Raw genomic sequence first — 56,886 nt, forward strand, 5'->3', positions numbered from 1 at the left:
CAGGCGCCCGAGGGCATGCAGCTCAAGAATGCCAAGCTTGGCGGCATCTTCAACATGGGCGGTGCGGCGGTTGCCAATTACGTTTCCGTGCTGGAGCCGCTGAAGTAAGCTCAGTTCTGGAGGTGGGCAAAGGCGCGCATGCGCCGCGCCCACCCCCTTTGCGCTAGATCATGGTGGGCTTCTCTGGCCCTCTTAATGCTCTTGATTGATTTTTAGGGAATGCATCATGAGCAATGAATACGAAACGTCACTGTCGATGGACGCTCTCAACGATCGCATCGCGATCCTCGAGGACAATATCCGCCAGCTCATCGAGCAGGCCGCTGCCGCCTCGGGTGAGCAGAACGAGTCGCGGATCGCCGACCGCATCAACCAGCAGAACGACGAACTCGACCGTCTCATCAAGATCCGCGAATCCCGCCAGAAGAAATAGCGGCCGACATCGCCGCGCGATGCATGCCGCCATACGGCGGCCGCCCTTGCGTGAGCGGCGGCACTGCCGTTAGCTGGACCGAAATCGCGAGGGCGTGTGAGCCCCGCGCAATCGGGAGCGAACGATGGGGCCGCTGAAGGGCATCAAGGTCATCGACATGACCACCGTGCTGATGGGACCTTACGCGACCCAGATGCTCGGCGATTGCGGTGCCGACGTCATCAAGGTGGAATCGCTGGACGGCGACGTCACCCGCCTGATCGGTCCGATGCGACACGCCGGCATGGGCCCGGTGTTCCTCAACACCAACCGCAGCAAGCGCTCGATCTGCCTCGACCTGAAGAAGCCCGCAGGCCGCGAAGCCGTGCTGCGGCTGCTGAAGGACGCCGACGTCCTGGTCTACAACGTCCGTCCGCAAGCGATGGCGCGGCTTCAGCTCGGCTACGATGTCGTCTCCGAGGTCAATCCGCGCCTGGTCTATGCCGGCGTGTTCGGCTTCGGTCAGAACGGCCCCTATGCCGCAAAACCCGCCTATGACGATCTGATCCAGGGCGCCACCGCGCTGCCGGCGCTGATGGCGCAGACCGGCGACGGCGTGCCGCGCTACGTGCCGAACGCGCTGGTCGATCGCATCGTCGGTCTCACCGCCGTCGGTGCAATCTGCGCCAGCCTCGTGCACCGTGATCGCACCGGGCGCGGCCAACGCGTCGACATCCCGATGTTCGAGACCATGGCCGGCTTCGTCATGGGCGACCACATGGGCGGGCTTACCTATGAGCCGCCGCTCGACAAGGGCGGCTATGCCCGCCACCTCTCGCGTGACCGCAGGCCGTACAAGACCTCCGACGGCTATCTCAGCGTCATCGTCTACAACGACAAGCAGTGGGAGAACTTCTTCAAGGCAACGCGGCGCGACGACCTGCGCGCCGATCCAAAATTCTCCACCTTCGCCGGCCGTGCCGCCAATATCGATCTCGTCTACGCCGAGCTCGCGCGCATCTTCGAGACGCGGACCACGGCCGAATGGATCGACCTGCTGACGAAAGCCGATGTGCCCGTGATGCCGATGCACGATCTTGCCTCGATCCTGCACGACGAGCATCTGGAGGCGACCGGCTTTTTTCCGGTCGTCACCCATCCGACTGAAGGCCCGATCCGCAGCATGAAGGTGACTGCGACCTGGTCCGAGACCGAGGCCGAGCCCGTGCGCCTGGCCCCGCGCCTCAACGAGCACGGCGCCGAGATTTTGCGCGAGATCGGATACTCCCACGATGAGATCGCGGCCATGGTCCGCGACGGCGTCACGCGTGCGGCGCCGGAGTAGGGAAGTAGAGATGACCACGCCTCTCTCATCCGTCATTCCGGGGCGATGCGTCAGCAGCGAACCCGGAATCTCGAGATTCTCAGGTGCGCTAGGGCGCACCAGAGTTCGATCCTTCGGGCCGCCCCGGAATGACGAGGAGGAGGAGAGAGCACCATGAGCTTCATCACCGGCGTCGGTCTCACGCCGTTCGGCAGGCACGACGGCTCGTCCTCGCTCGATCTGATGAGCAAGGCCGCGCAAGCCGCGCTCGACGATGCCGGGCTGAAGCGCTCCGAGATCGACGGCATCCTCTGCGGCTACTCTACCGTCTCCCCGCACATCATGCTCGCCACCGTCTTCGCCGAGCATTTTGGCATTCGCCCATCCTACGCCCACGCCGTGCAGGTCGGCGGCGCTACCGGGCTGGCGATGACGATGCTCGCCCATCATCTCGTCGACGCCGGCGTCGCGCGCAACGTGCTCGTCGTTGCCGGCGAGAACCGCCTCACCGGGCAGAGCCGTGACGCCTCGATCCAGGCGCTGGCGCAGGTCGGCCATCCCGATTACGAGGTGCCGCTCGGGCCGACCATCCCCGCTTATTACGGCCTCGTCGCTAACAGATACATGCATGAATACGGTGTGACCGAAGAGGACCTCGCCGAGTTCGCGGTGTTGATGCGCGCCCACGCCTGCACCCATCCAGGCGCGCAATTCCATGATCCCATCACGGTCGCCGATGTCATGGCCTCGAAACCGGTCGCAATGCCGCTCAAGCTGCTCGACTGCTGCCCGGTGTCTGACGGCGGCGCGGCGTTTGTCATCAGCCGCGAGCGAACGAACGAGGCCGGCGTGCGCATCCGCGGCTGCGCGCAAGCCCACACACATCAGCATGTCACGACCGCGCCCGGCCTCAGTGAGCTCGGCGCCGAGATCTCCATCGCCCGTGCGATGGAAGCTACCGGCCTTGCGATCTCCGACGTGCGCTATGCCGCGATCTACGACAGCTTTACGATCACGCTCGCGATGCTGCTGGAAGACCTCGGTCTCGCCGGTCGCGGCGAAGCGGCCGCGCGCGTGCGTGCCGGCCATTTCGACCGTGACGGCGCGATGCCGCTCAATACCCATGGTGGCCTGCTCAGCTACGGCCATTGCGGTGTCGGCGGCGCCATGGCGCATCTGGTCGAGACGCATTTGCAGATGACGGGTCGGGCGGCTAGCCGCCAGGTGCGGGATGCGTCCATTGCGCTGCTGCACGGCGACGGCGGCGTGCTGTCCTCCCACGTGAGCATGTTCCTGGAGCGGGTGCGATGAGCGAGCGGCTAGCCGACTGGACCCTGGGTGAGCAGGCCATCACCTTCCAGGTCTGCACCTCATGCGGTCACGTCCAGTATTTCCACCGCGCCTTTTGCGCAGCCTGCGGGGCATCCGATCCGCGCGAGCACCGCGCCAGCGGTAAGGGCAGGGTATACGCGGTTTCGCTGGTCTGCCGTGCGGCCACGCCGCAGACGCGCGCGCACGTGCCCTACAACATCCTGCTGGTCGATTGCGCCGAGGGTTTTCGCATGATGGCGCATGGTGACAACGGCCTCGCCATCGGCGATTCGGTCGTCGCGAGCTTTAGGCTGTTCGCCGGAAAGCTGGTGCCGTACTTTGCCAAGAGCAAATAGTGGGATCCGTCATTCGGGGGCGGTCATGGGACCGAGCCTGGAACGGGAATTCTGGGCCTGGCCTGCTAGGGCCGCGCTTTGCGCGGTCCCGGGAGAGCCACCCCGGAATGACGAAAACTCTTAAACGCTCAGCTCAACGCCCGTAGAACAAGATGCTGGCGATGACGAGCATCGCCGTCACCGCCAGCATATGCGCGAGCGCTCCCGAGGCCGCCCCCTTGATGGCTTCCTTCATGCCGTTTTCTCCCTAGACTTGGGCGTGACTCATCGTTGCGCGGATAGCGCACACGACGGCCAATTGCTTGTACTCGGAACACCCCTTGCGAGTATCCGCTGCGATTTGTCCCCACGCGGCGAATATCGACTGTGTCAGGGTCGATCAGCAATGCGGCGGCAATTTGACTCGATGTTGTTGCTCCTGCGTCGATGCGCGAATAGAGTCTTTGGGAACTTTCGCCGGCGGCGACAAAAAGCATCAAAAGCTCAGGGAAAACTTCAGGAAAATCATGGCCCGCATTCAGTACAGCGACCCGTCCAAGGCATCCGACCGCACCCGCGAAATCCTCGACAAGAACCGTCATGCCAACATCTTCCGCATGATGGCGCACTCGCCGAGCTATTTCGAGCAGTACTGTCGCTTAGGAGGCGCCATCAGGCACAAGGGCGAGCTCGATCCCGTCGTGCGCGAGCTTGCGATCACGCGCACCGGCATCCTGTGCGAGGCTCCGTACGAGATCGTCGCGCACAAGCGGATCGGCAAGAATGTCGGCGTCACCGACGCGCAGAACGAGGCGCTCGAGAACTGGCAGGCCGCGTCTTGCTTCAACGAGGTGCAGCGCGCCGCGCTCGCCTTCACCGACGAAATCGTGAAGCTGAAGAAGCCGACGGACGCGACCTTCAAGGCGATCGCATCGAAGCTGACGCCGGCCGCACTGGTCGAATTGCAGCTCTCGGTCGGCTTCTACATCATGACTTCAAAGTTCCTGGAAACGTTCGAGATCGATCTCCAGCCCGTCACCGAAGTGGTGGGCTAATCCAAAGCGGCGGCGAGGGATACTCATGACGATCGATGAATATGCGGTCTGGGCCGCGAGCGTTGCGAAAGTCGATGAGCATCCGTCCAACGAGCGGTTGTCCTATCTCGGGCTCGGCCTTGCCGGCGAATCCGGTGAGGTCGCCGACCACATCAAGAAGCTGCTGCGTGACAACTGGCTCGACCAGGCGGGTCTCGTCGATGAGCTCGGCGACGTCATCTACTATTGGGCCTGCCTGTGCGCGGCGACAGGCCAGAAGCCGTCCGAACTGCTCGACAAGAGTGCGGCAAAGATCAAGCGGCGGTTGAGCGAGGCGGCGAGCCGGTAGAGCAAGATGCGCATTGGGCACTGATAGTCCCCATAGCGTCCTGCCACACCTTGCCACTAGCACGGAGAACGTGGATGCCCGGGACAAGCCCGGCATGACGACCATTGAATGAATGTCAAACGCTCAGGTCGATGTCAGAATATCGACCTTCGCGTTGGCGACGATGAGGCGGTCGGCCAGCAGCTGTGCCAAATTGCGCATGATGCATTCGCTGGCGCGCGGGTGCTGCTTGCGGTAGCGCTCGAAATCGTTCAGCGGCACCTCGAATGCGGTCGCCGCCATATCGGCGAACACGTCGGCGGAGCGGGTCGGCTCCAGCAGCGCCATTTCGCCGAACGCCATGCCGGCGGTGAGCGTCGCCAGCCGTACGCCATCGGGCAAGGTGACATGCACCGCGCCGCTGCGTAGGAAGTACAGAGCATCGGCGGGATCACCGGTTGCGAGAATCTTCGCGCCGGATTGATAGGTCCTGATCGCGCAGAGCGAAGCCAGATCGGTCAGCTCTTCCTCGCTCAGCCCCGCCAGCAGCGGCTGCTCGGCGAGCTCGGTGGTCTCGTGAAAGTCGATCGAGCCGCCATAGCGGTAGACAATCTGGTCTTCGGCCCATTCGATCGCGGTATCGAGTAAATAGAAGTCGCGGACGTTCTTCAGCTCTGCGGTCCATTCGCGCAAGGTGTTCCACTCCTTGGAGGTGCGCCGCACGCCTGACAAAACCACGGTGACATTCAGCGCGGCCAATTCCTCGAAGGCTTCCGCCACAAGCCGCGCGCCGGCGCGCGTGGTCGAGGTCACGCGGTGAAGATCGAAGATCACGAATTGCGGCCGCGGCCGTCCGGCAAGCCGCCGCGAAACGTAGTCGACCGCCGACAGCGAGAGCGTGCCGACCAGCTCGATGATCCGCACCTCCTGCTCATGCGCGGCGAGGATCTCGCGCTCCTGCGGGCGGCGCACGCGGCGCGACGGGCTCTTGCCGATGTCGTAATCCGCGATGACGGCGTTGCGGGCGTCGTCGCTGCGGTTGAGCATGTGCAGATCGTAGTGCGAAGACAGAGCCTCGCAGACCTTGATGCCGCGCACGCTGTTGCCGTGCTTGTCGAGTTTTGGCGAATAGCTGCCGAGCCCGAGCCGGGCAGGGAGCGCGGCCAGGATGCCGCCGCCGACACCGCTCTTGGCGGGAATGCCGATCCGGTAGATCCACTCGCCGGCATAGTCGTACATGCCCGAGGACGTCATCACCGACAGCGTGCGCGAGATCGCGTAAGCGCTCAGCACCTGCTCGCCGGTGACGGGATTGACGCCGCGATTGGCAAGCGTCGCCGCCATCACTGCGATGTCGCGCGCCGTGACCAGCACGGCGCATTGGCGGAAATAGACGTCGAGGACGCCGGCGACATTGTCCGAGATCACCGCGTTGGTCTTCAGGAGATACGCGATGGCGCGGTTGCGGTCGCCGGTCTGGCTTTCGGAAGCATAAACGGCTTCGTCCACGGCAAGATCGCGTCCGGCAAAGCGGCTGAGCGCGACGCGAATCTGCTCGAAGGCCTCGCTGCCCTTGCTGTCATAGATCAGGCCGGTGCAGGCGATCGCGCCGGCATTGACCATCGGGTTGAACGGATGGTTGTCGGAATTGAGCCGGATGGAGTTGAAGGGATCGCCCGAGGGCTCGACGCCGATCGCGCTCTCGACCTTGCTCGCGCCCAAAAGGTCCAGCGCCAGCGCGAACACGAAGGGCTTGGACATCGACTGGATGGTGAAGGGCACCCGGCTGTCGCCCACTTCATAGACATGCCCATCCAGTGTGGCGAGGCTGATGCCGAAATAGGCAGGGTCGGCCTTGCCGAGCTCGGGAATGTAGTCCGCCACGTCGCCGGACGTTTCGGCCGAGAATTCGCTGAGGCAATTGTCTAGAAACCGCAGCAAGGGCGGTTTCGACCGGGTCCAGGCATTGGCGAGAGGCGAGAGCGGTTTCATCGCCTCCCTTGTGCAACGCAATCAGGGCACGCGCAACCCGTTCGGCAAGGGCGACTGCCGCCGCACCAGCAACAGGGTGATCAGAATCGTGGGTGCGAGTATCGCAAGCCCGAGAAGCGTGACCTGCCACTGTGACAGCGGCATGATCCCGCCGCCGGGGGTCGCCACCACGAAGCCGCCGATCACGAGCAGCAGGCGGATTGGCCATTCCAGCGCGCCGGCGGCGCGCAGGTCCCCGACGAAGGGCTGGTAGCCCTGGATCCCGCCGCAGATGAACAGCGTGCCGAAGGCGGCGAGGCCCATCAGGCCGAGGCCGGCCAGATAGGGGCTCGGCCCTTGCAGCACCAGCGCTGGATTGAGCACGAAGAAGAACGGCAGGAAATAGATGATGCTGCCGACCCACATCGATTCCCAGCCCGTCTTCATGGCCGGCGAACCGGCGATGCCTGCGGCCGCGAAGGAGGCGATCGCAACCGGCGGCGTGATCGAGGACAGCATGCCCCAGTAGAAGATGAACATGTGCACGGCCATGCGGTTCAGCCCGAGTTTCTCCAAGGCGGGCGCGACCAGGATGGCGAGGAAGATGTAGCAGGCCGTCGTCGTCAGCCCGAGGCCGAGGACGAGGCTGGTGAGAGCGCACATGCCGAGCAGCAGGAAGGCGTTGTCGCCCGCGATGTGCAGCAGGTCGTTGGCGAGGCTCGACACCACGCCGGTCATCGAGAAGGCGCCGATCAGGAGACCGCAGCCGGCGAGGATGCCGACCAGCTCGACGAAGGTGCGCCCGTTGACCTCCAGGAATTTACCGATGGTCGCCAACGTCCAGCGCGTGTCCTTGGAGAAGAGTTGGTTGAGCACCAGCAGCAGCGCGGTGGCGTAGAACGGCGCGTGGCTCTCGCGCTTGAAGTAGAGCAGCATCACGATGAGGAGCGCGATGACGAAGACGTAGTACCAGCCGTCCTTGATCGTATCCATGATCCGCGGCAGCTCGGCGCGCGGAATGCCCTTCAGCTTGTGGCGCGCGGCATAGGCGTCGACCTGCATGAACAGCCCGACATAATAGAGCGCGGCCGGAATGATCGCTGCGACCGCGACGTCGGCGTAGCTGACGTTGAGAAACTGCGCGATCACGAAAGCGGTGGCGCCCATCACCGGCGGCGCCAGCACCGCGCCGGTCGAGGCGCAGGCCTCGATCGCGCCGGCATAGGAGGCGCGGAAGCCGCTCTTCTTCATCACGGGGATGGTCATGGTGCCGGCGGTGAGCACGTTGGAGATGATCGAGCCGGACATCATGCCGAGCAGGCCGCTGGCGAAGATGCAGACCTTGGCGGCGCCGCCGCGGAAGGTGCCGCACAGTGCAAAGGCCAGATTGATGAAGAATTTGCCGGCCCCGGTCATCATCAGCGCGGTGCCGAACACCAGGAAGCCGATCACGGTGTCGGCAAAAGCCTGGATGGGAATGCCGAGCAGGCTCTCGCCCGAGAGCACGTGATAGGCGGTCGCCTGCTCGAGCGTCGACTGCGTGCCGCGGAACGGCCCGAGCCAGCCAGCCTCGGCGAACAGCGGATAGACTGTGAAGGGCAGCACGCTCAGCAGCAGGCTCCAGCCGCCGGTGCGGCGCAGCGCCTCCATCAGCAACACCCACATCACGAGACCTGCCGCAATCACGGTGTTGGGCGCACCGCCGAATTCCCAGCCGGCCTCCGCCGCCTTGCGCACGTTCGACATCAGCATGAGGGACGCCGCGAAGGTCGCGACGAACAGGACGAGGTCATACCAGGGGATCCGGTCGAGCGGCGCCCGTTCGGTGCCCGGAAAGATGAGGAACGTGAACGGCAGCATCAGCGCGATCAGGAGATAGAAATACTCCGTGTTGAGCTGGGTGTAGCCGACGAAGAAGCGCAGCGAGAATTGCTGGTTGATGCAGAGCAGGATCGTCGCCGCGGTTGCTGCCACCAGCGCCCAGCGCCAGCCGCCGCGAAGTGTGCGCACGCGCGTCACCTCCGCCTCCTGCATGTTGCCGGCGGCGCCATGCGGATCGTCGAACACGACCCGCTTGGCCTCGTCTTGCGAGGCGGAGGAAGTGGAAGAGGACATGAGCGACCCCGCGCGTGGACTGGCCATTGCTGATTACGTGAATGGCGAGTGGTTGAATCGATAGCGCCGCGCGCTCCTCGACCTCTCCCGCAAGCGGGAGAGGGAGTGCACCTCTCGCGTGACAGCGATCGAGTCCGGTAACGCCACCTTCTATTCCTCGAACCCATTCGGCATGCCGGCTTTGGCCAGCGCGGCGGCGCGCGCCTTCATCCAGCCGTCGAGGAACGCCTTGTCGTCTGAGGGTGGATTGGACTTGCCGTACTCCGTCCACGCCGCGGCGAGCACCTCCTGGCGCTTGAACAGCTTGTTGTTGTGCGCCTCCTGCGCGTCGCTCCATTGCCCGGCCTCCTTCAGCGCCTTCACGGCGCCGGGATGCACCGGCACCACCCAGTTCTTGGTCTGGCGATCGGCCGCGAGCCCGCCGGCGCCGGGCGCGGAATCCTTGTAGGCGTCGTAATTGACGATCATCGCCTTGGAGATGGCGTAGACCTGGTCGATTGGTTGCGAGGCATAGGCGACGAAGATCGGGTAGGGGTAGTTGCCGAGCTCGACCGGCTTCTCCGGCGAGATGCCGGCGCCGCAGGTCGCAAGCTGCGGAAAGAAGAACGAGCCGACCTTCTGCATCCGTGCCCAGCCTTCCTTGTCGTTGGCCGGCAGCGGCGGCCAGATCAATCCGCGCGGCGAGGTCTCGGCCTCCTTGGCGGGGCCGGTGATGGTGGTGCCGAAGGCGGCATCGACGTCGTTGTTGATCAACCCTTTCCACATCGCCCCATAGCTTGCGAACTCGACCGTCTTGACGTCCTTCTGCGTCAACCCTGCAAAGGCGAGCACCGCGAGTGAATTCTGGTTCAGCGCGGGCGAGCCGACCACGAAGCCGACGCGCTTGCCCTTGAGGTCCTTCAGCTCCTTCACGCCGGTGTCGGCGGCCACCGCAAGCGAACCGCAATTGCAGTCGACGGTCGAGAGCAGGATCTGGAGCGGCTGCGGGCCCCATTCCTTCGAGCCGAACTCGAACACGCCTTCCTGCGCGAAGTAAGTGCCCGATCCCATCGCCGCGGTAACCGCGCGCTTGGCGCGCAGCGGCGCGAGACGCGCCACGTCGTTGCCGGCGGGGAGCACGCGCACGTCGGTGCCGTACTTGTCCTTCATCATCTTGCCGACCCCGACCGCGATGTTGAAGCCGGCGGTGCCGGTGTCATAGGCAGTGAACGTCAATGTCGCCGGCAGCTTGATGTCTTCGGCCAACGCATAGCGTGTAGACGCAAAAGAAAAGCCCGCCACCAAGGCAGGCGCGAGCATGAGCAGCCCACGAAGCATGTTTCCCTCCGATGATCCCCGCGTTCGTCGCGAAGATTTTCTTTCTTTGTTTGAAACAGAATTTTGTTTGAGCAGATCATGTCACCGGGCATTCGCGATGGCAACGCCGTAGCGTGCATGCGGGAATGCGGCTGACAGATTGTCGCGGAAACGACCGGATAAAACACTCAACTCGTGACGATCGCGATCGCCTGTCCCTCGGCGACGACGTCGTCGAGCTTCACCAGAAGCGATGTGATCGTGCCGTTCGCCGGCGAAAGCACCGGGATCTCCATCTTCATCGCTTCGACGACCACAACGTCATCGCCATCTGCGACGGTTCCTCCAACTTGCACGGGAGTTGCGCAGATGCGTCCCGCGACCTCGGTGACGATCTTAATTTCTGGCATGCCATCGCCTTTTTGTTGTCGTCGCAAAATGCCTGAGGTAGCGTCGTCTGCAAGTGGAATTTAATTCCGCAGAGCGAAACAGACGGTAGGGATCATGGGACGACGTTCGGAGCGGTTGAGCAGGCAAGGTGCGCTCGCTGGTGATGCCGGTGAGGGTGATGTCATCCAGGTGGTGTCGCGCGCGTTCGATGTGTTGCGATGCTTCGAGGGCCACGAGGCGAGGCTCGGCAATCTCGAGATTTCGAACCGCTGCGGTTTGCCGCGCTCGACGGTATCGCGGCTCACGCACACGCTGACCCGCATGGGCCAGCTGGTGTATCTGCCGCGCGATCAGAAATATCGCATCGGCCCCAGCGCGGTGGCGATGAGCGCCTCGATGATGAAGGGCGCGCAACTGCGCAGCATGATCCGGCAGCGGCTCCAGGAAGTGGCCGAGCAGCTGCCGGGCACCGTCGGCTTCGTCTTGCCCGATCGCTTCCATCTCGTCTATCTCCTGTTCGCGCGCTCGGCGAGCGCGCTCGGCCTGCACGAGGGCACCGGTAGCCGCATCTCGATGGCGTCGACCGCCGCAGGCGCGGCCTACACCGCGGCCCTGGCGCCGGAAGTCGGCGATGCCTTCGTCGCAGACATGGAGCGGGAAGCCCCCGAGGCTGCCAAGATTCTCAAACCCCGCATCGAGGCCAACCGGCAGTCGCTGCGCGAGCGCGGCTATGTCGTGGCCTGCGGCCTTTGGAGCCCGCACATCAACGGCCTCGCGGTGCCGATCTGGTCGCCGCAATACCAGACCTTCGTGGTCATCACGATCGGCCTGCTGTCGGCGATGTATGACGAGCAGCGTCTGCATGACGAAGTCGCTCCGCTGATGCTCGAGCTTGGCCGCTCGCTCGGCAGCCTGATGGAAGGCGCGGAGGGCAACGCCTTCAACAACCGTATCTCGCGTAAGCCGGTCGCCATGGCCGTGCACAACAACAACAAGCCGATCAATTCGGAGGGAGTGAATGAACTGGAAGCCGGAACTCGACGAGCTCGCCCGGCGCGAAGCCTTCGCGCGGGAGATGGGCGGCGTTGACAAGGTCAAGCGACAGCATGACCAGGGCCGGCTGACTGTTCGGGAGCGTATCGACAAGCTGATCGACAAAGGCAGCTTCCACGAGATCGGTGCCGTCGCCGGCATCGGTGAGTACGATTCCAGCGGCGATCTGAAGAAGCTGACGCCTGCGAACTGCGTGTTCGGCCGCGCGCGCGTCGACGGCCGCACCGTGGTGGTGGTGGGCGACGATTTCACCGTGCGCGGCGGCTCGGCCGATGCGTCGATCTCGGCGAAGCCGTTGATGGCGGAGGAGATGGCGCATGACTTCCGCCTGCCCATCATCCGCATCATCGAGGGCTCCGGCGGCGGCGGCTCGGTCAGGACCATCGAGACCAAGGGCGCTGCGAACCTGCCCGGCGGCATCGGCGGCACGCGCTGGTATCGCTTCACGACGGAAAATCTGTCGCGGGTGCCGGTGGTCGCGCTCGGCCTCGGCTCGGTGGCGGGCTTAGGTGCCGCGCGCCTTGCCGCCAGCCATTACTCCATCATGACGCGGAAGTCCGCGATGTTCGTTGCGGGCCCGCCGGTGGTGAAGGCGCTGGGGCAGGATCTGACCAAGGAGGAGCTCGGCGGCGCGGAGATCCAAACCCGCGCCGGCGCGGTCGATCATGCCGTCGATACGGAAGAGGAGGCGTTCGCCTGCGCGCGCCGTTTCCTCTCCTATCTGCCGTCGTCGGTCTACGAGCTGCCGCCGACCTTGCCCTGCACCGACGATCCGGAGCGAAGCGACGAGGCGCTGATGAATGCGGTGCCGCGCAACCGCAAGCAGGTCTACAAGATGCGCCCCATCATCGAGTCCGTCGTCGACAAGGGATCGTTCTTCGAGGTCGGCAAGAATTTCGGCAAGCCCGTTATCGTGGGCCTCGCGCGGCTCGAGGGCAGGGCGGTGCTGCTGCTCGCCAGCGACAGTTTCCACTACGGCGGCTCCTGGACCGCGGATGCCTGCCAGAAAGTGGTGCGCTGGGTCGATTTCGCCGAGACCTTCCATCTGCCGGTCGTCTATCTCATGGATTGCCCAGGCTTCATGATCGGCTTCGACGCCGAGAAGGCGGCCACCATCCGCCACGGCGTCCGCGCCATGGCCGCGGTCAACCAGACCACCGTGCCCTGGTGCACCGTGATCCTGCGCAACGCCTTCGGCGTTGCCGGCGTGGTGCATCAGCCCGCCGACCGCTTCTCGATCCGCTATGCCTGGCCGTCGGCCTATTGGGGCTCGCTTCCGCTCGAGGGCGGCATCGAAGCCGCCTACCGCGCCGACATCGACTCGGCGGAAGACAAGGCGGCGAAGCTGAAGGAGATCGAAGAGCGCCTCAACAAGCTCCGCTCGCCGTTCCGCTCGGCCGAAAAATTCTGGGTCGAGGAGATCATCGATCCCAGGAAGACGCGGTCGCTGTTGTGCGAGTTCGTACGCCTCGCCGAGCCGCTGCGAAAAGCAGGGCCGCCGGAGAACTTTTCAATCAGGCCGTAGAACTCTCAAACGTTCTTGCGAGGAACTGCTGTGACGAAGTAATCCAGAAACCCTCTGCGATGACGGTCATGAGACGCCTCTATCGCCGTCATCCTGGGGTGGTCGCTTCTTCAGCGGCCCTCGAAGGACGACGGCCCGGCTGCATCGGGGCCGTGCATCCTTCGAGGCTCTCCATGGGACGCGTTGCGTCCCATGCCTCGCACCTCAGGATGGCGGATTGCTAACGGACAAGAACAACAGGAAGCGCCAATCGTGTACGACTTCATCATCGTGGGCGGCGGCTCGGCGGGGTCCGTGCTGGCCCACCGGCTTTCCGCTAGAAGCGCCAACAAGGTCCTGCTGTGCGAGGCCGGGCAGGACACGCCACCTGGCAACGAGCCGGCCGAGATCAGGGACAGCTATCCCGGCACGGCCTATTTCGATCCGCGCTTCCATTGGACCGAGCTGAAGGTCACGACGCAGGTCGTCAGCCACAACAATCCGAACGAATCGCGTCCGCCGCTACGCAAATATGAACAGGCGCGCGTGCTGGGCGGCGGCTCGTCGATCAACGGCCAGATGGCCAATCGCGGCGCGCCGACCGATTACGACGAATGGGAGGCGCGGGGCGCCGAGGGCTGGAGCTGGAATGACGTGCTGCCCTTCTTCAAGAAGGTCGAGCGCGACCTCGATTTCGACGGGCCATATCACGGCAAGGACGGCCGGATCCCGGTCCGCCGCATCCCGCGGGAGCACTGGACGCAGCATTCGGAGGCGTTCGCGCAAGCCTTCCAGCAGGCAGGGCATCAATTCGTGGCCGATCAGAACGGCGAGTTCGTCGACGGCTTTTTCCCGGTGACGCATTCCAACCAGGCCGAGCAGCGCGTCTCGGCCGCCATGGGCTATCTGGATCGCGACACCCGCAAGCGCACGAACCTCACGATCTCCACCAACACGCAAGTGCGGGAGCTGTTGTTCGATGGCACGCGCTGCGTCGGCGTCAACGCAATGGTCGACGGACGCGAGCAGGAATTCCGCGGACGCGAGATCATTCTCTCCAGCGGCGCCATCCATTCGCCGGCACATCTGCTCCGCGCCGGTATCGGCCCGGTCGGTCACCTCAAGGACTTAGGGATTCCCGTGCTGATGGCCTTGCCGGGCGTCGGCCAGCGCCTGATGGATCATCCCTCGATCTCGCTGTCGTCCTTTGTCCGCCGCGGCGCGCGCATGAACGAGCACACCAGGCGCCACATGCAGCTCGGCCTGCGTTACTCCTCCGGGCTGCCAGGGGTGCCCAAGGGCGACATGTTCGTCGTCGTCATCAGCAAATCGGCCTGGCACGCCGTCGGCGCGCAGATCGGCTCGCTCCTGACCTTCGTCAACAAGACCTATTCCGAGACTGGACAGGTCAAGCTTGCCTCGCGCGATCCCTCGGCAGAGCCGATCGTCGAGTTCAACCTGCTGTCCGACCGGCGCGACCTCGATCGCCTCATGAGCGGCTTCCGCAAGATGGCGGCGGTGCAGATGAGCGAAGTCGTCAGGAAGGTCACGGACAAGCCGTTCCCGGCCGCCTATACCGATCGCGTCCGCAAGATCGGCGTGGTCAACACCAGGAACAGGATACTCACCACGATCGCCGCGGCGCTGATGGACGGTCCGGCGGCGCTGCGTCACTACATGATCGACAAGGGTGGAAGGCTTCACCTTCGATCAGGTGATGCACGACGACGAGGCGCTGGAAGCCTTCGTGCGCAAGGCGACGATCGGCGTGTGGCACGCCTCGTGCTCGTGCCGCATGGGCCGCGCCGACGATCCGATGGCGGTGGTCGACAACCAAGGCCGCGTCAAGGGCGTGCAGGGCCTGCGCGTCGTCGACGCCTCGATCTTCCCGGTGGTGCCATGCGCCAACACCAACTTCCCGGTCCTGATGTCGGCTGAGAAGATCGCGGCCGCGATGCTGCAGTGAGTGGCAGCGAGTTCTGGCTATCCGGACAATACCAGGAGCAGTACAGGAGCAGTACAGGGAAGAGGAGCGCTGATAGGAACCTTGTCCGGTGTCCTGCATTCAACGCGTATGAGAAACCTGTATTTCGGCATCGGCGCTCTCGCCGGCGCGCTGGTTCTTCTCACGATATGGCTAGCCGAGCACGAGCGGCAGGCGTCAATCGACCGTCTTCAGCAATGGGAGATTCCGCACGCGCCTGCGCGTTAGGAGCGGATCTTCCCTTAATGCCGCTGCTGCAGGCATAGCCGCATTGTCATCGGGGACGAACCGGATATTGGCCAAGCAAGTGGCTCCGCAACGCTCCAAAATGCGAGCCGGGACTCGACTGCATGCAGCAGGTTTTTCGCGCGAGACGTGCATTCGCGCATTGCGTTTGAATCATGTCGGTCACTACGTGTAGGCGCCGATGATCGCGGCACCGCGTCGCGCAAGCATTTTCAGCCGCTCTTTAGGCCCCATTTCAGCCAAACTGTTATTGGTTCCTCGCTGTCCGGGGCAGGGTCTCTCATTTGGAGTCCTGCAATGTTCAAGCGAGTATTTTCTGCGTGCTTCTTCGTTGTCTTAGGTTCTGTCGCTTCGGAAGCGCGGCCATATCGCGTTCATCAAGCTCCTGAATGCAATGTCACCATGCCCTGCGACTTCTCCTATTCGCAGACGCGACGCGAGCGGGCTTCCGCGTCCTCAACTTCCACGTCCTCACTAGCTTCTCGATCTTCGCTGATTTCCAGGTCCTCACTGCAAGCCTACCGCTCGACGCAACTGACGGTGACTGATGCCGGGGGCAGCGTTGCGCCGGCGGCCGTCTCCGGTGTCTCCAGCGCTCGCATTGTCGGTGGCCGTCCAGCCGGCTGCCCTTCCTCTTTCTGCGGCTGCGGCGCGGCTCTGCGCGTGTTCGGTCGTATCGTGCCGGAATTGAATCTTGCGTCCAACTGGCTGCGCTTTCCGCGGACATCGCCCGCACCAGGAATGGTTGCTGCGCGACGCGGTCACGTTTTCGTCCTCGAGCAGCACCTCGGAGGCGACGTCTGGCTGGCCTATGACGCCAACTCGGGCGGGCACGCGACGCGAATCCATGCGCGTTCATTGCGAGGGTATACGATCGTCAACCCGCGCGGCGGTTCGATGGCTTGAGGACAGCGGACCCCACTCTCGATAAGACGATGGACGGGTCGCAACATCTTCGCGACCCGCCCACGTAGCATGGATCACAGCCGCAGCACCTTGCCGGGATTCATGATGTTCCGCGGATCGAGCGCCCGCTTGATGGTGCGCATGATGTCGAGCTCGGTCTTCGAGCGGTAGTGGCTGAGCTCGTCGAGCTTGTCGATGCCGATGCCGTGCTCCGCCGAGATCGAGCCGCCCATCGAGGTGATGAGATCGTTGACGGCCCGCGTGATGGCGCCCTTGTATTGAGCCAGCGTCTGCTGATCCATGCCCACCGGCCCCATGAACGAGAAATGCAGATTGCCGTCGCCGATGTGTCCGAGCGGGTAGGGCCTGATACTCGGGAGAATGTCGAGCACGGCCTTGGTGCCCTTGTCGATGAACTCCGGTATCTGGGAGATCGCCACCGAGACGTCGTAGCTCAGCCCAGGTCCTTCGGCCCGCGAGGCCTCGGCGACACCCTCCCGGATCCGCCACATGTTGCGCGACTTGCCGACCGTCTGAGCGATCGCGGCATCGAGCACCCGACCAGCCTCGAGCTGGTCGGCGAGAAACTGCTCCAGCTTCTCGGCCATGCCCTCGGTCCCGTCCCGGCGTGGGCGTGCCGACGACCATTCGAGCAGGAGATACCATGGCGTCTCCGCCTTCAGCGGATCCTGGGTGCCGGGGATGTGGCGCAGCACCATATCGATCGCGCTGCGGCTCATCAGCTCGCATGAACCGACATTGTCCTCGGACGCGCTGTGCGCTTCGGACAGGATCTCCAGCGCCGCGCGTGGATCCCGGATCGCCAGCCATGCGGTGCAGACGTCCTTCGGTGCCGGCCATAGCTTGAGCACCGCCTTGGTGATGATGCCCAGCGTGCCTTCGGCGCCCATGAACAGGTGCTTGAGGTCGTAGCCGGTGTTGTCCTTCTTGAGCGCGCGCAATCCGTCCCAGACCTCCCCGCTCGGCAGGACGACCTCGAGCCCCAGCACGAGGTTGCGGGCATTGCCATAGCGCAGCACCTGCACGCCGCCGGCGTTGGTCGAGAGGTTGCCGCCGATCATGCACGAACCCTGGGCGCCGAGACTGAGTGGCAGGAACCTGTCGTATTGGCTTGCTGTTTCCTGAAGCGTCTGCAGCACACAGCCGGCCTCGACCGTCATCGAATAGCCGACGGGATCGACATCAAGCACGCGGTTCATCCGACCGAGCGACAACACGATGCCGGTGTGCGCAGGCCAGGGCGTCGCCCCGCCCATCAGGCCGGTGTTGCCACCCTGCGGCACGATCGCGATGCCGTGCTCATGACAGAGCCGGACCACCTTCGACACTTCCTCGGTGCTGGCAGGACGAACGACGGCGCCGGCACCGCCGACCAGCAATCCCCGCCAGTCCATCACGAACGGCTGCATGCCGTGTTCGTCCTCGATAAAACCCTTCCCGCCGACGATCGCGCGCAACGCATCGCGTATCTCGGAGGTCAAAGCAGCGGTCGGGATGATGGGATCAGAGGACAGGAAGGCAGCCGGCATTTGTTCCCTCTGGCGCATCTTGATGTGCACTGCGCACGTGATGTGCGGAGGTATTGTTCACGTTTTGGCCAGGGAGTCTAACGGGAATGTGGTTCGAGCTGAAAGTCGCTCTTTCCAATGCAGCTTGGGCATCTTGATGCTGCAAGCGGGCTTTGCGGCCGACATGACCGTAAAGTGCGGGCGACTGGTGCAACCGCAGTCTTGCGGATCGGTGACGCCGCGGTGTTCGGCGTCACCACCACGATCAGGTACTAAGCCGCCGCCGGCTGCAGTTTCGGCTGCCGTGACAGCGCCAGCACGATCAGGGCCGCGAACACGCAGAGCGCGCCGGCGATGAAGAACGCGGGCAGGTAGCTCTGGTAGACCGTCCGCGAGAAACCGGCGCCGAACGCGGCCGTGCCGGCACCGAGCTGATGGCCGGCGAAGATCCAGCCGAACACCAGATTGGCGCGCTCGGGGCCGAACTTTTGCGCGGTGAGGCGCACCGTCGGCGGCACCGTGGCGATCCAGTCGAGACCATAAAACATCGCGAAGACGGAGAGACCGTAGAACGAGAAATCGCTGAACGGCAGGAAGACCAGCGAGAGCCCGCGCAGACCGTAGTACCAGAACAGCAGCCAGCGATTGTCGTAGCGGTCCGACAGCCAGCCCGACATGATCGTGCCGAAGAAGTCGAAGATGCCCATCGCGGCCAGCAGGCTCGCCGCCTGCACCTGCGGGATGCCGAAATCGAGGCACATCGGAATCAGGTGCACCTGCACCAATCCATTGGTCGAGGCGCCGCAGACGAAGAAGGTTGCAAACAGGATCCAGAACGCCGTCGACTTCGAGGCGTCGCGCAGCGTGCCGAGCGCTACTGCCGTGATCGAGCCGTGGCTCGCGGGCGGGGCGGGCAGGGGCTCGGTGCCGTCGTCACCGAACGGGCGCAGACCGACGTCGCTCGGCCGGTCGCGCATCGCGAGCAGCACTGCGAGCGCGGACACGCCGAGCATGACGCAGACGAAGCCGAGCGCGAGCCGCCAGCCGAACCGTTCGTTCAGGCTTGCCAGCAGCGGCAGGAACACGAGCTGGCCGGTGGCGACGCTCGCCGTCATGATGCCGACCACGAGGCCGCGGCGTGCCGCGAACCAGCGCGTGGCTATGGTCGCGCCCAGCACCAGCGCGGTCATGCCGGTGCCGATCCCGATCACCACGCCCCACAGCGCGATGAGCTGCCAGACCTCGGTCATGCCGAGCGAGGCTACGAGCGCCGAGACCACGATCAGCTGGGCGGCCAGCGTTACGTTGCGCAGGCCGTAGCGGTTGAGCAGGGCGGCCGCGAACGGCGCCATCAGCCCGAACAGGATGAAGCGGATCGACAGCGCGGAGGAGATCTCCGCCGTGCTCCAGCCGAACTCCTTCTGCAGGGGAACGATGAACACGCCGGGCGCCCCGACCGTGCCGGCGCTGATCAGCGCGGCGAGGAAGGTCACGCCGACCATCACCCAGCCGTAGTGGATGTTGCGGCGGGACAATGCTGCCGCGAGCCAGTTCGAGATCATTGGGCCTCGTTGTTGTTGGCGGTCCATGCCGGATCCGCGTCATGCTTCCAATCTGGCATAAAGAAGGGAAGTCTGAAATGACAGACTTCCCTTAATTTCGGACATCGGTCCTAGTGCGCCAGCCGCTCCACCGCGATCGCTGTCGCTTCACCACCGCCGATGCAGAGCGCGGCGATACCGCGCTTGAGGTTCTGCGCCTCGAGCGCGTGCAGCAGCGTCACGATCAGCCGCGCGCCGGTCGCGCCGATGGGATGGCCGAGCGCGCACGCGCCGCCGTTGATGTTGAGCTTGTCGCGGGGAATGCCGAGATCGCGCTGCGCTGCCATCGCCACCACCGCGAAGGCCTCGTTGATCTCGAACAGGTCGACATCGGAGGCAGCCCAGCCGACCTTGTCCAGCAGCTTGCGGATCGCCGGGATCGGCGCCGTCGTGAACCATTGCGGCTCCTGACTGTGGGTGGCGTGGCCCTTGATCTCTGCGAGAGCAGGCAGACCGTTGCGATCGGCCAGCGACCGTTTCGTCAGCACCAGCGCGGCAGCGCCGTCGGCATTGGCGGACGAGGCGGCCGGCGTGATGGTGCCGTTGGCGCGGAACGCCGGCTTCAGGCCGGGGATCTTGGCGGGATCGACCTTGAGCGGATGCTCGTCATTGGCGATCACGCGAGGACCCGCTTTCTCGGTGAGCGTGACCGGCGCGATCTCGGCCTTGAACGCGCCGCCCTCGACCGCCTTGCGCGCGCGGCTCAGCGTTTCCATTGCGTAAGCGTCCTGATCCTTGCGGGTGAACTGATAGGCCTCCGCGGTCGCCTCGCCGAAATCGCCCATGGAACGGCCGGTCTCATAGGCGTCCTCGAGGCCGTCCATCATCATGTGGTCGATGATACGGTCGTGGCCGACGCGATAGCCGCCGCGCGCCTTGGCCAGCAGATAGGGCGCGTTGCTCATGCTCTCCATGCCGCCGGAGACGACGATGTCGGCCGATCCCGCACGGATGATGTCGTGCGCCAGCATGGTCGCCTTCATGCCGGAGCCGCAGACCTTGTTGACCGTGGTGGCGCCAGTGGCATCGGGGAGACCGGCGCTGCGTGCCGCCTGCCGCGCCGGCGCCTGGCCTTGTCCGGCCGGCAGGACGCAGCCCATGAAGACCTCGTCGACCTTCTCGGGCGCGAGCTTGGCACGCTCCAGCGCCGCCCCAATCACGTGCGATCCGAGCTTGTGCGCAGGAAGCGGTGACAGTTCGCCCATGAAGCGACCGAGCGGGGTGCGTGCGGCGGAGACGATGACGACGGGATCGGCGGCTTCGGCCATGATGGAACTCCCTGGCGATGGCGAGGTAGGATTACGGTCATCATATGATGCGGCGCAAAAATTGCAATCGCGCGAAGGATGAGAAAATGTCGTGGTCCGGATGAGATTTGGTCGTGCGATTTGAGAAGCGTATCGACGCCGGCGCTTCGGCATGAGCGTAGCCGTCGCCTCACACTCCGCTGTCATTGCCCGCGAAGGCGGGCAATCCAGTACTCCAGAGGCCATCGTGTTAAGCCGAGACGCCGCGGCGTACTGGACGCCCCGTCAAGCCGGGGGCATGACACCTCTAGCTTGGAGGGAGCCTCTTCACTCCAGGACCAAGGCTACCGCTTCCGGTTCACGAAGGCCTGCATCAGCCGCGTCGGCTCGTCCGTCAAGAACGATTCGCCGAACACCTTCACGCTCAGATTCACCGATTCCGTCAGCGGCAGTTCTTCCCACTGCCGCAGCAGTGCCTTCTGCGAGCGCAGCGCCTCAGGGCCGCAGGCGAGCAGCGCCTTCACGACATGCTCCACCTCGGCATCCAGCTCGCCGGGCGCGGCGACCTTGTCGACCAGGCCCCAGGCCAGCGCGGTCGGAGCATCGATGTTCTCCGCCGTCATCACCAGCCACCGCGCGCGGGCCCAGCCGATCAGGCGGGGCAAGAGCGCCGCATGGATTACCGAGGGAATGCCGACGCGCACCTCGGGCATGCCGAAATGCGCATCATGTGCAGCGATCCGGACGTCGCAGGCCGCCGCCACTTCGAGCCCGCCACCGAGGCACCAGCCGGGCATGCGCGCGATGACCGGGGCAGGGAACTGGCGGACCGCCTCGCAGAGATCGCGCAGGCGGCTGATGAAGGCCTCGGCCGATTTCTGGCCGAGCTTCGCCATCTCCTTGATATCCGCCCCCCCGATCATGCTCTTCTCGCTCTCGCCGCGCAGCACCACGACGCGGATGCTGCGGTCGGAGCTGAGCTGCTGGAGGCTTTCACGCACGGCGTCGATCACCGGCGAGCCGAGAATGTTCAGCGAGCCGGCGTTGCAGATTGCGACATGGACGACGCCACGCGCATCGCGCGTCACGCCGCAGTGGTGGTTGAGCATTTCCATCGTGGTATCTCGAAAGGCTTTCGTGGACGCGCAAGCTGCCCTGGTCGGGATCACTTCCGAGCCCAAACGACCGGTTTGTCAAGCGGGCGGTAGGCGGAGTTGCTAACGCGAAATCCGTCGCATAGTATGATATATATCATACAAAGGGGTAGCCATGGCGGACATCGATCAACTCGACCTGTTTTCACCGGCCCAGCGGCGCGAGCGCGTGGTGAATTGGCAGGTGCCTGCGCCGGTTGCGAGAGTTGTCATGGGGCTGTCGGGCATGGACGCGATGCTGGGGATTCGCGACGGTCGTCTGCCGCCGCCGCCCTTCGCGAAACTGATCGGGTTCACCATGGCCGTGGTCGAGCCGGGCCGGATCGTCATGGAACTGGAGCCGCGCGAGGATCTCGAAAACACCATCGGTCTGCTCCACGGCGCGACCGCAGCGGCGCTGCTCGATACGGCCATGGGATGTGCACTCTCGACCCGGCTCGAGGCCGGGCAAAGTTCGGTGACCCTCGATCTGAAGCTGACCTACTTGCGCCCACTGTCGGTTCGATCCGGGCTGATCTCGGCCGAAGGCAAGATCGTCAAGCTGGGCCGCCAGACCAGCTACACTGAAGGCTTCGTCCGCGACGGTAAGGGAGCCCTCGCGGTGCATGCAACTGCAACCTTCTCCATGATCGGCAACAACTAAACATGAATTAATGCACCGTTCGGGTGGCTTTCGTGTTATGAGATGATCTCCGACATTCAATGAGATCCGCATGCGCTATTCCCGGGAACACAAGCAGGAAACCCACGATCGGATCGTGAAGAAGGCCTCCGTGCGGCTGCGCGAGAAGGGCGCCCACGGCATCGGCGTCGCCGACCTCATGAAGGAGGCGGGCCTGACCCATGGCGGCTTCTACGCGCATTTCGATTCCCGGGAGGCGTTGGTGATCGAGGCCTTTGGCTATGCCATGGACCGCTCGATGGAGCACTGGCGCAAGCTCGCGGGCGAGGCCGCTCCTGAAAAGCGGCTGGCGCTGATTGCGGAGAGCTACCTCTCAACGCTGCACCGCGACAATCCCGGTCATGGCTGCTCGATCCCCTCGCTTGGCGCCGAGATTGCCCGCGAGAGCCCAAAGACGCGCAAGGCCTTCGCCGGCAAGCTCGACGAGATGATCGAGATGATGACCGACTACATCCCGAACATGCCGCGCAAGGCCGCCCGTAAGCAGGCCATCGCGACGCTGGCCACGATGGCCGGCACCGTGCTGCTGGCGCGCATTGCCGGCTCCAGCGAACTGTCCGACGAGGTGCTGAAGGCGGGCCGGGACAGCGCGCTCGATGGCGCGAAGCGCGAGCCGAAGGCGACGGCCGCGAAGAAGGCGAAGCAGGGTTAGCGGGATGCCGTAGGGCGCGCAGAGGCACTTGCGCCGTGCCCACCGTCTCTCCACGATGTCAGCAGAAGGGGGGTGGGCACGCTATGAGTCGCGCGTTCGCGTGTCTCATCGCTCTCCTACTCACCTTCCCGCAAACAGCGTCCGTTCGCGCTCGACAATCTCCGAGATGTAGTCCGCCACGGCCCTGATCCGCGCGAGGTCCTTGCTGTCGGCGTGCATCAGCATCCAGAACGTGCGGGTGATCGAGATCTCCTCCGGCAGCACGCCCCTGAGCTGCGGATAATCGCTCGCCATGAAATGCGGCAGCACGGCGATGCCGAAGCCCGAGAGCGTGGCGTTGAGCTGGGCGATCAGATTGGCGCTGCGAAAGCGCGCGGAGATTCGCGGCGACACCTGCGGCAGATAGTCGAGCTCCGGCGTGAACAAGAGTTCCTCGATGTAACCGACGAAGCGGTGCTGCACCAAATCCTGCCGGGAGATGATCTCAGGGAAGCGGTCGAGATAGGCGGGGGCGGCATAGAGCCCGAGGCGGTAGTCGAGCAGCTTGCGGCCGACGATGCGGCCTTCCTTCGGCATGGTCAGGCTGATGGCGATATCGGCCTCGCGCTTGGAGAGACTGAATAGCCGCGCGGTGGCCACAAGTTGCAGATCGAGATCGGGATACCGGTCGGCGAACGGCGCCAGCCGCGGCGCCAGGAAGGCGGTGCCGAAGCCATCAGGCGCGCCGATCCGCACCGTGCCGGTCAGCCGCGCCACGGAGCCGCCGACCTGCTCCTGGTTGGCGACGATGGTCGATTCCATGGCTTCCGCGCTGTCGGCGACGCGCTGGCCGGCCTCGGTGAGGAGGTAGCCGGTCTTGCGCCGATCAAACAGCTTGGCGGAGAGGTGCTTCTCCAGCCGGTCGACGCGCCGGATCACCGTGGCATGATCGACCCCGAGCTGTTTTGCCGCAGCCGACACCGAGCCGCCCCGCACGATGGCCAGCACGAAGCGGAAGTCGTCCCAGTCGATAGCGCCTTGATCCAGCATTTTCGCACATCTATGGTGCATTATCTCAGACTTGAATCCTATAAAATGCAGGTCAATAGGATTTGTCAAAGCGACCACGCTCGGCCTGAAGGAGATCATTCCATGCGCTCAATCGGACATTTCATCGGTGGCAAGGAGGTCAAGGGCACCTCGGGCCGCACCGCCGACGTCTTCGAGCCGATGACCGGTGACGTCCAGGCCAAGGTGGCGCTGGCGTCCAAGGCCGAGGTCCGCGCCGCCGTCGAGAACGCGCGCGCAGCACAGCCCGAATGGGCCGCGACCAACCCGCAGCGTCGCGCCCGCGTCATGATGCGATTCCTGGAGCTGATCCAGCGCGACTACGACAAGCTCGCCGAGTTGCTCGCGCGTGAGCACGGCAAGACCGTGCCCGACGCCAAGGGCGATATCCAGCGCGGCCTTGAAGTGGTCGAATTCGCCTGCGGCATCCCGCATCTGATGAAGGGCGAGTACACCGAAGGAGCCGGACCCGGCATCGACATCTATTCGATGCGCCAGCCGCTTGGCGTCGTCGCCGGCATCACGCCCTTCAACTTCCCGGCGATGATTCCGATGTGGAAGTTCGCCCCCGCGATCGCCAGCGGGAACGCCTTCATCCTCAAGCCGTCGGAGCGCGATCCCGGCGTGCCGATGAAGCTCGCCGAGCTGATGATCGAGGCGGGCCTGCCGGCCGGCATCCTCAACGTCGTCAATGGCGACAAGGAGGCGGTCGACGCCATCCTCGACGATCCCGACATCAAGGCCGTCGGCTTCGTCGGCTCGACGCCGATCGCGCAGTACATCTATGAGCGCGCAGCCCAGACCGGCAAGCGCTGCCAGTGCTTCGGCGGCGCCAAGAACCACGCCATCGTCATGCCTGACGCCGACATGGACCAGGCGGTCGACGCGTTGATCGGCGCCGGCTACGGCTCGGCCGGCGAGCGCTGCATGGCCGTCTCGGTCGCGGTGCCCGTCGGCAAGTCCACCGCCGACCGCCTGATGGAGAAGCTGATCCCGCGCGTCGAGTCGCTCAAGATCGGGACCTCGATCGATCCGTCGGCCGATTACGGTCCGCTGGTGACGCGCGAGGCGGTCGAGAAGGTGAAGAGCTACATTGACCTCGGCATCAAGGAAGGCGCGACGCTCGCGGTCGACGGCCGCGGCTTCAAGATGCAGGGCTACGAGAACGGCTTCTATCTCGGCGGCTCGCTGTTCGACAACGTCACGAAGGACATGCGGATCTACAAGGAAGAGATCTTCGGCCCAGTGCTCTCGGTCGTGCGCGCGCATGACTACAAGGAAGCGCTGGCGCTGCCGTCGGATCATGACTACGGCAACGGCGTTGCCATCTTCACCCGCGACGGCGATGCCGCGCGCGACTTCGCGGCCAAGGTGAACGTCGGCATGGTCGGCATCAACGTGCCTATCCCGGTGCCGATCGCCTATTACACCTTCGGCGGCTGGAAGAAGTCCGGATTCGGTGATCTCAATCAGCACGGTCCGGACTCGGTCCGCTTCTATACCAAGACCAAGACGGTGACCTCGCGCTGGCCGTCCGGCGTCAAGGAAGGCGCGGAGTTCTCGATCCCGCTGATGAAGTAATCTCCTCAGCCGTCATTGCGGGGAGCCCTTGCGACGAAGCAATCCAGACTATCTCTGCGGAGGGATGCTGGATTGCTTCGCTGCGCTCGCAATGACGATGGAGTGAAAGGGTAGGCGGCAGCATGCAATTCGCTCTGAACGAGGATCAGGTCGCGGTTCGCGACATGGCGTTGGCGTTTGCGGCGGAGAAGATCGCGCCGCATGCGCTGCGCTGGGATGAGGACAAGCATTTTCCCGTCGACGTCATGCGCGAGGCGGCGACCCTCGGCATGGGCGGCATCTACATCCTCGAGGATGTCGGCGGCTCCGCCATGACGCGGTTCGACGCGGCACTGATTTTCGAGGCGCTGGCGACGGGCTGCCCGACCACCTCGGCCTTCATCTCCATCCACAACATGGCGAGCTGGATGATCGATGCCTTCGGCAGCGAGACCCAGCGCCACACGTGGCTGCCGAAACTCTGCACGATGGAGCTGATCGCAAGCTACTGCCTGACCGAGCCGGGCGCCGGCTCGGATGCGGCGGCTTTGCGCACCCGCGCAGTGCGCGACGGCGATCACTACGTCCTCAACGGCCAGAAGCAGTTCATCTCGGGCGCCGGCGGCACCGACCTCCTGGTCGTGATGGTGCGCACCGGCGGCGATGGCCCCGGCGGCATCTCGACTCTTGTCATCGATGGCAAGACGCCGGGCGTATCCTTCGGCGCAAATGAGCGAAAGATGGGCTGGAACGCGCAGCCGACCCGCGCGGTGATGTTCGAGAATGCCCGCGTACCCGTCGCCAATCGCTTGAGCGAGGAGGGCACAGGCTTCAAGATCGCCATGGCCGGCCTCGACGGCGGCCGCCTCAACATCACGGCGTGCTCGCTCGGCGGCGCGCAGACCGCAGTCGACAAGGCGCGCGCCTACATGAAGGAGCGCAAGGCGTTTGGAAAGCGGCTCGACGAATTCCAGGCCTTGCAATTCCGCCTCGCTGACATGGCAATCGAGCTGGAGGCCGCGCGTACCTTCCTGTGGCGCGCTGCCGCGGCGCTCGACCGCAAGGACCCCGACGCCACCATGCTGTGCGCCATGGCAAAGCGTTTCGGCACCGATGTCGGCTTCGAGGTCGCCAACCACGCCCTGCAGCTTCACGGCGGCTACGGGTATCTCAGCGAATACGGCATCGAGAAGATCGTGCGCGATCTGCGCGTGCACCAGATCCTCGAAGGCACCAATGAAATCATGCGCCTCATCGTGGCGCGCAAACTGATCGAGGGCGCGCGATGAGTTCAGCGGAAGAGGGCGATCTGGTCGCCCGCGTCGAGGGTTCGGCCGGCATCATCAGGCTCAACCGTCCCAAGGCGATCAATGCCGTGACGCTCGAGATGTTTCGCGATATCGACAAGGCGCTCGACCGCTTCGAGGCCGATCCCGCCGTCAGCGTGATCCTGCTCGAAGGCGCCGGCGAACGCGGCCTCTGCGCCGGCGGCGACATCCGCACGCTCTGGGAGAGTTCGAAGGTCAATGGCGATCTCGGCAAGATCCTGTGGCGCGAGGAGTACATCCTCAATGCCAGGATCAAGAAGTTTCCGAAGCCGTATGTCGCCTTCATGGACGGCATCGTGATGGGCGGCGGCGTCGGGCTTTCCGCCCATGCCAGCCACCGTGTAGTCACGGATCGAACGAAGCTGGCGATGCCCGAGGTCGGTCTCGGCTTCTTCCCCGATGTCGGCGGTACCTATCTGTTGTCGCGCTCGCCGGGCGAGATCGGCACCTATTTCGGCCTGACCGGCCAGACCATGAACGGGCCGGACGCGATCCACGCGAGGTTCGCGGACTGGGTTGTGCCGGCTGTGAAGCTGCCGGAGCTGCGCGAGGCGCTAACGAAACTGCGCTCCGGTGCAACCGCCGCCGACGTCGGTCAGCTCATCAACGGCTTTGCAACCGGCGAGACCGCAGGGCCGGTCGCGGCGAAGCAGCGCGCGATCGATGCATTGTTCGGCTTCGACCGCATGGAGGACATTTTCGCGGCGCTCAAGCGCGACGGCTCCGACTTCGCGCAGGCCGCGCTAAAGACGCTCAACGAAAAATCGCCGCGCGGCATGGTGGTGACGCTGAAGCTGCTGCGCCTCGCGCGCAAATCGTCGAGCCTGGAAGAATGTCTGGTGCGCGAATACCGCGCAGCGCTGGAAGTGTTTCGGAGCGACGATTTCCGCGAAGGCGTGCGTGCCGCCGTGATCGACAAGGACCGCAACCCGACCTGGTCGCCGCCGCGGATCGAAGATGTCACGCCGGAGGTGCTAGCGCCGTATCTCGCCGAGATCGGTGCCGACGAATTGAAGTTCAACTAACAACGCGACAGCGGAGGAAACGACAATGGCCACGATCGCATTCATCGGTCTCGGCAACATGGGCGGCCCGATGGCGGCCAACCTGGTCAAGGCCGGCCACAAGGTAGTGGCTTTCGACCTCGTCGAAGCCTCGCGCAATCAGGCCAAGGCCGATGGCGCCAGCATTGCCGACAGCGCGCCGGCCGCGGTGAAGGGTGCCGATGTCGTCGTCACCATGCTCCCCGCAGGCAAGCATGTGCTCGGCGTCTGGAACGAGGTGGTGCCCGCCATGACCAAGGGTGCGCTGATCATCGACAGCTCCACCATCGACGTCGAGAGCGCGCGGGCCGCGCATGCGCTCGCCGCCAAGCACGGCGTGCTCTCGGTCGATGCGCCGGTCTCCGGCGGCACCGGCGGCGCCAAGGGCGCAACGCTCACCTTCATGTGCGGCGGCGAGGAGAAGGCTTTTGCCGCGGCCAAGCCGGTGCTGGAAAACATGGGCAAGAAGATCGTGCATTGCGGCGGCGCCGGTGCCGGCCAGGCCGCCAAGATCTGCAACAACATGATCCTCGGCATCTCCATGATCGCAGTCAGCGAAGCTTTTGCGCTCGGCGAAAAGCTTGGCCTTTCGCACCAGGCGCTGTTCGATGTCGCTTCGACCTCGTCCGGCCAGTGCTGGTCGCTGACGACCTATTGCCCGGTGCCGGGCCCGGTGCCGACCTCGCCGGCCAACAACGACTACAAGCCGGGCTTTGCCTCGGCGCTGATGGTGAAGGACCTGACCCTGGCGCAGGACGCAGCGAAGGCCGCCGGCGCTGCTACGCCGCTCGGCAAGCATGCGCAGGAGATCTATCAGTCTTTCGACGCAGCCGGCCATGGCGGGGTGGATTTTTCCGGAATTATCAAGCACGTTCGCAGCCTCGCTGGAAAATAGCGGGGCTTCGTAGCCCGGATGGAGCGAAGCGAAATCCGGGACAGCTGCTTCCAATTGGCTTAGCAGCCCGCGGATTGCGCTTCGCTCCATCCGGGCTACGCTCGAACATCATTTCGACGGGCCCGGACCATGACGACATTTCAGGAAGCGCGCGCGTTTCTGCTCGATCACCGCACGGACTATGAGGCAGCGGTCAAAGGCTTCCGGTGGCCCGATCCGGCTCCGTTCAACTGGGCCCTGGACTGGTTCGACGCCGAACTGGCGACGAATGCGGACAGCAAGGACCGCCCCGCACTCTGGATCGTCGACGCCGCGCAGGACCGGCAGACAAAATTGTCCTTCGCTGCGCTCTCGAAGCGCTCCAACCAGGTCGCGAACTTCCTCCGCGCGCAGGGTTTGAAGCGCGGCGATCATCTCCTGTTGCTGCTCGGCAACGTGGTTCCCCTGTGGGAGACGATGCTCGCCGCGATGAAGCTCGGCGTGGTCGTCATTCCCGCGACGACGTTGCTCACCGCCGACGAGCTGCGTGACCGGCTCGATCGCGGCAAGGCGAAGGCGGTGGTGGCTACCGAGGATCAGGTCGCAAAATTTGCGAGCCTTGGTGCCGAGAATACCGTGCGCATCGTGGTCGGCGCAGCCTCGGGCGGTTGGCTTGCGTATGACGAGGCGGCAAAGGCTTCCGAAAGTTTTGCGCCGGACGGTCCGACCAATGCCGACGACCCGATGCTGCTCTATTTCACCTCGGGCACGACGGCGAAACCAAAGCTGGTGCGGCACAGCCAGCGCAGCTATCCGGTCGGTCATCTCTCGACGATGTACTGGATCGGATTGAAGCCCGGCGACATCCATCTCAACATCTCCTCACCCGGCTGGGCCAAGCATGCCTGGAGCTGTTTCTTTGCTCCGTGGAACGCGGGCGCGACCGTGTTCGTGGTCAACCAGCCGCGCTTCGACGCTAAGGCGCTGCTCGCCACCATCGGCCGCTGCGGCGTCACCACGCTGTGCGCGCCCCCGACGGTGTGGCGGCTGTTCATCCAGGAGAACCTTGCTTCGTTCAAGGTCGCCTTGCGCGAGGTCTGCGGCGCCGGCGAACCGCTCAACCCTGAAGTGATCGACCAGGTGCAGGCAGCCTGGGGCCTCACCATCCGCGACGGATACGGCCAGACGGAAACGACCGCACTGGCCGGCAACTCGCCGGGTCAGCAGATCAAGATCGGCTCGATGGGCCGGCCACTACCTGGCTATCGCGTGCAGATCAGCGATGCCGACGGCCATCCGGCGAAGGAAGGCGAGGTGACGCTGGTGCTGGGCCCCGATCGCCCCGCGGGCTTGATGCAGGGCTATCAGGGCGACGATGGCAAATTGTCCGGGGCAGAGGGCGCGCTCTATCGTAGCGGCGACGTGGTGTTCGCGGACGAGGACGGCTATCTCACCTTCGTCGGCCGCTCCGACGACGTGTTCAAATCCTCCGACTATCGCATCAGCCCGTTCGAGCTGGAAAGCGTACTGCTCGAGCATGAACTGGTCGCGGAAGCAGCGGTGGTGCCGAGCCCGGATCCGATCCGGCTCGCGATTCCGAAGGCTTTCGTGCTGCTGACCTCGGGCGCGGAATGTTCGCCGGAGACCGCGCTGTCGATCTTCAAGCACCTGCACACGCGCCTCGCGCCGTTCAAGCGCATCCGCCGCCTGGAAATCGTCACCGAGCTGCCGAAGACGATCTCTGGCAAAATCCGCCGTGTGCAGCTACGACGGCTCGAACGCGACAATGATCGTAACGATCCGCTGCGCGGCCGGGAATTCCGCGAGGAGGATTTTCCGGAGCTGGCGAAAACTCGGAGTGAGACTTAAGTGAACGAAGTCTGGAAGAAGCCGCCGATTGCCCTGGATGCCTATCAGGCCATGGTCGGCAAGGAGATCGGCGTGTCGTCGTGGCACCTGATCGATCAGCCCCGTATCGACGCCTACGCCGACGTGATCGAGGATCACCAGTTCATCCACGTCGATCCGGAACGCGCGAAGAAGGAAACCGCCTTCGGCACCACGATCGCGCACGGTTTTCTGACGATGTCGCTGCTGTCGATCATGTCCTACGAGGTGATGCCCGTGATTGCGGGCACCACGATGGGCGTGAATTACGGCTTCGACAAGCTGCGCTTCATCTCGCCGGTGCGTTCGGGCAAGCGCGTCCGCGGCCGCTTCGTGCTGGCCGAAGCCAAGCTGCGCAAGCCGAATGAATTGCAGTCCCGCACCAACGTCACCGTGGAGATCGAAGGCGAGGACAAGCCGGCGCTCGTCGCCGACTGGCTCGGCCTGATCTATTTCGCGTAGGCTCGAGGCGTCGTTGCCGGCCTTGACCCGGCAACCCATCGCTGGTCAAAAGGCAACCCAGAGCGGGGTTTCCCCTCGCCCCTTGTGGGAGAGGGTGCCTCGCGGAACGCGAGGCGGGTGAGGGGTCTCTCTCCGCGAGCGCATCTGTAGAGAGAGACCCCTCATCCGGCGCTTCGCGCCGCCTTCTCCCACAAGGGCAGAAGGTAAGAAGAATAGAGACCCTTACTCATGGCAATCAGGTTCGACGGACGCGTCGCCATCGTCACCGGCGCGGGCAATGGTCTCGGCAAGGCGCACGCCCTGGGTCTCGCCAGTCGCGGCGCCAGGGTCGTCGTCAACGATTTCGGCGGCGCGCGCGACGGCACCGGCGGCTCGTTGTCGCCTGCGGAGGCCGTCGTCGAGGAGATCCGAAAGGCCGGCGGTACCGCGATGGCGGACGGTGCCGACGTCTCCAATTTCGAGCAGGTCGCCGCGATGGTCGAGCGCGCCACCAGGGAGTGGGGCAGCGTCGATTTGCTGTGTGCCAATGCCGGCATCCTGCGCGACAAGTCGTTCGGCAAGATGGAAGCGGCCGATTTCCAGAAGGTGCTCGACGTGCATCTCGTCGGTACCTTCTATTGCTGCAAGGCGGTCTGGGCCGGCATGCGCGACCGCAATTACGGTCGCATCGTGCTGACCACGTCGTCCTCCGGCCTCTACGGTAATTTCGGCCAGGCCAATTACGGCGCGGCGAAATCGGGCATGGTCGGCCTGATGAACGTGCTGGCCGAAGAAGGCCGCAAGAACAACATCCGGGTCAACATCATCTCGCCGACCGCGGCGACCCGCATGACCGAAGAGCTGCTGCCGCCGCAGGCGCTGCAACTGATGAAGCCCAACGCGATCACGCCCGCGGTCGAGTACATGCTGAGCGAGGATGCGCCCACCCGCACCATCATGGGCGCAGGCGCCGGCTCCTTCGCCGTGATCAAGATTTTGGAGAGCGAAGGCATCAACCTGCCGGAGAGCGAGTGGACGCCGGACGCGATTGCCGCACATTTCGCTGAGATCAGCGACATGTCGAAGGCAAAGGCGCTGCAGGGCGCGTTCGAGCAGACGCAGAAATATGTAGCGCAGGCCGCGGCGCGGGCGGGGATCAAGCTCTGACCGACGTCGCCGTCATCGGTGCCGGTCCCGCCGGGCTGATGGCGGCGGAGGTGCTTGCGTTAGGCGGCGCGCGCGTTACCGTCTACGACGCGATGCCGTCCGCCGGCCGCAAATTCCTCATGGCCGGCCGCGGCGGGCTCAATCTCACCCACAGTGAGCCGCTGCCACAGTTCATGACGCGTTATCGCGAGATGGCACTGAGGCTGCAAGCCGCAATCGAGGCGTTCCCGCCGGATGCGCTGCGTGCCTGGAGCGAGGCGCTGGGCGAGCCGACTTTCGTTGGCACCAGCGGGCGGGTGTTTCCCAGGGCGTTCAAGGCGTCTCCGCTGCTGCGGGCCTGGCTGCGGCGGCTCGATACCGCCGGCGTCCGGTTCGCCCTTCGTCATCGCTGGAGCGGTTGGGATGGCGAGGGGCGGCTGCGGTTCCAAGCGCGCGATGGGATGCTTGCCATCGCGGCCGACGCCACCGTGCTGGCGCTCGGTGGCGCCAGCTGGCCACGCCTGGGCTCGGATGGTAGCTGGGCGATGATCCTGGCCGACAAAGGTATCTCGGTCTCCCCGCTGCGGCCTGCCAATTGCGGCTTCACCATCGCATGGTCCGATGTTTTTCGCGCGCGTTTCGAGGGCCAGCCGCTCAAGGGCATTGCGCTGAGCTTCGGTCCGCACAGGCTTCGTGGCGAAGCGATCGTCACGCAGGCCGGCATCGAGGGCGGCGCGATCTATGCGCTGTCGGCCGAACTGCGGGAGGCTATCGCGGTGAACGGCGAAGCGCTGCTGCATATTGCTCTGCGCCCCGATGTCGATCAAGCCGAGCTCGTCAAGCGTCTGTCGCCATCGCGCGGCAAGCAATCGTTCTCCAACTTCCTGCGCAAGGCTGCGCAGCTGTCGCCCGTCGCCGTCGGGCTGCTGCAGGAGGCTGTGATCGGTGCGGGGCAGTCGCTGTCGGCAATGTCGCCCGAGCGATTGGCCGAGCTCATCAACGCCGTGCCGATCAAGCTCACCGGCGTGGCGCCAATCGCGCGCGCGATATCGAGCGCCGGCGGCATCTCGTTCGACGAAGTCGACGCGGATTACATGATCCGCAAGCTGCCAGGCGTATTCGCCGCCGGCGAGATGCTGAACTGGGAGGCACCGACCGGCGGGTATCTGCTCCAGGCGTCGTTTGCGACCGGTGTCGCCGCGGGCAGGGGCGTGCTGGAGTGGCTCAAGCGCTAACCATCGTCATTGCGAGCGCAGCGAAGCAATCCAGAATCCCTCCGCGGAGGTAATCTGGATTGCTTCGTCGCTTTGCTCCTCGCAATGACGGTCGAGAGCGGAGCGCTCCTACCTCAACTTCCCCCGCGCCGCCACCGGCAGTGTGCCGATGATCTCCTCGCCGCGCACCATGACCACTTCGTCCATCATGTTGACGACGACGCAGACATGGTTCGGCACGATGCGGACGACGTCGCCGACATTCGGGCGGGTGTTGCTGCGGGACAAATCGAGGAAGCCGTGCTCCTCGGCGAACTTCGCGATCTTGGCCTCGGGATGTTCGAGGATCAGGCCGTGGCCGTCGAGGCCGCCGGTATCCGTGGTCAGTGTCTTCGAGCCGGCGTCGAGAATGCCGCGCTCGGGCGCGGCGCGGCTCACCACCGTCGAATAGATGTGCAGTGCGCAATCGTCCCAGCTGGCGACGCCGGCCGCGACCTGCATGCGGTCGTTGTAGATATAGGTGCCGAAGCGATGCTCGGTGCCACCCTTGAGCTTGCCGATGTTGACGAGGTTCGGCGTGCCGCCGGTCGAAACGATCTTTGCGTCCAACCCATGTGCGCGCACGCCGGCCAGCGCCTCATCGAAAAATCTCTGCGCGTCGCTCCAGCCGGTCTCGGTCGGATAAAGCATGAAGCCGGCGAACTGCAGCCCCTTGGACGCGGCGATCTCGCGCGCCAGCGCGACCGCTTCGGCCGGCGTCTCGACTCCGGCGCGCTTGCGGCCCGTGTCGCATTCGACGACAACCGAAAGCGGACGGCCTGATGCTGCAGCTGCCTTGGGTAATCCCGCCACGACCGTGGAATTGTCGGCAGCGACCGTCATGTTCGCCTTCGCCTGCAACGCGCCGAGGCGCGCCATCTTTTCGTCGCCGAGAAGGTTGTAGCTGATCAGGATGTCGTCGATGCCGGCGTTGGCCATGATCTCGGCCTCGCCGAGCTTCTGGCAGGTGATGCCCTTGGCGCCGGCCGCGACCTGCATCTTGGCGATGGTCGGGTTCTTGTGCGTCTTGATGTGGGGGCGGTTGGCGATGCCGGCGTCATCACAGGCCTTCTGGATGCGCGCGATGTTGCGTTCGACCCTGTCCATGTCGATGACGGCACAGGGCGTGCCGTATTCGCGGGCGATTTTTGCGGCGAGGGGGGTGGTCATGATCTAAGCCTGCTCTATTTCTTCGCGAAGCATTTCAAGTTCGAGCCAACGCTCTTCGGCGGCTGACAGTTCTTCATGCGCCTTGGCGATGGCAGCGGAGGTGTCGTCGAATTTCTGGCGATCCTTGGCGTAGAGATTGGGATCGTCCAGCACGCGCTGCAACTTGGCAATATCGGCCTGAAGCGTTTCCATCTTCTTCGGCAACGTTTCCAGCGCGTGCTTCTCATTGAAGCTCAGCTTCCGCTTCGGCGCCGACACTGGAGCAACGGTGCGCTCCTCTTTCTTCTCCGCGACCGGTTGCGCCTTGGCGGTCTCGCGCTTCAGGTCCGCACCGCGCTGGCTCAGCATGTCGCTGTAGCCGCCGGCATACTCGATCCATTTGCCATTGCCCTCGGGCGCGATCACGGAGGTGACGACGCGGTCGAGAAAGTCGCGGTCATGGCTGATCAGGATGACGGTGCCCTCGTAGTCCCCGAGCATCTCCTCGAGCACATCGAGGGTATCGAGATCGAGATCGTTGGTCGGCTCGTCCAGCACCAGGAGGTTCGACGGTTTTGCCAGCGCGCGGGCCAGCATCAGCCGGCCGCGCTCCCCGCCGGAGAGCACCTCGAGCGGCGTGCCGCGCTGCTCCTGCGCGAACAGGAAGTCCTTCATGTAGCCGACGACATGCTTCGGCTTGCCGCCGACCATGACATGATCGCCGCGGCCGCCCGTCAGCGCTTCGGCCAGCGTCGATTTGGGATCGAGGCTTTCGCGGTGCTGATCGAGCGTTGCCATCTCCAGATTGGCGCCAAGCCGCACCGTCCCAGAGTCCGGCTGCAGGCCGCCGGTGAGTAAGTTGACCAGCGTGGTCTTGCCGGCGCCGTTCGGCCCGATGATGCCGAGCCGGTCGCCGCGCTGGATGCGGGTCGAAAAGTTCTCGACGATCTTCCGCTCGCCATAGGCCTTGCTGATGCCCTTGGCCTCGATCACCAGCTTGCCGGATTGCTCCGCTTCCGCCGCCGCCAGATTGGCGCTGCCGGAGGTGCCACGATAGTTACGGCGCTGGGCGCGCAGCGCGTGCAGATTGGCGAGGCGCTTGACGTTGCGCTTGCGCCGTCCGGAGACGCCGTGGCGCAGCCAGTGCTCCTCGTCGACGATCTTGCGGTCGAGCTTGTGCTGGTCGCGCTCTTCTTCGGCCAGCACCTCGTCGCGCCAGGTCTCGAACGAGGCGAAGCCGCGATCGATCTGCTTGATCCTGCCGCGATCGAGCCATGCGGTCGAGCGCGAGAGATTGGTGAGGAAGCGGCGGTCGTGGCTGATCAAGACCAGCGCGCTACGGCGGCTGTCGAGCTCCTGCTCCAGCCACTCGATGGTGGAGAGGTCGAGATGGTTGGTGGGCTCGTCCAGCAGCAATATGTCGGGTGAGGGCGCCAGCACGCAGGCGAGCGCGGCGCGACGCGCCTCGCCGCCGGAGAGATCGTGCGGGTTCTCGTCGCCGGTGAGGCCAAGCTGCTCGAGGAGATAGCGGGCCTGGTGATGGTCGTCGCCCGGTGCAAGGCCGGACTCGACATAAGCAAGCGTGGTCTTGTGCTCGCCAAAGTCAGGCTCCTGCGGCAAATAGCGGACGGTCGCGCCGGGCTGCACGAAGCGCGTGCCGGAATCGGGCTCGACGAGGCCGGCCGCGATCTTGAGCAGCGTCGATTTACCCGAGCCGTTGCGGCCGATCAGGCAGACGCGCTCGCCTGGCGCGACGTTGAGCTCGACGCCCGACAGCAGCGGCGTGCCGCCAAAGGTCAGCCTGATGTCTTTCAGTTGGATCAGCGGGGGCGCCATCGTCAGCCCTGACTCGTTGCGGTCTGGTCGGCGCGGCGGCGCTGGATCCGGCGCAGCGTCTGGTCGAGCGCCGAAAGGAAGGCGGAGCGGTCGCGGGGCGAGAACGAGCGCGGGCCGCCGGTGACTTCGCCCGCGGAGCGCAGGTCCGTCATCAGATTGCGCACTGCCAGCGTCATGCCGATCGACTCTTCCGTGAAGGGCTTGCCGTTCGGCGCGATCACGTCGGCGCCCACCTTCACGCAGCGGCTCGCCAACGGGATGTCTGATGTCACCACGATGTCGCCGGGTTTCGCGCGTTCCGCGATCCAGTCGTCGGCCGCGTCCATGCCGCTACCTGCGGCGATGCGCTCGATCAGCGGGTCCTGCGGCACACGAATAAAGTTGCCGGCGACTACGCTCACGGGCACGCCGTGCCGGATCGCGACGCGATAAATCTCGTCCTTCACCGGGCAGGCGTCGGCATCGACATAGATGCGGGTGGGGGTGTTGGTCATTCGCCGCGTGGTACCCCATTCGGATCGCAAAGGCGAGGGGATTGACCGCTGTTCCCCGGGGCCTACGATTGGCCCCGAAACAACAAAAACAGGGAAGGCCAGCCATGCCGAACCGGCTCGAAACCTACCGCGTCGAGGCCTACAACACCGCAAAGCAGTCCGAAAACAAGATGCATGACGACACGGTGGCGCGCCGCTTCGGATTTGAAGGCGGGCTGGTCCCCGGCGTCGACGTCTTCGCCTACATGATGCACGTGCCGATCGCACGCTGGGGCCGCGATTTCCTGTCGCGCGGGCTGGTCGAGGCCCGCTTCATCAAGCCGGTCTATGACGGCGAGACCGCCGATGTCGACGCCACCGAGCACAATGGCCTGCTGACGATCGAGGTGTTCAGCCGCACCGAACTTTGCGCGACGGGGACAGCGTCGCTGCCGGCGGAGGCGCCGACGGTGTCATTGGGTGATTATGTCGAGGTCCCCGCTGTCGCGGAGCGCAAGCCGGTTAGCCCGGCGACCTTCGAAGCCGGCAAATGGCTCGGCACGGCGCCGCGCCGCTGGGCCGGACAGGATGCGGCAGATTACCTCGCCGACATCAGGGAGAGCGATCCGATCTTCGCGCGCGAAGGGCTCGGCCACCCCGGCCTGATCCAGCGGGTGATGAACCGCGTCCTCGTCGACAACACCATTCTGGGTCCGTGGATTCACGTCGGCAGCCGCATGCAGCTGCTATCCGCGGCGCGCGCCGGTGACGAGATCGCGGCACGTGCGAAAGTCACGGCCAATTACGAGAAGAAGGGCCACCGCTTCGTCGAGCTCGACTCCCTGGTCGTCGCCAACGGAATCACTCCGCTCGCCCACTGCCAGCACACCGCGATCTATCAACCGCGCGAGCAGGCCGCGGCGTAGCGCGGGAAAGCCGCGCTGTATCCACATCGTCATGCCCGGGCTTGTCTTGGGCATCCACGTTCTTCGTGCCTTGTGGCCGACGCATGGGTGGCCGGGACAAACCCGGCCATGACGGCGGAAAGAGTGCACGCCCTTTACGCCTTCCCCTTCGCATCCTGAATCGCGCGCCACACCCGCTCCGGGGTCAGCGGCATGTCGATGTGCTTGATCCCATAGTCGGAGAGCGCATCGAGCACGGCGTTCACCACGGTCGACAGGCTACCGGCGCAGCCGGCTTCACCGCAGCCCTTGCTGCCGAGTGGGTTGGTCGTGGCCGGCACCGGGTGGTCGCCGACCGTCATGAACGGCACGTCCTCGGCCCGGGGCAGGGCGTAATCCATCAGCGAGCCCGTGATCGGCTGGCCGCTCTCGTCGTAGCGGATGTGCTCCATCAGCGCCTGGCCGATGCCCTGGACCACGCCGCCGTGGAGCTGGCCCGCGACCAGCATCGGGTTGATCACCGTGCCGAAATCGTTGACGGCGCTGTAGCGCACGATCTGCACCACGCCGGTCTCCGGCTCGATCTCGACCTCCGCGACGTGACAGCCGTTCGGGAACGCCGAGGCGACAGGTTCGCTGGTGTGATCGACGTCGAGCGAGTCGGGCACGCCCTCCGGTACCTTACCGTCATGCAGGCGTCTGGCGAGCTCCATGATGTCGATGCTGCGGTCGGTGCCGGCGATGGTGAAGCTGCCATCAGCGAACTCGATGTCGGCTTCGGAGGCTTCGAGGATATGCGCTGCTGCGCGCTTACCTTTCTCGATGACGAGCTTTGCCGCCCCTACGATGGCCTGGCCGCTCGCGGTGATCGAGCGCGAGCCGCCGGTGCCGTTGCCGGTGTGGACGATATCGCTGTCGCCCTGCACCAGCTTGACGCTCTCGAAGGGGACACCGAGCTGCTCGCATAAAACCTGCGCGAACGGCGTCGCATGGCCCTGGCCGTAATCGAGCGTGCCGGTGATGAGCTGCACGGTGCCGTCGGGATCGAACACGATCTTGCCGAGCTCGGGGCTCGGCGGCGCGGTGACCTCGAGATAGGAGCCGACGGCGATGCCGCGCAGCTTGCCGGCCTTCTTGCTCTCCTTCTTGCGCCTGGCGAAATTCTCGTGATCCGAGATTTCGAGCGCCTTGTTGAACACCGCCTGGAAGTCGCCGCTGTCGTAAGTGACGCCGGAAGAAGCCGGGAACGGCATCTGGTTCGGCTTGATGAAGTTGCGCTTGCGCAAGGTCAGGCGGTTGATGCCCATCTCGTCGGCAGCGCGGTCGATCAGCCGCTCCATGTAATAATTCGCTTCGGGCCGGCCGGCGCCGCGATAGGCGCCCATCAGCGTGGTGTTGGTCAGCACCACCTTGATGTCGACCGCCATCAGCGGCGTGCGGTAGACGCTGGAAAAGTTCTTGCCGGTGTTGAGCGAGAGCGGCCCTGGCGCGACGCCGGTGATGTAGGCGCCGACATTGCCGTAGCCGGACAGTTTTGCCGCGAGGAAATGCCCCTCGGCATCGAGCGCGAGCTCGGCGTGGATCTTCTGGGCGCGGCCGTGGCTGTCGGAGAGGAAGCTGGTGGAGCGCTCGTCGAGCCATTTCACCGGGCGTCCCAGTGCCTTCGCCGCGTACAGGATGCACATGTATTCGGGATAGTTGATGTTCTTCATGCCGAAGGAGCCGCCGACATTGGCGGTGAGAATGCGCACCTTCTCGTTCGGCACCTTCAGGTTCTTGGCGAGATTGGCGCGGTTGCCGGCGACGCCCTGCGTCGGTACCTGAAGCGTGTAGCGCTCGGTCTTCTTGTCGTAGGAGGCTAGCCCAACGCGCGGCTCCATCGAGACCACGGCGACGCGGGTGTTCTCGATGTCGATCTTGGTGACGTGGGCGGCGCTGGCAAAGGCCGCGTTGACCTTGTCCATGTCGCCATAGTGGTAGTCGAGCGCGACATTGTTGGGGATGTGGTCGTAAAGCTGGGGCGCGCCTGGCTTGGCCGCTTCCTCGGGATCGGTCACCGCCGGCAGCGGCTCGATATCGAGCTCAACCGCTTCGGCCGCGTCGCGCGCCTGCGCCAGCGTCTCCGCCACCACGAAAGCAACGGGATCGCCGACGAAGCGGACCTTGTCGGTGGCGAGCGGCTGGCGGTTGGTCTGGAGCAAAGGCGAGCCGTCGCGGCTCTTCAACGGCAGGCCGCAGGTGAAGGGGCCGTAGCCGGCGGCATCGAGATCCTTGCCGGTCCACGCCCCCAGCACGCCCGGCATCGCTTTGGCGGCATCAAGGCCGATGCCGCGGATGACGCCGTGGGCATGGGTGGAGCGGACGATCACGGCATAGGCCTGGCCGGCGAGGTTGAAGTCGTCGGTGTAGCGGCCCTTGCCGCGCACCAGCGTGTCGTCCTCCTTGCGGCGGACCGGTTGTCCGACGCCATATTTTTGCAGTGCAATAGCGTTCTCGAGCGTGGACGATTTGGTGTGTTCTTGCATGGAATCGACCTGAAAAGCCGGCATTTGCGCGAATTCGCGGGCGCCTGGAGGGGGGCCGGACCCTACTCAGATAACCTACGACCCCGTTCACGACAACGCACGAATGGACATGGTCCCATGTGATGCGTTGTTGCGCAGGCCTGCCGCGCTGCTAATGTTTCAGGCGAAAAAGCAATTCCAGACCGGCCCGACCGGCCGCGGAAAGACAGTTTGTATGAATGACCACACGCGGCTCCGCGACGGCCATGTAAGCCAACATGGGCCGCACGGCGAGCTGGAGGGGTCGATGGCGGCGGTGGCGTTGGCCACCGATCCGCCCGTCGGCGCGCAAGCGCCGGGAACCGGCGTCTATGCGGCGCTGGACCTCGGCACCAACAATTGCAGGCTGTTGATCGCCTGTCCGACCCACGACGGCTTTCGCGTGGTCGATTCTTTCTCGCGCATCATCCGGCTCGGCGAGGGGGTTTCGGCGACCGGCTCGATCAGCGAGGCCGCGATCGAGCGCGCCATTGCGGCGCTCAGCATCTGCCGCGACAAAATAAACCTGCGCAGAGCGCGCCGGCTGCGGCTGATCGCGACCGAAGCCTGCCGTGCGGCTTCGAACGCGGAAGGGTTCCGCAGCCGCGTCGCAGCAGAGACGGGCATCGAGCTCGAGGTGATCGACCGCGAGACCGAGGCCTCGCTCGCCGTGCTCGGCTGCTCGCCGCTGGTCGATCCCAGGGGCAGGGGTGCCATCCTGTTCGACATAGGCGGCGGCTCGACCGAGCTGGTGCGGATCGAGCGCGACCCGGAGAATCCGGAACCACGCATCAAGGCCTGGATGTCGATCCCGTACGGTGTGGTCACGCTTGCCGAGCAGTTCGGCGGCCGCGACGTGACGGCTGAGATCTATGCCGCGATGGAGCGCGAGGTCGCGAGCCACGTCGCGCCGTTCGCGGAGGAGCACGGCCGCGAGCTCGCCGACATGCATCTGCTCGGCACGTCGGGCACCGTGACGACGCTCGCCGGCATCCATCTCAACCTGCCGCGTTACGATCGCCGCCGTATCGACAGCATCTGGATGAACGACGCCGACATCACCGCGACCATCAACAAGCTGCTCGGCATGAGCTACGAGGAGCGCGCGAACAACAGCTGCATCAGCGTCGAACGCGCCGACCTCGTGCTGGCCGGCTGCGCCATCCTCGATGCCATCAGGCGCGCCTTTCCGCTGCCGCGCCTGCGCGTCGCCGACCGCGGCCTGCGCGAAGGCATGCTGGTCGAGATGATGCGCGAGGACGGCGCGCTCAGGAGCTGGTGAGAATGGCCAAGGACACCACCGGCCGCTTGCACGTCCAGGTCAAGACCGGCGGCAAGCGCAAATTGTCGTCGAAGCTGTGGCTGGAGCGGCAGCTCAACGATCCCTATGTCGCCAAGGCCAAGGCGGCGGGCTATCGCTCGCGCGCCGCGTTCAAGCTGCTGGAGATCGATGACAAGTTCCGGCTCTTGAAGCCCGGCATGGCCGTGGTCGATCTCGGCGCGGCCCCCGGCGGCTGGAGCCAGATCGCCGCCAAGCGCGTCGGCTCCGCGGAAGGCAAGGGCAAGGTCGTCGCGATCGATCTGTTGGAAATGCCGGAGATTCCCGGCGTCGATTTCGCGCAGCTCGACTTCATGGACAACGACGCGCCCGAGAAGCTCACCGCGATGCTGGGCGGCGGGGCCGACGTCGTGATGTCCGACATGGCCGCCAACACCACCGGCCACCGCAAGACCGACCAGCTCCGCATCGTCGGTCTGGTCGAGACCGCAGCCGCGTTTGCCTGTGACGTGCTCAAGCCCGGCGGGACGTTCCTGGCAAAAACCTTCCAGAGCGGCGCCGACGCTGAGCTGCTCGCCCAGCTCAAGCGCGATTTTGCGACGGTGCGCCATGTGAAGCCCGCCGCGAGCCGGCAGGATTCCTCGGAGCGCTATGTGCTGGCGACGGGATTTCGGGGCGCGACCAAGGAGTAGCCCACGCTCCACCGTCGTCCCCGCCGAACGCCTGGCGAACGTCGGGACCGGCGCAGAAAACTTTATCATCTTTCTCTCGCGGCCGCGCAGGCCGCAAAAAAGAGCCCTGCCAGGGGCAGGGCTCGGGGAAGGCATCTTACCGGCTGGGTTGGTTCTGAGCCGGCTGACCCGACGGCGAAGGCGGCGGGGCATTGTTCTGGTTGGTTTGTCCAGACTGCGGGCTCTGTGTGGCGGCAGGCTGGTTGGTGGACTGACTGTTGCCTTGGGCCGGCGCCTGGCCGGTGGTCTGACCGGCGGGCGGTTGTGTGCCTGCCTGGCCCGACGTCGCCGGTTGGTTCTGCTGAGCCTGTCCGGTTGCGGATGGCTGGTTCTGCCCAGCCTGGCCGGTGGTCTGGTTCTGCTGCGCTGGCGCATTGGTCTGGTTCTGCTGCGCCGGCGCATTGGTCTGACCGGCGCTTTGCCCGGTCGTGTTCTGCTGCGTCGACTGGCCGGCCGCACCTTCCTGACCAACGGTGGTCGATTGACCCTGCGTGGCGCGGATCTGGTTGGAGACGCCTAGTGCAGCGACCGTCCGGGTATCGATCGAGCCGGTGGTCTGGAAACCTTCCTGTCGCTGGAAGGTGATCAGCGCTTCGCGCGTGGCGGGCCCGAGGACGCCGTCTGCTTCGCCCGACAACAGGCCGCGTTCGATCAGCACCCGTTGAACAATGCGGAGCTCGTCGGGGCTGAGATCCAGCGCGGCGATGTTGCCGCCGCCACCGCTCACGCTGCCGCGCCGGGCAAAGTGCGTTCTTGGGCCGGCGGGAATGGCGTCGACGATCCTGCGGCTTCGGTCGACGACGATGATCTCGTCATCCACGACGAAGAAGCTGTCGTCCCGATAGGCCGGATAGATGTCGATCAGCGCCGGGAATGTCGAGACGGCGACCACGGAGATGTTCCGCGGCACCACCACACCGGTATTGATCCCGAAGTTGACCGAATTGACGTTGACCCGCACGCGATCCACGTTGCGTGAGCTCAACACCGACTGCTGCAGCGTTGTCTGCTGCTGCGCGCTCAGCTGCACGCGGCCGGACAAGCTCTGGGTCGTCCCACCCTGGGCTTGGGCCTGGGTGTTGACCTGTCCCTGAGTGTTGGCGCCGGTCGTCGTGCCCTGGCCCTGCTGGGCGCTCGGAGCTTGCGCGTTGTTGGTGTTCGCGCCAGTCGTCGTGCCCTGAGCCGGGGCGTTCTGGCCTTGGGCGCCCTTGGTGTTGGCGCCGGTCGTCGTCGTGCTCTGACCTTGCGCGTTCTTATCCTGGGCATTCTCCTTGGTGTTCGCGCCGGTCGTCGTCGTGCTCTGACCTTGCGCGTTCTTATCCTGGGCATTCTCCTTGGTGTTCGCGCCGGTCGTCGTCGTGCTTTGACCCTGCGCGTTCTTGCCTTGGACATTCTCCTTGGTCTTAGCGCCTGCCGCGCCCTTCTGTTCTGCGCCTTGCGACTGACGCGTAGCGTCGCGCTCGCTGCCGCTCTGACCGACCGTCTGGTCCTTCATTCCGCTCTTGTCGCGCTCCGACCTGGACTGACGCGCTTGGTCGGGTTCGCCTCGGCTCTGACCGACGGTTTGGTCCTTGCCGCGCTTCTCGCCTTCAGATCGGGACTGACGCGCATTGTCGCGGTCGCCGCGGCCCTGATCGAGGGACTGACGTTCGCCCCTGTCGGCCTTGCCGCTATCACGCATTCCCTCACTGCGCTCAGAACGCGATGGCGCAGCAGCGGGGCTCTCGGCTCGACCACCTGCGCGACCCTGGGTCATTCCTTCGCCATGAGAGGCTCCGCCCGCACCTTGCGACATTCCGCCGCCCGATCGGCCGGATTCCGCCGCGCCGGCGCCCGCACCTCCGCTCATCCCGCTGCCGGCGCCTTCACGCATGCCTTGAGCCGACGCCAGGCTGACGCCGGCGAGCAGCACTGCTGTAGTCAATAGGAACCTGTTCTTTCTCGTGTCCACGTGAACCTCCTCCATTTGCTTGCTTGCTTTGCAGCATCCGTTGACGGAACGTTCGAACTCCGGGCTCGAGACAAACGATCCCTCATTCGCGTTTTCCGATGTGTGTGAACGGTGCGGCGATGCCATCGTTCCGATCATGCAGGAGAGTTGCGCGGTTCCGTCTCGGTGCTATCGCGCGTGCGGGACTCCCTTGATCGAAGCATAAAGACATCGACCAAAAATCCACTCTGCAGGCTCAGCGCCTCGCGCCAGCCCTTCTGTTGCGCCGTCGCTTCACCAGTAAGGGCGCCAGCGATGGTAATAGAAGTGCCGCCGCGGGAACGGTCCGCCGTAGTAGGCGAAGGCCGGGCTCACGACACGGCGATAGCGGTAGCCATAGTAGGCCGGGGCGTAACTGGTGCTGTAGTAAGTCCTGGTGTAGCCGCCCCACGGATAGTAACCGCCGTAGTACGCCGGTGCGTAATAGTCGTCATAATAGCCCGGATACCCGTAGTAGCCGTAGCCCGGACCGTAGGCATAAGCGGACGAGGCGAGGCCGCCGATCACGGCACCTGCGAGCAATCCGCCTGCCAGCGCTGGCCCAAAACCGCCGTGCCAGCGGGCTTCCGCCGGCGTCGGTCCCGCCACCGCGCTCACGCCGAGCGCGCCGACGGTTGCCAGGACAAGTGCGGTCTTTTTCATGCGCGTCCCTCCTTCCTTGGTGTTCCGACATCGTGCCAACATTGCCGAAGGGCAAAAGTTGCAAGCGCGCGCCGGCGAGGAACAGGAGTCATGAACATAAACGAGCGTTCATCTCGATGAACGCGCTGATGGGCGCGGCACGCCTGAGACCGCTTGGCCGGGTCTGGTAGGCGGCAGACGCTTGATTTGAGCGCGCCGACCCGCGTGTCCATCACATGGCTGAACCTGGTCCCGAGCACGCCTGCGAGATCGACTGCCGAAGTCTGGTCCGGCGCGAATTGTTTCGTCCTGACGGAAGCATGGTCAACCTGACGGCGGGAGAGCTCAACATCCTCGTCGCGCTCGCGTCCTACATGACGCGGCTCAGCCGCGATTTCCTGCTCGACGTCATCTCGAACCGCGACCCTCGAGAGATCAGCGAGCATACGGTCGACACTCTGATCGTGCGGCTGCGCCGCAAGATGCAGCTCGACGGCACAGCGGCGCCGATCGCGACGGTGCGCGGCGTCGGCTATGCCCTGGTCCCGCTACAGCCGACGGCCTCTTCCTGAGGCGACCGGCCGGCCGGACCTCTATCCGAGCCGCTGATCCCGTACGTCCTGCGTATCCTCGCTCGCCGCCTTGACGGCGGCCTTGGCCGCACCCTTGCCGGCACCCTTGCGGCTCGCGATCTCGACCGCCTTGCGGCCGGAGATCTCGTGGCCGGCGTCAACCGGCATCTGCCAGAAGAACCAGCTCGACGCCGCCGAGGTCAGCGCCACCACGATGAAAGCGGGCGCGAACACGGTGGCGTTGAGCTCGCTGATATGGCTGAACCACATCGTCGTTTCCACGCACGCCGCGCCGACGGCGACGCCTGCGGACACCGCGAGCTGCTGGTTGACGCTGACGAGGGTGGTGGCCCGGCTCATCTGCGCGGTCTCGACGTCGGCATAGGCGACGGTGTTGATCGCGGTGAACTCGAGCGAGCGGAAGAAGCCGCCGACGACCAGGATCACCATGATGATGAGCAGCGGCGTCGTCACCGTGAACAGCGCGCAGACGCCGAGGAAGAACGCGCTGACGATCGCGTTCACCGTCATCAGATTGCGGAAGCCGAAGGCGCGGATGATCCGTGCCGCCAGCGTCTTCATGCCCATGGCCCCGAGCGACGAGGCAAAGGTGACGAGACCGGAATGGAACGGCGACAGGCCGAAGCCGATCTGCATCAGGAGCGGCAGCAGGAACGGCAGCGCGCCGATGCCGAGACGGAACATGAAGCCGCCGAGCACGGCCGCGCGCAGCGTCGGCAGGTTCAGAAGCGAGAAATCCAGCACTGGCGAGCCCGTGCGCCGGGCGTGGAAGACGTAGAGCGTCATCGAGATCGCGCCGCCCGCGATCAGTGCTGCAACGGTGCTCCACGGCAGCAGATTGAGCCCGGCAACCGACAGGCCGAAGGCGATGCCGGCAAGACCCAGCCCAGCGAGCACCATGCCGTAGAGATCGAACGGCTCGCGTTCTTCACTCTTGATCGGATCGATGAAGCGCAGCGCCATGAAGATGCCGAGCAGGCCGATCGGGATGTTGATCAGGAAGATCCAGTGCCAGGACGCGTAGGTCGTGATGAAGCCACCGAGCGGCGGTCCGATCACGGGACCGATCAGGGCCGGGACCGTCACCCAGGCCATGGCGTTGACCAGCGCGCTCTTGTCGACGGAGCGCAGCAGCACGAGGCGTCCGACCGGCGTCATCATCGCGCCGCCCATGCCTTGCAGGATGCGCGCGAATACGAAATCGGTGACCGAGGTCGAGAGCGCGCAGCCGACCGAGCCGACCATGAACACGCCGACCGCGATCGCAAAAACCATCCGCGCGCCGAAGCGGTCGGCGGTCCAGCCGCTCGCCGGGATGAACACCGCGAGCGACAGCAGGTAAGACGTGATTGCGAGCTTCAGCGTCAGCGGGCTGGTTCCGATGTCGGCCGCGATCGCCGGCAGCGAGGTGGCGATCACCGTGGAATCCATGTTCTCCATGAAGAGCGCAGTGGCCACGATCAGCGGAATCACGCGTTGCTTGTCGACCATGATGGATTGGCAATGAAATTCGGAAGGAAGGGCGGAGTTGCGGCTTATCACCGCCGTCCGCCGCGGACCATTGCGGATCGACGCATGCCACCTAGATCCTGCGTAACGACGGTGTGACCCGCTTCGCCGTCATTCCGGGGCGCGCCCACTTCGCGTGAACCCGGAATGACGGCGGGTGGGCCGCGCAGGGGCTGTCCCTGCCCGAATTGGCCCAAAAAAGCCTGTGCATGGCTGGCCAGCGGCCCGAATTGCTTTGATTCGTCACGCGGCCGTGCTATCGACCCGCGTCAACCCCACTGATGGGCTCCGATTCTCAAGGCGTTGCCGCAAGGGACGCCGAGGGCGGCGCTCATCCATTAGCATTTGCGGCAAAGCCGCAGGAAGGAGTTGGCAGATGGCCACGGTGCAACTTCAGGGCATCCGCGAAGCCTTTACGTTCGACGACGTGCTGTTGAAGCCGGGCCTGTCGGACGTCATGCCGGGCGAGGTCGACATCCGCTCCCGCGTCACCCGGGCCATCCCGCTCAACATCCCGATCATGGCCTCGGCCATGGACACCGTCACCGAGGCCCGCATGGCGATCGCCATGGCGCAGGCCGGCGGCCTCGGCGTCATCCACCGCAATTTCGATCCCGAAGGGCAGGCTGCCCAGGTGCGGCAGGTCAAGCGCTACGAGTCCGGCATGGTGGTCAACCCGCTCACCATCAGCCCCGAGGCCACGCTCGACGATGCGCTCAAGCTGATGAGCGATCACGGCATCTCCGGCATTCCCGTCGTCACGGGCGCCGGCAAGAACACGCCCGGCAAGCTGGTCGGCATCCTCACCAACCGTGACGTGCGCTTTGCGACCAATCGCCAGCAAAAGATCTCCGAACTGATGACGCACGAAAACCTCGTCACGGTCCGCGAGAATGTCAGCCAGGACGAGGCGCGGCGGATGCTGCACCAGCATCGCATCGAGAAGCTGGTCGTCGTCGACGAGCAATATCGCTGCGTCGGCCTCATCACCGTCAAGGACATGGAGAAGGCGGTCGCCCATCCGCTCGCCTGCAAGGACGCGCAAGGGCGCCTGCGCGTCGCCGCGGCCACCACCGTCGGCGATAACGGCTTCGAGCGCACCGAGCGGCTGATCGATGCCGGCGTCGACCTCGTCGTCGTCGACACCGCGCACGGCCATTCGCGTCACGTGCTGCACGCGGTGAACCGCATCAAGCGTCTGTCCAACTCGGTGCAGGTCGTCGCCGGCAACGTCGCCACCACGGAAGGCGCGCAGGCGCTGATCGACGCCGGCGCGGATTGCATCAAGGTCGGCATCGGCCCGGGCTCGATCTGCACCACGCGCATCGTCGCCGGCGTCGGCGTTCCCCAGCTCACCGCGATCATGGATGCGGTGGAAGCGGCGAAGAAGTCCGACATCCCCGTCATCGCCGACGGCGGCATCAAGTACTCCGGCGATCTCGCCAAGGCGCTCGCCGCCGGCGCCGACATTGCGATGGTCGGTTCGCTGCTCGCCGGCACCGACGAGACGCCCGGCGAGGTGTTTTTGTGGCAGGGCCGTTCCTACAAGGCCTATCGCGGCATGGGCTCGGTCGGCGCAATGGCGCGGGGATCTGCCGACCGCTACTTCCAGCAGGACATCAAGGACACGCTCAAGCTGGTGCCCGAAGGCATCGAGGGTCAGGTGCCCTACAAGGGCCCGGTCGGCAACGTCATGCACCAGCTCGCCGGCGGCTTACGCGCCGCGATGGGCTATGTCGGCGCACGCGACATGAAGGAGCTGCACGACAAGGCCCAGTTCGTCCGCATCACCGGCGCGGGCCTGCGCGAAAGCCACGTCCACGACGTGACGATCACGCGCGAGAGCCCGAACTATCCGGGCGGGGGTTAGTTACTCCACCCACCGCTGTCATGCCCCGGCTTGATCGGGGCATCCAGTACGCCGCGGCTTTTCGGCTCAATAACGACCGTCTCTGGAATACTGGATCGCCCGATCGAGTCGGGCGATGACAGTGAGCTTGTGGCTGCTGCGTGCCACAAGCTCGTCATTGCGAGGAGCTCGCGACAAAATTGCGTAGCAATTTTGCGCGGATGCGACGAAGCAATCCGGCCCTTTTGGTATTGACGCGGCTGTATTGCTTCGCTTCGCTCGCAACCAGAGAAAAGTGGAGGAAGCCATGTCCCAAGGCAAACGCATCGTTCTCGCCGCGCGTCCCGTCGGCGAACCCAAGCCGTCTGATTTTCGCCTGGAGGAATTCGCTGTTCCGGCACCAGGGGCCGGCGAAGTCCTGCTGCGCACGATCTGGCTGTCGCTCGACCCCTATATGCGCGGGCGCATGAGCGAGGGGCCGTCCTACGCAGCGCCGGTGCCGATCGGCGGGGTGATGGAAGGCGAGGCGGTCAGCGAGGTCGCAGCCTCCAACAATCCCGATTTCGCGGTCGGCGACATCGTGCGCATCCGCTCGGGCTGGCAGACGCACGCAATCTCGAACGGCAAGGGCCTGATCAAGGTCGATCCGAAGCTCGGCCCGATCTCGACCTCCATCGGCGTGCTCGGCATGCCCGGCATGACCGCGTACACAGGCCTGCTCGACATCGGCAAGCCGCAACCGGGCGAGACCGTCGTCGTTGCCGGTGCCTCAGGTGCGGTCGGCTCGGCCGTCGGCCAGATCGCCAAGATCAAGGGCGCACGCGCGGTCGGCATCGCCGGCGGCAAGCAGAAGTGCGACTACGTGGTCAAGGAGCTCGGCTTCGATGCCTGCATCGATCACCGCGATCCCGACCTCGCGGCCAGGCTCAAGGAAGCCTGTCCGAAAGGCATCGACGTCTATTTCGAGAATGTCGGCGGCGCCGTGTTCGAGGCGGTGTTCCCGCAGCTCAATCCATTCGCTCGCGTGCCGGTCTGCGGCCTGATCGCCCACTACAACGACACCGAGGCCAAGCCGCCGAAATGGGCCGGTGCGATGATGCGCAACATCCTCACCAAGCGGCTGACCTTCCGCGGCTTCATCGTGTCCGATTTCGCCGCCCGCCACGGCGATTTCCTGCGCGACATGTCGGGCTGGGTCCGCGACGGCAAGGTCAAGTACAAGGAGTTCGTCACCGAAGGCCTGGAAAGCGCCCCCGCCGCCTTCATGGGCCTGCTGAAGGGTGCCAATTTCGGCAAGCAGCTGGTTCGGGTTGGTCCCGACAAGGCCTGATCTGGCCGCATCCAGCCCCGGTCGGGGCGGTGGATGGTTAAGAAAGAGTCACTAATCGGTCACACCAGCCCGCAAAAGCCGCAGGTGTGACCGCCGGTTCATTGACGGGCCGGCGAAAGCATTGAAGCATCGCGCATATTTTGGGTGTTGCGATGTTAGAGATTGGTATTTTCTGCGTAATCGTCCTGGCCGCCGGCTATTGGGTGGCGATGTTCATCATGGGCCGCCGCGATGACGTCATCCATGGCAAGTTCGTCCACGCCGAGGACGAAGGCGAGTTTGCCGCCTCGATGCCGGCACCACCGCCGCCGTTTCCGAAGCGTCCGGTCAAGGCCGCGCAAATTGGCGGGCAGCCACCTGCCAATGATCCCGCGGCGAAGCCGGTGAACAGCGAAGCGCTGCAATCCTTGCTCGCCGCGATCCAGCAGGATCTCAAGAGCGTCGCCTGAGCAGCTGTGCGCGTTAATGCTCGCCGCCCATCTGGGCGAAGAGCTCCTCGATATCGACATCGACCTGGCCCGCCGCGCGGATGTGACGGACCTCGAGACTGTCGGGCTGAAAGCGGTATTCGACCAGCCCGACTTCCTTTATCGCGATCCGGTCCTGGCGCTTATCGTTGATGACGAAGCCGGTCGACGGCGCCCAGACGTGGCGGGTGTGGCGCCAGGTGAAGTCACGCCGTTGGTGCACGTGACCGCTGGCGATGAGGCGCAGGTCGACCTGCGTGAACATCTCGATCAGCCGCGCCCGCGCCGGCTGAGGCACGTAGCGGATCGAGGTCTCCGGCGTCTCGGGATCGTCGGGCAGGTTGAGAAACAGCGGCTTGTGCAGGAACAGCGCGACTGGCCTGCCGTTCGTGCACGCAATCTCGGAGGCGAGCCAGTCGAACTGCTCGGCCTCGAAGGCGAGCCCTGAATTCATGACGAGTGAATTGAGGCCGATGAAGCACCAGCCGGCGGCCTCGAACGACCAATGGTCTTCGCCAATGATGTCGCAGAACCGCCGGCGGTGCGCCTCGCTGACCGGCGGCTTTGGCGCCGGCCCGACCGCGGTTGGATTGTCGCCGATGTCGTGATTGCCGGGGAGATAGCGGCAGGTGACGGGCAGGGCGTCGTGCAGGGCTTTCGCGAATTCGACGTCGTTGCGGCTCGTCGGCCCGTCGAACGAGACGTCGCCGGTGTTGACGACGAGATCGGGCCTGCCGGCGTCGATGTGCTCGCTGATGCGGTGGAAGTTGGCGATCAGGCCGGGAAAGCGCCGGCCGAGATGCGTGTCGGAAATCTGGGTCAGGCGAAATTCGGGCATGCAATCATCCTACCCGTTATCGCACGTCGGAACGATGACGACGCCGGCATGGACCGCAACGAACAAAGTTTAAAGCACGCGCCGGCCGCCCCTCGCCGGGAACGGCTATCCGCCGTCAAAGCAAATCCGCCCGACGGACTTTCCGTCGCGATTCTTGATACCGAACGGACAGCGCAGGCGCTCCAGCGCCTTGCCCGCATCTTCGTTGCCGAGCGCGGCAGCTCGCTTGTAATAGGCGATCGCGGCCTGGGTATCCTTCTCGCCGGCACGGCCGGCTTCGGCATAGGCGCCTAACCGCTCCAGCGCATCGGCATGATCGAGAGCGGCGGCCTTCTCGAACAGCGCCTTGGCCGCGACGTCGTCTTTCGGGCCACCATCGCCGTCTTGGGTCATCAATCCCAGCTGGTACATGGCCTCGCTGGAATTCACCTCAATGGCCTTGGCGTACCATTTGCGCGCCATGGCGAAATCAGCCTTCGCGCCGGCGCCGGCGCCATAGAGCGAAGCCAGGTTGGTCATGCCATCGACATCACCGGCATTTGCCGCCTTCTCGATCAGCATCCGTCCTTCCGTGACGTTTTTCTTCAGGCCGTTGCCGTTGATCAGGAGTACACCGAGCCCGGTCATCGCCGCGGCGCTGCCGGCATCTGCCGCCTTGCGATAGGCATTTGCGGCCTCGGCCGGCTGCCGGGCGAACTCGTAGGCGCGGCCGAGCTCCATCCAGATGCGGCGCGGGACATCGGGAGCGGCGGCAGCGGCCTTGCAGGCCTTCAGCGCGGCGGGGACATCGGCGCCGGCGATATCGAGAACGCCCGTCACATCGGCAGGCTTGTCCAGATCGGTGGGATGCGCGGCGAGCCGGTCGCAGGTGGCGATGTCGGCCGACGCGGCGAGGGCGTGCATCCGCAGCGCGGGGCAAAGCAAGGTGGCGAGCGTAAGCGCGGCTGCCGCGCAGGATCTGATGCGGAGCATTGCGGTCACAGCACGCGGTAGCGGATCATGTAGGCACCCTGCGGGGCGAGCGGGGAGGCGATGCGATCGACGAGGATAGCTGACAGCGCCGACATCAGGATGCCGAGTTGGCCGCCAGCGGATTCGGTGAAGAGGCCGGTCCAGGTGTTCATGGCGCTATCTCGCCTCGGGCCCAAGGGCCGAAATTGCTTCAACGATCGATGCTTGGTCGCAAGAGCGGGAACGCCGGTTCAAGTCGTTCATTGTCAGCGCCAAAAGTCGGGGCTAATGACGGTCGGCGGCATTTTGCCCCCCGGGAAAGTTCCGATGTCCGTTCAAATGGTTTTGCTGCCGGTCTTCGTGCAGGTCGCTCTCACCTTCGCGCTTCTGATCGGCATGGTCTTGGCGCGGCGCAAGACCCTGGTCTCGGGCGAGACCAAAATCCGCGACATTGCGCTGGGCGAGCCGAACTGGCCGAAGGGCGTCACTCAAATCGCCAATTGCTACCGCAACCAGTTCGAGCTGCCGATGCTGTTCTACGTCCTGATCGCGCTGGCATTGCCCCTGCGCCGCGCCGATCTCTTCATCGTGCTGATGTCCTGGGTATTCGTGGTGACGCGCTTTGCCCATGCCGGCGTGTTCGTCTCCTCCAACGATCTCGGCCGCCGCTCCACGATCTGGCTCGCCGGCGTGCTCGTGCTGCTTGCGATGTGGATCTACTTCGCGCTGAAGCTTTTGCTGCTGATCTGATCGCGCATGATCCGGATCCGAAGGGCCGCGTTCGCGCAAAGTGGATGCCGGTTTTCCGATAAGATCATGCGCAAAACTGAAAGATTCAAATGACCCCCGCTGCCCGGCTGTCCGCAGCCATCGAACTGATCGACATCATCGAGAAGGACCGCGTGCCGGCGGCCAAGGCGCTGAAGGAGTGGGGCACCGCGCACCGCTTCGCCGGTTCCGGCGACCGCGCCGCCATTGCCGGCCTTGTCTGGGACGTGCTGCGCCGCTACGCCTCGAGCGCCTACCTGATGGGTTCCGATACCGCGCGGGCGCGGCTGATCGGCATGCTCCGGCTCGAGCGCGGCATGGACACCGCCACCATGGCCGCGCTGTTCGACGGCAGCCGGTTTGCGCCGGTGCCGCTGACCGAGGCCGAGCAGGCCGCGCTCGCCTCGCACTCGCTCGCGGATGCCCCGGCCGCGGTCGCCGGGGACTATCCCGAATGGCTGGATCCGCATCTTGCAAAAGTGTTCGGCGATGACCGCGCCGCAGAGGCCGCAGCGATGGCGAGCCGGGCTCCGCTCGATCTGCGCGTCAACACGTTAAAATCCAATCGCGACAAGGTGCTGCGCGCGCTTGCTCATCTTCATGCGGAACCGACGCCGTGGTCGGCAACGGGCCTGCGCATCGAGCTTTCGGCCGATGCGCGCAACCCGGGCATCCAGGCGGAAGAGGATTTCATCAAGGGCGCCATTGAGGTGCAGGATGAGGGATCGCAGCTTGCGGCCCAGTTCACCGCGGCAAAACCCGGCGAGCAGGTGATCGATCTCTGCGCCGGCGCGGGCGGCAAGACGCTGGCGCTCGCCGCCCTGATGCAAGGCAAGGGCCGGCTGATCGCGACCGACCGCGACAAGCGCCAGCTTGCCCCGATCCACGAGCGCCTGTCGCGCGCCGGCGTCCACAATGCCGACGTGCGCACCCCCAAGGGCGAGGCCGATCCGCTCCAAGACATCCGCGCCTCGGCCGATCTCGTCGTGATCGATGCGCCCTGCACTGGAACCGGAACCTGGCGCCGCAACCCCGACGCCAAATGGCGCATGCGCCCGGGCGCGCTGGAGATCCGCCTGCGCGACCAGGCCGAAGTGCTGGACCGTGCGGTGCCGCTGGTGAGGGCGGGTGGTCGCATCGCCTACATCACCTGCTCGGTGCTGGCGGAGGAGAACGGGGAGCAGGTGAGGGCCTTCGTCGGCCGCCATTCCGAGTTCGCGGTCGTCCCGCCCGAGCAGACCGCGGGCGTGCTCTGGGACAAGGCCGAAGCCTTTGGCGAGGCCGCGCTGCAGTCACCCGAGGGCTGGCTGATGACGCCGCGGCGGACCGGAACCGACGGGTTTTTCGTTTCGGTGCTGAAGAAGACGTAGTTCTCGTAGTAAAGCGAAGCGTGCCCTACGTCTTTATCAGATGTTGAGCGGTGGTGGGCACGGCGCGCGAAGGGCGCGCCTTTGCCCACCCTTGTTTTAGCGCACCGGACTAGAATGGCCTCGTTCCGTGAGGAATGGCCCAGCTCGGGTGGCCGCCCGAGCTGGGCTGCCGATCGATCGGATCGATGCCCACCGAAGCCTTGAGGGCTGCCTTTCGTAGCAGGATCGCGATCGGTACTTCATCGGGACCCGGATGGTTGAACGAACTTTAGGTTCGCACACACAAGGGAGGGTCGACGAAGATGGCCAAGCGTATCACGATCTGTGCCGGGATCGATACCGGTAAACGTAAGCTCGATGTGGCACTTGATGGCAGTTTGGAGCGGCTTCAGGCCGATAACACGCCGGATGGCTATAAAGTGCTGGTGGAATGGTTGCAGCGCCACAAGGTCAAACGGGTCGGGATCGAGGCGAGCGGCGGCTATGAGCAGGCTGTCGTCGCCGAGTTGCGGCGCCAGCGGTTTGTGGTCGTCGTATTTCAGCCGGCCCAGGTGCGCGCTTATGCCGTGTTCCAGCTGCAGCGCGCCAAGAACGACAAGATCGATGCCGCGCTGATTGCGGCCTGCACCGCCGCGGTCAAGAAGATCCACGCAGCTCCGGATCCCCGCTTGCTGCCATTTGCCGAGCACCTGACGATGATCGACCAGATCACCGAGGACATTGCTCGGCTGAAGAACCGGATCGAGAGCTGCCGCAATATGCGGCTCCAGAAGCTGTGGAAGGAGGATATCGCTCGCCTGGCCAAGCGCGAGAAGGTCGAACTGAAGGCACTGGCCGCCGCAATCCGTGAGCATCGCGATCTTGCCGAGCGGCTCGACTTGATCAACAGCATCGATGGTATCGGGCTAAAGACCGCCATGGTCATTCTGGTGCGGATGCCCGAGATCGGTCAGATCACGCGCGAGCAAGCGGCCGCGCTGGCTGGCATTGCCCCTTACGATGACGACAGCGGCGATCGCACCGGCGTTCGTCACATCGCCGGCGGGCGTGAACGGCTGCGACGTACGCTCTTTACTGCGGCGCTGCCGGCGTCATTTCGCTGGAATCCGCAGCTCATCACGCTCTATGGAAGGCTGATGGGAGCAGGCAAGGAACACAAGCGCGCATTGATCGCTTGCGCCAGAAAGCTATTAATCTTCGCCAACACAGTGGTCGCCCGCGGCACGCCTTGGCAGACAAAACCGCCCGAGATCGCGAGGGCTCCGGCTACCTGATGGCGTTTCTTTGTTCGGCCGAAGCACCGTTTCTTCGTCCCGACCTGCCGTCACAAAGACGCCGCGCGCCGCGGCCGTCAAAGGCTGGCCGTCGCCCTGGCCTCAACTCCATCTCCGCTGCCGCCAGGCCACGCCTTGACGGCCGCAAGCACGGCGTCATGCTACCCTCAGCGATCGGGCGAATCTAATGGTTGCTACAGCACCGATGATCGACGTTGTCATTGCGGATTCAAACAAAAGCCCCGCAGACCGATCCCGGTCGCGGGGCTTTCGAGTTCCAACGTTCTGCCGGTACCTCCGTGGTCAGAACGCTGCGCCGGCGTTAGCCGACGCGGAGATTGTCAGCCGACGACTTGCCGCTGCGGCGGTCGGCGACGATGTCGAACGAGACCTTCTGACCCTCGTTGAGGGAGGAGAGGCCAGCGCGCTCGACGGCGCTGATGTGAACGAACACGTCCTTCTGGCCGTCATCCGGCTGGATGAAACCATAACCCTTTTGGGTGTTGAACCACTTCACGGTGCCCATAGCCATGGGAATTTCCTTTAGTTAGTTAGGTTGAGTACGCACGCAGACCGGTACGCAGCGTTGCGCCCATAGTCCTGATGAGTCGATGTTTGGAGAATTCATCTGAAGCGTGCGCGCCCGTCAGCAACGAAGCGAAGCGGCCCAGTCGTTCGGCCAAGTATCGATGATCACAATATAGCGAGAATTTGGGGCCACTTCAAGGCACCACCCGTGGCCCGCAACGTCGCGCGA

At 64.9% G+C, this 56,886-nt stretch carries 49 protein-coding genes and 2 pseudogenes (1 of these 51 running past the window's edge); 31 read left to right on the forward strand and 20 right to left on the reverse strand.

The genetic code is table 11. The annotated features are described in order from the left end of the window. From P6U28_RS10130 to P6U28_RS10160, 7 genes are all read left to right on the forward strand, one after another. Positions 1-108, forward strand: the end of a protein-coding gene (locus P6U28_RS10130; protein WP_122403737.1) for an acetyl-CoA acetyltransferase. The gene continues 1,062 nt to the left of window position 1, outside the view; 108 of the gene's 1,170 nt are visible here — the last part of the coding sequence; the start codon falls outside the window, past its left edge; the stop codon is at positions 106-108. A gap of 118 nt (positions 109-226) precedes the next feature. Next, positions 227-433: a hypothetical protein gene (locus P6U28_RS10135; protein WP_122403736.1), complete on the forward strand. Its 207-nt coding sequence runs from the start codon at positions 227-229 to the stop codon at positions 431-433. Positions 434-557: 124 nt separating this feature from the next. Then, the gene (locus P6U28_RS10140; protein WP_122403735.1) at positions 558-1,757 is read left to right on the forward strand and encodes a CaiB/BaiF CoA-transferase family protein; all 1,200 of its coding nucleotides are present in this window, start codon (positions 558-560) and stop codon (positions 1,755-1,757) included. A 153-nt stretch (positions 1,758-1,910) separates the two neighbouring features. Further along, positions 1,911-3,047: a thiolase family protein gene (locus tag P6U28_RS10145; RefSeq protein WP_407122137.1), complete on the forward strand. Its 1,137-nt coding sequence runs from the start codon at positions 1,911-1,913 to the stop codon at positions 3,045-3,047. Continuing rightward, positions 3,044-3,403, forward strand: coding sequence for a Zn-ribbon domain-containing OB-fold protein (locus P6U28_RS10150; protein ID WP_122403733.1), 360 nt, complete (start codon positions 3,044-3,046; stop codon positions 3,401-3,403). The genes P6U28_RS10145 and P6U28_RS10150 overlap by 4 nt, the downstream gene beginning before the upstream one ends. Before the next feature lie 506 nt (positions 3,404-3,909). Next, positions 3,910-4,437 carry a carboxymuconolactone decarboxylase family protein gene (locus P6U28_RS10155; protein ID WP_100231867.1) on the forward strand — a complete coding sequence of 176 codons (528 nt, stop codon included), beginning with the start codon at positions 3,910-3,912 and terminating at the stop codon, positions 4,435-4,437. A gap of 25 nt (positions 4,438-4,462) precedes the next feature. After that, positions 4,463-4,765, forward strand: coding sequence for a nucleoside triphosphate pyrophosphohydrolase family protein (locus P6U28_RS10160; RefSeq protein WP_162500319.1), 303 nt, complete (start codon positions 4,463-4,465; stop codon positions 4,763-4,765). 123 nt (positions 4,766-4,888) lie between these two features. On the opposite strand, the gene glsA is transcribed toward P6U28_RS10160, so the two are convergent. The 4 genes from glsA to P6U28_RS10180 form a co-directional block, all read right to left on the reverse strand. After that, complete coding sequence (gene glsA / locus P6U28_RS10165) at positions 4,889-6,736, reverse strand: glutaminase A (protein ID WP_122403731.1); 1,848 nt, start codon at positions 6,734-6,736, stop codon at positions 4,889-4,891. A gap of 21 nt (positions 6,737-6,757) precedes the next feature. After that, a complete protein-coding gene (locus P6U28_RS10170; protein ID WP_122403730.1) occupies positions 6,758-8,830 on the reverse strand; it encodes a TRAP transporter permease in 2,073 nt (690 codons plus the stop codon). A gap of 150 nt (positions 8,831-8,980) precedes the next feature. Continuing rightward, positions 8,981-10,147, reverse strand: coding sequence for a TAXI family TRAP transporter solute-binding subunit (locus tag P6U28_RS10175; protein ID WP_122403729.1), 1,167 nt, complete (start codon positions 10,145-10,147; stop codon positions 8,981-8,983). A 167-nt stretch (positions 10,148-10,314) separates the two neighbouring features. Continuing rightward, positions 10,315-10,536: a biotin/lipoyl-containing protein gene (locus P6U28_RS10180; protein WP_122403728.1), complete on the reverse strand. Its 222-nt coding sequence runs from the start codon at positions 10,534-10,536 to the stop codon at positions 10,315-10,317. Between the two features lie 94 nt (positions 10,537-10,630). Here P6U28_RS10180 and P6U28_RS10185 point away from each other — a divergent pair, with 94 nt between their 5' ends. From P6U28_RS10185 to P6U28_RS10200, 4 genes and pseudogenes are all read left to right on the forward strand, one after another. Further along, the gene (locus tag P6U28_RS10185) at positions 10,631-11,605 is read left to right on the forward strand and encodes an IclR family transcriptional regulator (RefSeq protein WP_407122140.1); all 975 of its coding nucleotides are present in this window, start codon (positions 10,631-10,633) and stop codon (positions 11,603-11,605) included. Beyond that, positions 11,535-13,094, forward strand: coding sequence for an acyl-CoA carboxylase subunit beta (locus P6U28_RS10190; RefSeq protein ID WP_122403726.1), 1,560 nt, complete (start codon positions 11,535-11,537; stop codon positions 13,092-13,094). Before P6U28_RS10185 ends, P6U28_RS10190 begins: the two co-directional genes overlap by 71 nt. Before the next feature lie 252 nt (positions 13,095-13,346). Continuing rightward, a pseudogene (locus P6U28_RS10195) lies at positions 13,347-15,039 on the forward strand (GMC family oxidoreductase). 561 nt (positions 15,040-15,600) lie between these two features. Beyond that, positions 15,601-16,209, forward strand: coding sequence for a hypothetical protein (locus P6U28_RS10200; protein WP_122403724.1), 609 nt, complete (start codon positions 15,601-15,603; stop codon positions 16,207-16,209). Between the two features lie 74 nt (positions 16,210-16,283). Here P6U28_RS10200 and P6U28_RS10205 read toward each other — a convergent pair whose 3' ends face one another. The 4 genes from P6U28_RS10205 to P6U28_RS10220 form a co-directional block, all read right to left on the reverse strand. Beyond that, entirely contained in the window at positions 16,284-17,759 is a 1,476-nt protein-coding gene (locus P6U28_RS10205; RefSeq protein WP_122403723.1) for an FAD-binding oxidoreductase, read from the reverse strand. Positions 17,760-18,010: 251 nt separating this feature from the next. After that, positions 18,011-19,300, reverse strand: a complete 1,290-nt coding sequence (locus P6U28_RS10210) for an MFS transporter (RefSeq protein ID WP_407122141.1) — start codon at positions 19,298-19,300, stop codon at positions 18,011-18,013. 110 nt (positions 19,301-19,410) lie between these two features. Continuing rightward, positions 19,411-20,607 carry an acetyl-CoA C-acyltransferase gene (locus tag P6U28_RS10215; protein WP_122403721.1) on the reverse strand — a complete coding sequence of 399 codons (1,197 nt, stop codon included), beginning with the start codon at positions 20,605-20,607 and terminating at the stop codon, positions 19,411-19,413. A gap of 323 nt (positions 20,608-20,930) precedes the next feature. Further along, positions 20,931-21,701, reverse strand: coding sequence for an enoyl-CoA hydratase (locus P6U28_RS10220; RefSeq protein WP_209294362.1), 771 nt, complete (start codon positions 21,699-21,701; stop codon positions 20,931-20,933). A gap of 154 nt (positions 21,702-21,855) precedes the next feature. On the opposite strand from P6U28_RS10220, the gene P6U28_RS10225 reads away from it, so the two are divergent. Both P6U28_RS10225 and P6U28_RS10230 read left to right on the forward strand, forming a co-directional pair. Then, entirely contained in the window at positions 21,856-22,383 is a 528-nt protein-coding gene (locus P6U28_RS10225; protein ID WP_162500318.1) for a PaaI family thioesterase, read from the forward strand. A gap of 70 nt (positions 22,384-22,453) precedes the next feature. Next, positions 22,454-23,074: a TetR/AcrR family transcriptional regulator gene (locus P6U28_RS10230; RefSeq protein ID WP_122403718.1), complete on the forward strand. Its 621-nt coding sequence runs from the start codon at positions 22,454-22,456 to the stop codon at positions 23,072-23,074. Positions 23,075-23,194: 120 nt separating this feature from the next. On the opposite strand, the gene P6U28_RS10235 is transcribed toward P6U28_RS10230, so the two are convergent. Then, positions 23,195-24,103, reverse strand: a complete 909-nt coding sequence (locus P6U28_RS10235; protein ID WP_122403717.1) for a LysR family transcriptional regulator — start codon at positions 24,101-24,103, stop codon at positions 23,195-23,197. Positions 24,104-24,205: 102 nt separating this feature from the next. Here P6U28_RS10235 and P6U28_RS10240 point away from each other — a divergent pair, with 102 nt between their 5' ends. From P6U28_RS10240 to P6U28_RS10275, 8 genes and pseudogenes are all read left to right on the forward strand, one after another. After that, positions 24,206-25,702 (forward strand): CoA-acylating methylmalonate-semialdehyde dehydrogenase, encoded by a 1,497-nt coding sequence (locus tag P6U28_RS10240; protein ID WP_407122143.1) that lies wholly within the window; start codon positions 24,206-24,208, stop codon positions 25,700-25,702. Between the two features lie 122 nt (positions 25,703-25,824). Then, entirely contained in the window at positions 25,825-26,970 is a 1,146-nt protein-coding gene (locus P6U28_RS10245; protein ID WP_407122144.1) for an isobutyryl-CoA dehydrogenase, read from the forward strand. Continuing rightward, positions 26,967-28,034 (forward strand): enoyl-CoA hydratase/isomerase family protein, encoded by a 1,068-nt coding sequence (locus tag P6U28_RS10250; RefSeq protein WP_122403714.1) that lies wholly within the window; start codon positions 26,967-26,969, stop codon positions 28,032-28,034. Before P6U28_RS10245 ends, P6U28_RS10250 begins: the two co-directional genes overlap by 4 nt. Positions 28,035-28,047: 13 nt before the next feature. Continuing rightward, positions 28,048-28,947, forward strand: a pseudogene (gene mmsB, locus P6U28_RS10255) (3-hydroxyisobutyrate dehydrogenase); the annotation flags it as partial. A gap of 129 nt (positions 28,948-29,076) precedes the next feature. After that, the gene (locus tag P6U28_RS10260; RefSeq protein ID WP_407122145.1) at positions 29,077-30,795 is read left to right on the forward strand and encodes an AMP-binding protein; all 1,719 of its coding nucleotides are present in this window, start codon (positions 29,077-29,079) and stop codon (positions 30,793-30,795) included. After that, positions 30,796-31,275: a MaoC family dehydratase gene (locus tag P6U28_RS10265; protein ID WP_122403711.1), complete on the forward strand. Its 480-nt coding sequence runs from the start codon at positions 30,796-30,798 to the stop codon at positions 31,273-31,275. 228 nt (positions 31,276-31,503) lie between these two features. Beyond that, positions 31,504-32,421, forward strand: a complete 918-nt coding sequence (locus P6U28_RS10270; RefSeq protein ID WP_122403710.1) for an SDR family NAD(P)-dependent oxidoreductase — start codon at positions 31,504-31,506, stop codon at positions 32,419-32,421. Further along, complete coding sequence (locus P6U28_RS10275) at positions 32,418-33,635, forward strand: NAD(P)/FAD-dependent oxidoreductase (RefSeq protein ID WP_407123051.1); 1,218 nt, start codon at positions 32,418-32,420, stop codon at positions 33,633-33,635. The genes P6U28_RS10270 and P6U28_RS10275 overlap by 4 nt, the downstream gene beginning before the upstream one ends. A gap of 108 nt (positions 33,636-33,743) precedes the next feature. Here the strand turns inward: P6U28_RS10275 and P6U28_RS10280 are convergent, their stop codons facing one another. Genes P6U28_RS10280 through P6U28_RS10290 form a run of 3 tightly spaced genes read right to left on the reverse strand, consistent with a single transcriptional unit; the run spans position 33,744 to position 37,132 of the window. Continuing rightward, positions 33,744-34,823 carry a D-TA family PLP-dependent enzyme gene (locus P6U28_RS10280; RefSeq protein ID WP_122403708.1) on the reverse strand — a complete coding sequence of 360 codons (1,080 nt, stop codon included), beginning with the start codon at positions 34,821-34,823 and terminating at the stop codon, positions 33,744-33,746. Between the two features lie 3 nt (positions 34,824-34,826). Further along, positions 34,827-36,638, reverse strand: coding sequence for an ABC-F family ATP-binding cassette domain-containing protein (locus P6U28_RS10285; protein WP_122403707.1), 1,812 nt, complete (start codon positions 36,636-36,638; stop codon positions 34,827-34,829). Positions 36,639-36,640: 2 nt separating this feature from the next. Then, positions 36,641-37,132: a YaiI/YqxD family protein gene (locus P6U28_RS10290; RefSeq protein WP_122403706.1), complete on the reverse strand. Its 492-nt coding sequence runs from the start codon at positions 37,130-37,132 to the stop codon at positions 36,641-36,643. A 104-nt stretch (positions 37,133-37,236) separates the two neighbouring features. Between P6U28_RS10290 and P6U28_RS10295 the strand changes: the two genes are divergently transcribed. Continuing rightward, a complete protein-coding gene (locus P6U28_RS10295; RefSeq protein WP_122403705.1) occupies positions 37,237-38,037 on the forward strand; it encodes a hypothetical protein in 801 nt (266 codons plus the stop codon). 134 nt (positions 38,038-38,171) lie between these two features. Here P6U28_RS10295 and P6U28_RS10300 read toward each other — a convergent pair whose 3' ends face one another. Further along, the gene (locus P6U28_RS10300) at positions 38,172-40,541 is read right to left on the reverse strand and encodes a xanthine dehydrogenase family protein molybdopterin-binding subunit (RefSeq protein ID WP_407122146.1); all 2,370 of its coding nucleotides are present in this window, start codon (positions 40,539-40,541) and stop codon (positions 38,172-38,174) included. 214 nt (positions 40,542-40,755) lie between these two features. On the opposite strand from P6U28_RS10300, the gene P6U28_RS10305 reads away from it, so the two are divergent. Continuing rightward, complete coding sequence (locus P6U28_RS10305; protein WP_122406724.1) at positions 40,756-41,841, forward strand: Ppx/GppA phosphatase family protein; 1,086 nt, start codon at positions 40,756-40,758, stop codon at positions 41,839-41,841. 2 nt (positions 41,842-41,843) lie between these two features. Further along, complete coding sequence (locus P6U28_RS10310) at positions 41,844-42,530, forward strand: RlmE family RNA methyltransferase (protein WP_122403704.1); 687 nt, start codon at positions 41,844-41,846, stop codon at positions 42,528-42,530. 136 nt (positions 42,531-42,666) lie between these two features. Here P6U28_RS10310 and P6U28_RS10315 read toward each other — a convergent pair whose 3' ends face one another. Next, the gene (locus tag P6U28_RS10315) at positions 42,667-44,481 is read right to left on the reverse strand and encodes a peptidoglycan-binding protein (RefSeq protein ID WP_312016150.1); all 1,815 of its coding nucleotides are present in this window, start codon (positions 44,479-44,481) and stop codon (positions 42,667-42,669) included. 312 nt (positions 44,482-44,793) lie between these two features. Beyond that, a complete protein-coding gene (locus P6U28_RS10320) occupies positions 44,794-45,201 on the reverse strand; it encodes a hypothetical protein (RefSeq protein WP_122403702.1) in 408 nt (135 codons plus the stop codon). A 215-nt stretch (positions 45,202-45,416) separates the two neighbouring features. Here P6U28_RS10320 and P6U28_RS10325 point away from each other — a divergent pair, with 215 nt between their 5' ends. Then, positions 45,417-45,752, forward strand: a complete 336-nt coding sequence (locus P6U28_RS10325) for a winged helix-turn-helix domain-containing protein (RefSeq protein WP_122403701.1) — start codon at positions 45,417-45,419, stop codon at positions 45,750-45,752. Positions 45,753-45,773: 21 nt separating this feature from the next. On the opposite strand, the gene P6U28_RS10330 is transcribed toward P6U28_RS10325, so the two are convergent. Next, entirely contained in the window at positions 45,774-47,264 is a 1,491-nt protein-coding gene (locus P6U28_RS10330) for an MFS transporter (protein WP_122403700.1), read from the reverse strand. 394 nt (positions 47,265-47,658) lie between these two features. Between P6U28_RS10330 and guaB the strand changes: the two genes are divergently transcribed. The 3 genes from guaB (at position 47,659) to P6U28_RS10345 (ending at position 50,910) form a co-directional block, all read left to right on the forward strand. Continuing rightward, positions 47,659-49,152, forward strand: a complete 1,494-nt coding sequence (guaB, locus tag P6U28_RS10335; protein WP_122403699.1) for an IMP dehydrogenase — start codon at positions 47,659-47,661, stop codon at positions 49,150-49,152. Between the two features lie 286 nt (positions 49,153-49,438). After that, positions 49,439-50,461: an NADP-dependent oxidoreductase gene (locus P6U28_RS10340; protein ID WP_209294368.1), complete on the forward strand. Its 1,023-nt coding sequence runs from the start codon at positions 49,439-49,441 to the stop codon at positions 50,459-50,461. Positions 50,462-50,613: 152 nt separating this feature from the next. Beyond that, positions 50,614-50,910, forward strand: coding sequence for a hypothetical protein (locus P6U28_RS10345; protein WP_122403697.1), 297 nt, complete (start codon positions 50,614-50,616; stop codon positions 50,908-50,910). A 13-nt stretch (positions 50,911-50,923) separates the two neighbouring features. On the opposite strand, the gene P6U28_RS10350 is transcribed toward P6U28_RS10345, so the two are convergent. The 3 genes from P6U28_RS10350 to P6U28_RS10360 all read right to left on the reverse strand — a co-directional run bounded on the left by P6U28_RS10350 (position 50,924) and on the right by P6U28_RS10360 (position 52,890). After that, positions 50,924-51,766, reverse strand: a complete 843-nt coding sequence (locus tag P6U28_RS10350; RefSeq protein ID WP_122403696.1) for a metallophosphoesterase — start codon at positions 51,764-51,766, stop codon at positions 50,924-50,926. A gap of 105 nt (positions 51,767-51,871) precedes the next feature. Next, positions 51,872-52,738 (reverse strand): tetratricopeptide repeat protein, encoded by an 867-nt coding sequence (locus P6U28_RS10355; RefSeq protein WP_122403695.1) that lies wholly within the window; start codon positions 52,736-52,738, stop codon positions 51,872-51,874. A gap of 5 nt (positions 52,739-52,743) precedes the next feature. Next, complete coding sequence (locus P6U28_RS10360) at positions 52,744-52,890, reverse strand: hypothetical protein (protein ID WP_162500316.1); 147 nt, start codon at positions 52,888-52,890, stop codon at positions 52,744-52,746. A gap of 154 nt (positions 52,891-53,044) precedes the next feature. Here P6U28_RS10360 and P6U28_RS10365 point away from each other — a divergent pair, with 154 nt between their 5' ends. The 3 genes from P6U28_RS10365 to P6U28_RS10375 all read left to right on the forward strand — a co-directional run bounded on the left by P6U28_RS10365 (position 53,045) and on the right by P6U28_RS10375 (position 56,129). Beyond that, entirely contained in the window at positions 53,045-53,467 is a 423-nt protein-coding gene (locus tag P6U28_RS10365) for an MAPEG family protein (protein WP_162500315.1), read from the forward strand. 89 nt (positions 53,468-53,556) lie between these two features. Then, positions 53,557-54,855, forward strand: a complete 1,299-nt coding sequence (locus tag P6U28_RS10370; RefSeq protein ID WP_209294369.1) for an RsmB/NOP family class I SAM-dependent RNA methyltransferase — start codon at positions 53,557-53,559, stop codon at positions 54,853-54,855. A 302-nt stretch (positions 54,856-55,157) separates the two neighbouring features. Continuing rightward, positions 55,158-56,129: an IS110 family transposase gene (locus P6U28_RS10375; protein WP_407122150.1), complete on the forward strand. Its 972-nt coding sequence runs from the start codon at positions 55,158-55,160 to the stop codon at positions 56,127-56,129. Positions 56,130-56,451: 322 nt separating this feature from the next. Here P6U28_RS10375 and P6U28_RS10380 read toward each other — a convergent pair whose 3' ends face one another. Continuing rightward, entirely contained in the window at positions 56,452-56,661 is a 210-nt protein-coding gene (locus tag P6U28_RS10380) for a cold-shock protein (protein WP_008141931.1), read from the reverse strand. Between the last annotated feature and the right edge of the window lie 225 nt (positions 56,662-56,886).

This window comes from Bradyrhizobium sp. STM 3561 (assembly GCF_045571455.1).
Classification (GTDB): domain Bacteria; phylum Pseudomonadota; class Alphaproteobacteria; order Rhizobiales; family Xanthobacteraceae; genus Bradyrhizobium; species Bradyrhizobium vignae.

Coding starts and splice junctions, on each gene's coding strand:
- P6U28_RS10135 (WP_122403736.1), top strand. CDS start 227: ATGAGCAATGAATACGAAACGTCACTGTCGATGGACGCTCTCAACGAT.
- P6U28_RS10140 (WP_122403735.1), top strand. CDS start 558: ATGGGGCCGCTGAAGGGCATCAAGGTCATCGACATGACCACCGTGCTG.
- P6U28_RS10145 (WP_407122137.1), top strand. CDS start 1,911: ATGAGCTTCATCACCGGCGTCGGTCTCACGCCGTTCGGCAGGCACGAC.
- P6U28_RS10150 (WP_122403733.1), top strand. CDS start 3,044: ATGAGCGAGCGGCTAGCCGACTGGACCCTGGGTGAGCAGGCCATCACC.
- P6U28_RS10155 (WP_100231867.1), top strand. CDS start 3,910: ATGGCCCGCATTCAGTACAGCGACCCGTCCAAGGCATCCGACCGCACC.
- P6U28_RS10160 (WP_162500319.1), top strand. CDS start 4,463: ATGACGATCGATGAATATGCGGTCTGGGCCGCGAGCGTTGCGAAAGTC.
- glsA (WP_122403731.1), bottom strand. CDS start 6,736: ATGAAACCGCTCTCGCCTCTCGCCAATGCCTGGACCCGGTCGAAACCG.
- P6U28_RS10170 (WP_122403730.1), bottom strand. CDS start 8,830: ATGTCCTCTTCCACTTCCTCCGCCTCGCAAGACGAGGCCAAGCGGGTC.
- P6U28_RS10175 (WP_122403729.1), bottom strand. CDS start 10,147: ATGCTTCGTGGGCTGCTCATGCTCGCGCCTGCCTTGGTGGCGGGCTTT.
- P6U28_RS10180 (WP_122403728.1), bottom strand. CDS start 10,536: ATGCCAGAAATTAAGATCGTCACCGAGGTCGCGGGACGCATCTGCGCA.
- P6U28_RS10185 (WP_407122140.1), top strand. CDS start 10,631: ATGGGACGACGTTCGGAGCGGTTGAGCAGGCAAGGTGCGCTCGCTGGT.
- P6U28_RS10190 (WP_122403726.1), top strand. CDS start 11,535: ATGAACTGGAAGCCGGAACTCGACGAGCTCGCCCGGCGCGAAGCCTTC.
- P6U28_RS10200 (WP_122403724.1), top strand. CDS start 15,601: ATGTTCAAGCGAGTATTTTCTGCGTGCTTCTTCGTTGTCTTAGGTTCT.
- P6U28_RS10205 (WP_122403723.1), bottom strand. CDS start 17,759: ATGCCGGCTGCCTTCCTGTCCTCTGATCCCATCATCCCGACCGCTGCT.
- P6U28_RS10210 (WP_407122141.1), bottom strand. CDS start 19,300: ATGATCTCGAACTGGCTCGCGGCAGCATTGTCCCGCCGCAACATCCAC.
- P6U28_RS10215 (WP_122403721.1), bottom strand. CDS start 20,607: ATGGCCGAAGCCGCCGATCCCGTCGTCATCGTCTCCGCCGCACGCACC.
- P6U28_RS10220 (WP_209294362.1), bottom strand. CDS start 21,701: ATGGAAATGCTCAACCACCACTGCGGCGTGACGCGCGATGCGCGTGGC.
- P6U28_RS10225 (WP_162500318.1), top strand. CDS start 21,856: ATGGCGGACATCGATCAACTCGACCTGTTTTCACCGGCCCAGCGGCGC.
- P6U28_RS10230 (WP_122403718.1), top strand. CDS start 22,454: ATGCGCTATTCCCGGGAACACAAGCAGGAAACCCACGATCGGATCGTG.
- P6U28_RS10235 (WP_122403717.1), bottom strand. CDS start 24,103: ATGCTGGATCAAGGCGCTATCGACTGGGACGACTTCCGCTTCGTGCTG.
- P6U28_RS10240 (WP_407122143.1), top strand. CDS start 24,206: ATGCGCTCAATCGGACATTTCATCGGTGGCAAGGAGGTCAAGGGCACC.
- P6U28_RS10245 (WP_407122144.1), top strand. CDS start 25,825: ATGCAATTCGCTCTGAACGAGGATCAGGTCGCGGTTCGCGACATGGCG.
- P6U28_RS10250 (WP_122403714.1), top strand. CDS start 26,967: ATGAGTTCAGCGGAAGAGGGCGATCTGGTCGCCCGCGTCGAGGGTTCG.
- P6U28_RS10260 (WP_407122145.1), top strand. CDS start 29,077: ATGACGACATTTCAGGAAGCGCGCGCGTTTCTGCTCGATCACCGCACG.
- P6U28_RS10270 (WP_122403710.1), top strand. CDS start 31,504: ATGGCAATCAGGTTCGACGGACGCGTCGCCATCGTCACCGGCGCGGGC.
- P6U28_RS10280 (WP_122403708.1), bottom strand. CDS start 34,823: ATGACCACCCCCCTCGCCGCAAAAATCGCCCGCGAATACGGCACGCCC.
- P6U28_RS10285 (WP_122403707.1), bottom strand. CDS start 36,638: ATGGCGCCCCCGCTGATCCAACTGAAAGACATCAGGCTGACCTTTGGC.
- P6U28_RS10290 (WP_122403706.1), bottom strand. CDS start 37,132: ATGACCAACACCCCCACCCGCATCTATGTCGATGCCGACGCCTGCCCG.
- P6U28_RS10295 (WP_122403705.1), top strand. CDS start 37,237: ATGCCGAACCGGCTCGAAACCTACCGCGTCGAGGCCTACAACACCGCA.
- P6U28_RS10300 (WP_407122146.1), bottom strand. CDS start 40,541: ATGCAAGAACACACCAAATCGTCCACGCTCGAGAACGCTATTGCACTG.
- P6U28_RS10305 (WP_122406724.1), top strand. CDS start 40,756: ATGAATGACCACACGCGGCTCCGCGACGGCCATGTAAGCCAACATGGG.
- P6U28_RS10310 (WP_122403704.1), top strand. CDS start 41,844: ATGGCCAAGGACACCACCGGCCGCTTGCACGTCCAGGTCAAGACCGGC.
- P6U28_RS10320 (WP_122403702.1), bottom strand. CDS start 45,201: ATGAAAAAGACCGCACTTGTCCTGGCAACCGTCGGCGCGCTCGGCGTG.
- P6U28_RS10325 (WP_122403701.1), top strand. CDS start 45,417: ATGGCTGAACCTGGTCCCGAGCACGCCTGCGAGATCGACTGCCGAAGT.
- P6U28_RS10330 (WP_122403700.1), bottom strand. CDS start 47,264: ATGGTCGACAAGCAACGCGTGATTCCGCTGATCGTGGCCACTGCGCTC.
- guaB (WP_122403699.1), top strand. CDS start 47,659: ATGGCCACGGTGCAACTTCAGGGCATCCGCGAAGCCTTTACGTTCGAC.
- P6U28_RS10340 (WP_209294368.1), top strand. CDS start 49,439: ATGTCCCAAGGCAAACGCATCGTTCTCGCCGCGCGTCCCGTCGGCGAA.
- P6U28_RS10345 (WP_122403697.1), top strand. CDS start 50,614: ATGTTAGAGATTGGTATTTTCTGCGTAATCGTCCTGGCCGCCGGCTAT.
- P6U28_RS10350 (WP_122403696.1), bottom strand. CDS start 51,766: ATGCCCGAATTTCGCCTGACCCAGATTTCCGACACGCATCTCGGCCGG.
- P6U28_RS10355 (WP_122403695.1), bottom strand. CDS start 52,738: ATGCTCCGCATCAGATCCTGCGCGGCAGCCGCGCTTACGCTCGCCACC.
- P6U28_RS10360 (WP_162500316.1), bottom strand. CDS start 52,890: ATGAACACCTGGACCGGCCTCTTCACCGAATCCGCTGGCGGCCAACTC.
- P6U28_RS10365 (WP_162500315.1), top strand. CDS start 53,045: ATGTCCGTTCAAATGGTTTTGCTGCCGGTCTTCGTGCAGGTCGCTCTC.
- P6U28_RS10370 (WP_209294369.1), top strand. CDS start 53,557: ATGACCCCCGCTGCCCGGCTGTCCGCAGCCATCGAACTGATCGACATC.
- P6U28_RS10375 (WP_407122150.1), top strand. CDS start 55,158: ATGGCCAAGCGTATCACGATCTGTGCCGGGATCGATACCGGTAAACGT.
- P6U28_RS10380 (WP_008141931.1), bottom strand. CDS start 56,661: ATGGCTATGGGCACCGTGAAGTGGTTCAACACCCAAAAGGGTTATGGT.